The organism is Aquimarina sp. EL_43 (assembly GCF_943422735.1).
Classification (GTDB): domain Bacteria; phylum Bacteroidota; class Bacteroidia; order Flavobacteriales; family Flavobacteriaceae; genus Aquimarina; species Aquimarina megaterium.
The window spans coordinates 1499459-1557129 of record NZ_CALSBR010000001.1; the positions used below are offsets into that span (position 1 = coordinate 1499459).

Consider the following 57671-nt stretch of genomic DNA (forward strand, 5'->3'; position numbering starts at 1 on the left):
TCCGTTGCTATTAATTCAATAGTTCCTTTATCAGTTTCTATTAAAAATTTCCAATCTATCATTTTTCCATTCGGCGTCAGCCCAACTTTCTCTCTTTTGATCTCAATAATATCTATACCTATTGCTTTTTTAAAAGAAATATTGATTTCTGAGTCAAGTACATTTTTAAAAATCATTTCACAGGGGGACACCCAAAATTTAAAAAAATCATTCTCCTGTTTTTCCCACTTAAATATGTAATCTAAGTAAAGAGTAAAATTACATTCTTCATCAGGAAATTTAATTTGGTACAGACGTGAATCATGCCAACCCATTTCTCTAAAATCTTCATTAGTCCAAATTTCTTTAACTTCCATTCTGCTTTCTTTTTTCTAAAACTTTTTTAACTGTTCTTATATCTTGCTGGTTCATTGGTCGTACATTTTTTCTATCTTTATTTATAAATGTTTCTCCTTTTGCATTTGTATTTTTATATGATTTTTGAACATGAGGTGTTTCTACGCCCTGCTCCCGCTAGCGTCTCGCTAGTGGCATCAATGTTTTGTTAATCCAAATAGATATCCATCGCTATCAATCTCTAGCACTGTATGGTCATCCTGATAATTTCTAGCACTACTATATTTCCAATCTACCGAATTGGTTACAAAACCTGATTCGACAGGGTTATTGTGAATATAATCTATTTTTTGTTGAATCACTTTATCACTCCATAATTCTATAGGTTTATTGTGCTGCTGCCAAAATTGCATTCTGCTTACAGTAGCATTCTTTTTACCAGCCTTCTCAAACATCCATAACAACCATTCTTTCCTACTTTCCTGAGGGTTGTTCTCTATTTCTTTTAACAACTTTTTTGAAGTATATCCCTTAAAATCCCTAATCAATCCTGAAGGGTCATCATTTGAAGAACGAAACACCAAATGTACATGACTAGGCATAAAACAATACGCATAAACCTCCATACCTTTTTCTGATCTGCAATATGTAATACTTTCTGACAAAACAGATAAATATTGTTCTCGTATAAATACATCGATCCAATACACTGTAGCAAAACTTATAAAGTACAAACCTGATCTATTATAAAATTTATAATTCCTGCTCATTTTGCCAAAATACAATAGTACAGTTTCAAAAAATGAAACTAGAATATCTTAATCCAAATAAAAAACCAGCTACATCACTGCAACTGGTTCTTATCATTTATATATTCTTATCCTCTAAGCTTTGACGCCACTAGCGAGACCCTAGCGGGAGCGGGGGGCCTTACTCAAAAATTAATACCATAAAAAAATCCACAACATTAATGCCGTGGATTTTTTATATTAATCTAAGCATTCCACTAAGTCAGAAGACTTTGTGGAGTTGGGTTTTTCTGATTTATTATATATTTCCAGTTTCTTTCTATAGGGTTCCAATAATTACGATTCATACTAAAATCTTCATAAGAGATTTCAGATTTATCTAAATCACAAAACAAAAAAGTGTATTCATCAAAATCAGGATTATTTTCTTTTAATTTAATTTCAAAATAAAAAGGATCCGTCCATTGTTCAGTGATATTTTCTATTCCCCAAATCATGATACCCGATATAGACAACTTATTGCCTTCTAATTTGATCTTTGTTAATAAGCTATCATCTATCCATCTTTTTGAATCCCAATCATTATCAGATTTTAACAACACGTCCAAAAGACCACCTAATAAAAATGAGCTATCACCTAGTATTTCATTGTAATACTCTAAATCTGATTTTAAGTTTTTAACATTACTTATATTACTCTGTAATTCAGTAATTAACATCAGTTCTGTTTCTTCTAATCGTTTCATTTATCTATTCTCTAGATGTTTTTCTATTGATTTTATCAAGTCTTGTTCAGCTCCCTGTCTCTGACCATGAGCGCGATCTCGTCCTAATCGAGAAGTAACTTTAATTCTTCTTTGGACGCTTAACTTAAGTTCTCTAAGTAATATTTTCAACTCATCCTTAGAAAATTTAGAGAGATCTTTTATTTTGGGTAGTGTTCCATGAACTTTTCCTGTAGCATCTAAAGAAGGAAGGGGAGTTTTTACTTTTAATTTCTTTAGATTGATTATATTTTTCGCATTCTTTAAACTTTTGACTTTTCCTGGACCAAAAGGAAGACTAATTGGGGCACCTATAGTAGCAAAACCTATTGTATTTCCACTTAGATCAAGGTTATATACCCCATCGTCAGAAATTCTAGGGCCAAATAACCAAGGAAGGTTTGCTTGTGCTTCTAAGGCAAATTTATCAAAACCTCTTAATTCTGAAATTGAAGGAGCTACTTTTTCTCCAAGAAGATTTGAGACTTCTGTACTAGAACTGGATTCAGTTGATGAACCATCAATAACAGCTTCATCTAAAATTTCAATATGATTCGTTTCACTATCTTTTACATCGTCATAAAGGTCTCCTGCATCATCAGGGCAAGCTATTTGATTACCGTTTGCATCAAGACAATATCCACCATCTGGATCGAAAGAGGTAATAGGATTATTCCCCATTGCAACATAAGGAGACATAAATTGTTCATACGGATCAGTTGTTACAAACCTACCTGTTGTTGCATCATAATGTCTAAGTTCAAACTCATACATGTTATAACCTAGGCTTTGATTTAATTCTTGACCTTGGAATTTATAATCATGCTTTCTACCATTCACAATAGAGTTGGGATGATCTACCCCATATTCCATTTCTAATCCAAAAGGGTAGTAATCTTTCGTTTCTATGATCTCAGAAGCACTGATACTGCCGTTTTTATCCGCATCTTTATAGGATAGTCTGATATTCCCTAAATGGTCTTTAAACTGATATACATATTTATACCCATCAGCTTCATGCTCTACAATACCTTCTGCGTGGTTAAAGAACTCTAGCGTACCATTTTTATACACATAATTCCCAACATATTCTGTAATTAAAGAACTTCCCTCTGTGGTAATCTTTTTTAATTTTACCCCAGTGGCATCGTAAATATAAGTAATATTTCCATTATGAGAAGCATTATTTACCGTAACTGTTTTAGGAAGATTTAAATGATTGTAGGTGATTCCTGTAATCCCTTTGTTTTGATCCTGGATCATATTACCATTGGCATCATACACAAAATCATCATTGGTATTGGTACCATCTTTAAAACCAAAAGTTGTATTCCCGGTATCAGTCACTCTTAAGAGTTTATTGCCACTATCATAGGTGTATGCCAGCATATCCATATCCCCAAAAGAAGTAGCTGCTTCATTAAGGTTTCCTTTTCGGTTTAAGGAAAGGATATTTCCTGTTTTATCATAAGTAATGCCACTTAGGTTATAGTTACCATCGTTACTGATTCCTTCTGTGATTCGGTTTAAAGCATCATAACCGTATTTGTAATGTCGCTCTATATTATCATTGGCAGTTTTCCATTGGGTCTCTGCAATATTTCCATTATATAAAGCAGTAGCCCCATGTTGTGGGGTATTATAATTGATCGTAAAATCAAACAGGTCATTATCATCATAACTATCCTGGTTGATGTTTTTTAACCATCCTCGTACATTATATTTATAATGTACATCTTGTAATCCACCCCCAACTTCTTTAGAAATTAACTGCCCTAACTTATCATAAGTATTAGATACAATCAATTCTCCCGGGAATTCCTCGTTCTGGATCTTAGCAAAGAAAGAAGTACTAGCCGTAGCTGCAAAATGAAAACCATTAGATAAGGTAATGGTATTACCTGCTACAGTAGTTGTAGTTTGGGTGATCGGTTGTGATAAGGTTACTGCTGGTGTAACCCCTGTATTACCCGTACAGTTTACCCCAGAAGCATCTTCTATACATTGTCGCTGGGTGAGCATTCTCCCCATATGATCATAGGTAAAACTATCTATGGTTATAATCGGTGTATTGTTGTCTTTGGTATGGGTACTTTTGGTTTGTTCTACCTTACCTACAAAATCCAATTGGGTAGCTACCATATCGGTAGTATTGAGATATTCGTTTTTACTAGCTACATAGATGGGTCTTGATTTTTTATCATAGTAAGTAACCGTAGTAATCCAATCAAAGGTATCTAGTACTCGTACCTTGCTTCCGGTAGGCAGTGTCTTGGTTTGATCGGTAATAGCTTCGTTATATACTGTTCCCGGGTTGGTTAATCCTGCAAGATCAAAACCATAATCATCATAGTAATTGATGGTATATAGCTCCAGATTTGTTTTTGGGAATGCTGTATTGCTATAATAGATCGTAGTACCATCGATCTGGGCAGCAACATCCCGTGTTTCCCATAGTGTAGATTCTGTATTCACAGCTTGTTGTATGACTTTTCTTTCTCGATTATCGGTGAATTTACCAGTATAGGTAACCCGACCAAAGGCATCATATTTGGTAAAGAGCCAGGCATTACTTGCTTTTAGATTCGCATCCTGAGTTAAGATCGGTTGATCTAGCTTGTTATAGATAATATACTCTTTGTCTTTACCAGGGATTTTCTTTTCAATTAGTCTATTACGATTGTCATATTTGTATTGATAACAGAGTTCGGCAAGCTCAGTAGCAGAGATACTTGTAGCACCAGTATTTACCTTTGGTGGGATTACGTATGTTAAATTCCCAAATCGGTCATATACATAATGCGTATCATGCGCTTCTGGGGTTGCTGAGCTTGTCGAAGCATAGGTTCTTTTTAACACCACTCTACCTTGTTTGTCTTTATATTCTCTAGTAGTATGATTGTTACCATCTGCCGGGATCCAGTTTTCATCTTTGGTAATGGTGATGTATAACTGATTCGCAGCATAAAAACCATCTTTTGTTAAGGTAGGAGCTTCAGTATCATTTGGATCAGCAAAGGTTACTTTAAAATAGACTACTTCATTCGCTATATTGGTATCCCAATCAAATTTAATAGTATGATCTGTATCACTACCTCGATCTGCTTTCCAGGCCGTACCCGGGGCTCCCTGTTCTAGTACTCGATTAAGAGGAGAAGCTTCAAACACACTTTCTGAATAAGCATTCACCTCTCCCAGATTAGCATTTGTAATCCCAGGGAAATCATTAGCATAGGTATCCTTATAATACTGGTTGATATCGGTATTGACATTGATCTCTTTATAACTCCCCACAGTGTTGGTGGCTTCAAAAGGCAGGTATTGCTTGTCCTGTCTGCCATAATCATCATAGGCCATATAGGTTACAATATCGTTACCACCTGGTGAGGCTTTGATTGCTCGTTGTTGTATGGGTCTACCCAGTCCATCAAAATAAGTAACACTCTCTATAGCCCTATCGATATCATTGATATTAGAGCAGTTTACATTCTCTAGCTCTGCAATAGTCATTGCGGTTTGAGGAACTATCGTATGCACATAGTTTTTATCGGATAATACTACCTGGGCCTGAAGATTCAATCCCATTAGTATTAATAGTATATATATAATTTGTTTTTTCATCTTATTATATTGTTTATGGGATTAATGTTGTTCTCCTGTATTACCACCGCCACCTCCGCCGCCAGTAGTAACTGTAGCAACAACGATCATCGTCTTTGTGATTTGTTGACCTGTAAGATTATCTGTTATAGTCGCCTTAATGGTATATTCATGAGTGCCATTTGAAAAGTTAGAAAAACCAAAACTTGTACCACTGCCTGATCCTAAGGACTGAGAGAGGTTAATACTGTTATAGGCTTTCCAGGTGATCTGAGAATTGCCTGAACCACCAGTAAGACTCGTTACATTAAAAGTAACACTTGGGTTAGTCCCAGAAATAGAAGTATGAGATTGACTCGTGCTCGCCACCATACCAGGATAGGATTTTAAAACAGGAGCATTAGCACCCCACTTATAATTAGCATTTTGCAAGGTTAAGTCAACCACCTTAAATTTGATAGTATAGGTTCCTGCATTAGGAAAATGGTACGAGTACGTGGTTCCTGTTGCACTTTGTTTTACATCATTAACATACCACTCGTAGCTACGAGATCCCGAACCGCCTCCTATACCCGAAGCGGTGAAGGTTGTAGTTGTTCCTTGTACAATATGGGCTTTTGATGCACTTACTGTAGGTGTGTTTAAAGGATTATACGCGTACAGTTTTCGGGTAGCACTGTTTGCTGATTTACCACTTACATTATCAATAACTTTAAAATATACATCATAGGTTCCTGCGGTACCCGGGTTGTATGCCAATGTAGTTGTTGTACTGGCTTGTTTTATAGTATTTACATACCATTCGTATCTTAAGTCTCCTGTACCGCCTCCTACACTTGAGGCAGTAAAGGTTACATTGGTTCCTTTTACAATATTAGTGTAGTTTGCACTTACTGTAGGGATCGTAATAGGAGGATAGGCCACCACTACATTCATCGTTTTACTTACCCGGTGTTTGGTTTGCGTATTATACGCTATTACAGATACAGTATATGTATCTTCTGCACTAAAAGATTTAGTAAAGCTTGTACTACTATCACATTGTTCTTGTGTACCATTTACAGACCAGGTATAGAGATCGGCACCGCCACTTCCTGAGGTATTAGCGGTAAAAGTAGCTACCTGATTCGGCTGTATTGCGCTTAAGCTTGGACTAATCGTCACATCACCCAAAGTAGCTGTTTGTTCTCCCTGGTAATTATAACGCACTTGTTGTGCGATATGTTGATCATCATCTAATGCATATTGCATACGGTTCATTTCGTCATAACGGTAGTATGCTGTTTCTCCTTTTGCGCTAGTTATACTACTCACACCAATTAATGGATCATAGGTATACCCCATCACCTGAGCATCTGCAAAATAGGTGTGTTCTCTAAGATCTTTAAACAAATTACGCATCGTTACCTCTTCTGCAGCTGTATCTTCGGTATTGGATACCGTTTGTAATTGGGTAATTATTGCTGTAGCCGTAGCAGGAATTCCAGTATAACTGGCATTAGCAATTTTTACAATAGGTTGAGTATTGTTATATCCCCAGATATACATAATACGACTTCCATCAGCCTGTGAAACTTCTAATGGATTTCCTTCGGTATCATATTTATGATAGGTAAGGCGTGGCTCAGGAGTATCAGTTCCTTTGGCAATTTTAGTAATCCCAGGTAGTAGAATCCCGTTACCCCAATCTGTAAATTCTGTGATTTGGATAGATAATACATCACCTGCTTCTATATTTTGAATTTCTATAGGAGTCGTAATCCTGTTTTGAGTCACCAGAGCATTGTTTACTGTACTACTCTTATCATAAGGATAACTATAGTTTGTGGCAACGGTAGCCTGATTACTAATTGTAGTCGTCTGTGTTTTTAACTGCCCATATGGATCATCATAGGTATAGGTAACCTCCTTGGTAATGGTTTTACTATGATGAATTTCTTCTTGTTTTGATGATGTAATAGGATACAATTCAGAATGGTTTACATATTGGGTCCACTCAGAATTATTAACCCCAGATGTAGACGTTTGTAGATTTCCATCGGCATCGAAGATATATCTAACTTTACCTGCTTTTAAGTTAAACGAATTTAAATGGCTTAACGCTCCTAAATGCCTTTCTAACTTATTGTATATATTGGTAGTTTTTCCATTCACTTCATATGCATTTCCGTTTTTGGCATAGGATTCTTGTTTTTTCACAAGTCCTTTTCTCCAGTTACTTTGTTCTATAGGAGCATAAGGATAGTCTTCTTCCAAATTTTTGGTTCCCGAAAAATAAGAACGGGTTTTAAGCATTTCATTTGCATCTCCTATCGATTGCTCTTCTACAGTAGTATATAATACCGGGCTACCAATATAAGTACTTAACGGAATCGTACTTGATGATGATCTTTTGGTAAGATTACAATCCATTTTTGCTTTACCCGGAGGAGTAAGATCCGGCAGGTAATGATAGGATTCTTTGTTTACAAATACAGGTTTTGAAAGATTGATCCCCGAAGAAGTAATCCCATCTTCTTTCATATACGAATATCGTTTGGTGGTATGCCCTCCCTGACTGTCATAAGAGTTTACTTCTTTGATTCGTAGTCCTCCAAAAGGGATATTAATCACTTCTGGTTCTGGAGGAGGGGTTCCCGAATAGTATTTTAGCTGTACATTAGCTACGGCTCTTGGTGTTCTATCTGGATTTGATGGTGCAGCTATTCTTTCTAACTGAATAACCAGTTCATAATCTCCGGCTTCTAGGCTATATAATGTTGGATCCTGTTGTTTGGTAACTGGTTCTTGTTCTGCCGAGGAAATTTCAGATTTATAGTTGCATATACCCTGACCCGGGCAATTTGACACTACACCTCCTCCAACTTTTTTAAGTTCTACCGAAGCCAGAGAATACCCCATAGAAGTGTGTAAATAATAGCCTAAGCTAACTTTAATACCACCGCCACCTGGAAGTGCTTGTGGAGTAAAAGGAATGGTAATGGTTTTATTGATGTTTTCATTTAAAGGATACCTATCTGAAGTGATTATGGTATCTATCTTTACATCCAAACGAGCTTCACTACCAATTTCTCCTGTGTCCAGTTTTCCAAACACCTGGTTTTGCTCATAGATAAATTCTGAGTATCCTTTGGTAGGATAATGTATCTTTCTTAAAGCACCTTGACGAGTACTATTAAAATCAGGAGATCGATTTGAGTTTTCTGAAATCAGACTGCCTGTATCATTGGTGCTGCCACTGTAATACCCCCAATAATCTTGTTTATAATAGGCAATAGTTGCTGCAGGACTACCATAATATTCGAATCGATAATAACTTTGTTGTTGTGAGGCACTTGTTCTTCCTCTATCTATTGCAGTTAGAAGTTTTCGGGTAGCAGCTTTATCAGTATACGTTAACGTATATGTCATTACATCTTGTCCTATAGCATTCTTTATCGTTATCGCATCAAGTGATGTCGGGTTTTTATCAATATTAATTGCAGTATAGGTAGTATAATCAAAGGTTACGGTTTCTGATGGAGTAATGATTTTATTCAATAATAACCCTTCGGTAGTATTATCAGAATAAGAGTGAGAAACACTGTTTAAGCCTTTTTCTTGTATACACCGTGTATATTCTGGAGAATCAAGATCTACTAAGGTCCAGGCATCAGAATATGTTCTTTGTCGTACCGTATAGTTTTGATATTCGAAAGTGATCGTTTTTGTATTAGGAAGTTCTACTTTGGTAATTACCCAGGCAGAAGGGTAGGTCGTTATGGTAGGTTCTGTAGCACTTAGGGTTTCAATCTCGGTAGTTTCCTGAAGTTCGAAAAAGTAGTTAATTCCTGCATCGTCTATCAACTTAAAACCTTTAAAACTACCTTGAGCCCCAAACAAACGAGTTATCTTATAATTCTTATATGGTGCAAAAACAGCTTCACCATTATGGTTAAAATAAAAAGTAGCAGATAGAGAACCTACACTAATCATATATTTATCAGATTCTGTATCCCATTTTCCTGCAGCAGATTCTCGTATCAATAATCCAATCTCTTCTGATGTCATATTTTGAGAATCGGTATGATACTTATGTACTTTTTTTCCTATTTCATTTGGCCCGATATATCCAAGCTGTGACTCATCAGCAAGACCACGAACTTGTCGGGTAACCATTCCTTTACCAGAAAAATCCCAACCCAATCCGGTAGCTCCGGGAATCACATCGACCATCAATCCAGAATAATTATAGGATAGCGAAATCGGCAAACTAAACCCTGCTTCATTAATGGTATGCAACGGGATAGTATGGTTCATTCTTCCGGTAGAAAGATTAACGGGAATCTCTCCATACTTTCCTAGACTAGCTGCTTCGGGAGAAGTAGGAAAAATCTTTGGTGGTTCTGTGGGTGGTTGTCCTCCTTGAGCAAGAATTGTAAATCCTAAAAGCAAGAACGTTAACGTAGTGATAAGATGTTTCATAAAAAAGTAATTAATGACTGATTTTATTTTTCCTGGTGCCAAACCTACAATTACAACCATAACTAAATGTGATAACAAATCAATATTTTTGTATTGATCTGCAACTTTTTAGTAAACGTTTATAAACATGGGTAAAGCACTATAAATGAACTTGTTTTTTTGTCATGTTAGTTATTCGGAATGTACCATTACATTCGTGTTATAGGCTTTTTTACTTTTCAGATTCTAATTTTTCGAGTCTAGATTGTAATTCGATAAGCTTCTTATTTAACAACTTTAGTTCCTTGATTTCTTTCTGCTGTTGAATCGTATACAGCGTCAATTCCTCAATTTTTTTAAGAAGATTCATATCCATTTCGGCAAGCATAAGTCCATTTTGTTTAAACTCTTTTGCTGATGGAATTTCAGGTAGATGGCTATTTATTTTTATAAATTTTTCTACTTCTTCTATACTTATAAGATTATAGTCACTTTTGAAAACGTAGTCAGGAACAGTTATATTTAGGTCTATTTTTACTTCTTCAGTGTGAATATTTCCTTTTACAGTTAATTTCATATCGGGATTTGTGGTCCCTATTCCTACATTTCCTCTAAAAAAGGCTGTATGGTCAGAACCACGGATTTCTAAACTAGAATCTCCTTGGTTTACTCCAACGGCAAAACCTTGTGTAGTTCCCGGAGCATATGTAAGATACTGAACATGAGCTGTTAGCATACTTCTACTAAATCCAGGATTCTCATTCATACCTATTCTCCAGTTTGAATCAGAAGCATGCCAAGTAAATATTTGTTTAAGTCCTGCATGGTTACGGAGTAGGATGTCTCCATCAATTTCTAGTTTTTTACTAGGAGTGGTTACTCCTATCCCAACATTGCCATTTGGTAATTCCGTAATTTGAGCTTCAATTCCAAGAATAACACCAAATAATGTAATTGATAATACTATTTTTTTCATTTTTTCTGTTTTTATTATTTATACTCTACTTATTAACTTTTTGCTGAGGAGTTAAAAACACAGATAAGACACTCTAAACGAACTTATTTTTTTGTTATGTTAGTTATTCCCGATGCAATATTAAATCATCCCAGTTTCGTTTTTCGGGACTGAGAAAAAAAAGTGAAAGTTTTTTTAGAAATAAATTTGAAGGGGGTTTTTGGTTACAGATTTTGAGGTTCAGGTATTTGGCATCAGGTTTTGGATTTTGGGTTAACTGTTCTCTTATTTACCTAACAGAAGGGTTAATGATATTCGTTTTTTGACCTTTTTTATAGAACCCAAAAGTAAATCCTACCGGTTCGGAGTACACAAAACTCTGCGTGAGTGTATCAAATTCTACAGGTGCGTCTAATTCTTTCATGATACAAAGCATACGATATAATTTGGTTTTAGAGATCCCTAACTTTGCTGCCAGTTCTACAGGAGATCCGGTAGCTTGCAAACGAATAAGCTGATCAATTCGTTCTATCAATTGTATTTGCTTTAACATAGAATTCATAGCTATAGATTAAAAACACATACTGTACTGCGAAAAATGATAATGATTATTCGATTATCTTCTTTACTTTATTGGTACAGTAATAGAAAACAAAATTATGGTTTTACCACACTTAATATGTACGGAAAACCATAAACTAAATTTTTAATTCAGAAGTCATCGTTTTCTATTATCAGAACTATGTTAAAAAGCAATCCTAACGAAAAAAAGGAAGTGTTTTTGTAATGAGTTTGGTTTTAGAGTTATCTAAATTAATCTTCAGGTCATCACTCTATTCTGTCTATAACATATTTAATTGGATTATTTGTTAAAACATAGAAAGCCTGAGGTTTTAGCTATTTCTAACTACGACCCCAGGCGACTACTCCCCCGAACCTAACTGCGTTTAATGCTTTTATATAGATTAGATCTATAGTGATTTATGCGCTATTGCAATTCTACTATTGCACGCTCTATCACCTCATCTTTTGTTGTATCTTCAAGATTAAGTACTACAGGAATATCTGGATCTACCCCATCATCCAGATGTCTTCCCTGGGCATCAATAAATTCACTTGTAGAGAGGCTCCAATACCATCCATTAGCTAAATATCCATCGGCTACAGAACCGCTTCCTCCTCCTGTTCTTTGTCCTACTGTTTTTATACTTTCTACCGGATCTACAGAATACAAGAAAGTAGTAGAAGCACTGTATACATTTCTATCGGTAAGTACCATTACGGGTTTTAGGTATTTGTTTGCACTACCTGCTGGTTGAAGCGTGATATGACTATCAGAAAAATCATTTGGACCCGGACCGGTTTTAAAACGTTCAAAGCCGTTATAAATAGGTTTATTTGTGAAATAAGATGCAAATTTGGTTGCCAAAGCCGGATCGCCTCCTGTATTAGTTCGCATATCAAAAACGAGACCTTTGGTGTCTTTTAAATCCAAGAATATTCGCTCAATTTCATCATCAGAAATCTCAACATTCCACGAAGGAATCCATAGGTATCCGATTTTTCTATCTTGTGGTAAAGTACCCCATACAGCTCTAAATCCCTGCCCACCTGATAATGTCTTTATTTCAGAATTGACCGTATTACCAATATAATTATTCACTAAGATCGCTGCGTCTATTCCTGCCGGATACCCTTCTTCAAGATCAAAGCTTATAGACATGCCATTTGGATTGTTTTGATCTTCGATAAGGCTAGAATGACCGTCTCTTAAACTTTTGGTAACCTCTCCTAGAATTTCAAAAAATTCTTTTTGAGTTGTAGTGGCATTAATCTTTCCTCTAAGGCTACTTCTCAACGTATTTATATTCACATTCTTAAATTCCAACATAGCATATTTCTCCTGTACCAGAGTGGTGTACTCATCAAATACAGCAAGTGCATCTGTTTTTGGATTTGGTTCCATCAACGCTTTTTCGCAAGAACTGAACACTACCAAAAATAGAAGAAGACCCATTTTTATTTTTAGATATTTCATTACAATGTTTTATTAAAAAATTAATTAAAATGCATCACTCTTACTTAGTGCGTTTAAAAATGTTATATCGAATAGAGAGTGAATGTATACCATACGTTACCGGATACTTCTTAACCTCAGAAAACTTCCTCAGATGCCATTTATAACCTACAGAAAACCGGTTTGATAATTGATATCGTATGCTTGTTCTTACCTGAAAATGTCTGGGTATAGTTCTCAATTCATAGTACTTAAAGGCAAAAGGGCTATCTATTTTATCATTTTGATAATCAAAATCTCCATTCTCCAGTACATTCTGCGATGCCGAAAAAGCAAACCCCGTACTTTCTTTGAAATAAGAAACCAATCCTAAATCTAAGCCAAAACGAAACTTTTTATAATCATATATTGCCGAAGCCCACAATGTGCTTCCTGTTACATTATATGCACTGTTATTGCCCAAACCATCAAAGTTTTTTGCATATAAATCCAGCACGTCCCATGTTGCACCAATAAATAGATTTTCTTTAATACGATGAAGATATTTGGCCTGCAACATAGGATTATAAGTGCTAACTGTATTGTCGTGAGTAGCAGCTTTTTCTGTAGTTACTATTCCTTGTAAATTAATTCCCCAAATTGCTTTTTCATTTTCTTTTAGATACCCTAATCCAAATACACCACCAAATCCATTATACTTTACATTAGAGTATTTTACGTCCTGAAAGGAGGAAAAACCACCTCCAATATCAACATAAAAAGAGGACGTTTTTTGTGCATGAAGCTGTACTAAGCTAACTGCAAAAAAGAGCACAATTAAATAGGTTTTTTTCATGTTTTCGTTTTTATGAATTAATTCACTATTGTATTGCGCGTTTAAAAATGAAACGTGTAATAAATATCCCATTGCTATCTCCTTCGCCTGCATCACTTTCTACGGCACTGGTTACAAAAATCAGATCCCAACCTTCTGCCAACATTGTAGTTATCTTTGATGAAATTACCGCATCGTTTGCTGCAATATTCTGAAAACGAATCCCTACCAGATTGTAAAAGTTTAAAAGTTTAGTTTCCTCAAAATCCTTAACACGAATTGCTTTTCTTTTTGATTTATTACGTGTATTATCATCTTCTGTTTGTGTAGAAGTGAATTCCTTATAATCTCTTTCTGCATTTGCTGAAATAAGTCTTGAACGCCCTAAACCACTTGGAACTATAGATTCTACACTGGTAATAACCTTTACTTCATATTTTGGAGTCGAAGTTTGTGCACTACTTGTTGCGATTGATGCGATAATAAATGCGCTTAATAGAATTACTTTTTTCATTTTTCTTACTTTTTATTATTTATTATTAATTTCAGTGTTCTTCCTTCTTACACAACAGTAAACTTCTAGAACACCCTATTTTTTACTGTCTAAATATTACTTCATTTCTTTTATCAATTGTTTTGTTTTCTCTATAACAGCATCTTTTCCTTCGATAAACTCTTCAATTGTTTGGTATACTTTATACTGTGGTACAGTACCACTACCTTCTGGAAATAATTTCTTATCGACATCTTGCTCATTAATCACAATGAAGATGGAAAAGATTAATTTAGAATTGGGTAGATTATAAAACAATGGAATAGATCCTGTATGTCTGTAATATCCTCCTCCAGTTTCTTCTCCAATAAAAATGGCATTACTTTTATCCCTCACTAGTGCGCTAAACAAACCTCCACCAGAAAAAACTCTACCACTTGTTAAGACAAATACATTTCCTTTAAACTTGTTTTTTGCCGGATCACGATGAATAACCTTATCTTCTCTCCAATAATACGCCCCATCATCTCCTTTTATCATTTCTTCTTTCACCATTTTCTTCATAGTTTTTTGGATAGCCTCAGGTTTACTATCGGCATCTAATTCCATCATATCATACCATTGTGGTAGTAAATACTGCGGATATGGTGGTACATTATCAATGGTGTTTAATTTTCTATACTTGTTTTCTTTAAAATGTGTATCAATTAGGTACGAAGCTAATTCCATATCATTTCCATCATCTCCACCAGTGTTTTCTCTGATATCTAAAATCAGATTCTTAATTCCTTTTTTATTTATTTCACTGAAAGCGTTTTTAAGGAATCCGAAGAATTTTTTTTGATTCTTTCGGGTTTCAGTCGAAAATGTATTTACTGTTAATAAAGCCGTATTATCATCCACATATTCTAAGTAATATGGTTTTTCATAATGACTTTCTGTAACTGTATTTTCTAATTCGGATTTCGGAATTCCCGGTAATTCTACAGTACAGCTTTCCTTATCTGAATCATGCAAATATGCTATGGTAAATTTCTCTTGTGGTCCAAAAGCCAAAAAGTAGTTGGTCGAAAAATCATCTTCTAATTGCCTGTATTTAAAAGTAGTATTATACCCATCTGAACTCAGTAACTTAAAAGTTTCTGTAGTTATCTTTTTAATTGTGTTTCCGTTAATACTTAAAATTTGAGTTCCCTTCTTTAATTTCTCATAATCCTGAGCAACGACTAACGTATCTTTTAAAAATTTCACTTTAAAAGGGAAAAAGGCTTTGGTAGCATTGTTCTTTACTTCTGAAAAAATGTCTCCAGAAGTATAAAAACTAGAATGTCCACAATTAATTTTGGTATGAATACCCGTAATTAGATTATAAAATTCCCGAGCGTTTTTGAGTGTTGGTAGTTTTTCATTTGCTTTTTTGAATATTGAGTCAAAGACCTCTTTAGAAGTATACAAATACATTCCACTATGTGCCGTTTCTATAATATTACGGTAGATTTTTAAATCTTCTTTTAATACTAAAGGATCAAATGGTTGTCTTGGCGATGCTGGTATAAATGCTATCTCCTGTCCATCTTGATTAACAAAAACAAACTCAGTTTCGGTTAGTTTTTTAATCGTTCTGGTATTGATTTCATTAGTTTTACTATTTACATAACTTATCGTTTTGCTATTACCATTATACGTCCATTTCTCTTCGGTAACATCTCCATTTACCTCTGTATTTAATGTATAGTCTGAATTGAATTTGAATCTGGCATTGGATACCAATTCTTTAATTGATAATAGTATTTCCTTTTTATTAGATTTTAGTTCTTTGCCTTCTTTTTTATTACCCTTTTTTTCTACTTCGGTCAATATTTTCACATATAAATCCTCGACTACAGATTCTATTCCCGATGGATCGTATTTCCACTCTCGATCTAATAAATATTCTAAATCTTGAATCTTCTGGCCATATACAGAAATACTTATAAAAAATAAGAGATTGATTATGTATGTTAGTTTTTTCATTTCTTTTTTAATATTGTAATAATTTGATCAATCACATAAATAGTTACTCCAATCAGGATGGGGAGTATAAGAACCATATCGACTCGTATTGCCGGACCAGTTATGGTTTTTTCCCATTTGGTTATCTGTAACTCCCAAACAATAAAACTGGACCAGATCACAATTAAAAAAACCAGTAATATTATAACTACACGTTTCATTTTTGAATAGTTTATTTTAACGTTGCACAAAGATTTGTTAAAAGGAAAAAGACGGCCAAGAAAACCAATAGAGTAGCGGTTCGGATTTCAGAAATCCGAACGGAAATGGTAGTAAAATCAAAGGTTTCATTCCTGTTTCAGGAATCCGGACATAAAAAAAGAAGGTTATTCGTCGTTTTTAAAACGAGAAGGAGTAGTGCCTGTATATTTTCTAAAAGCATCATAAAACGTACTTTTACTTTGGAAACCAACTTCGTTACCAATGCCTTCGACGCTTAAACTATTTGCAATATCACTTCTTAGAAGTTCTTTTGCTTTTTCAACTCTAAAACTATTGATATATGAGTTGAAATTTTGATTAAGCTGGGAATTTATTACACCAGAAATACGTTTGGGATGTGCTCCTATCTTTTCTGCAATATCAATGATAGTTAAATCAGGTATAGTATATACCTTTTCATCCTGAATATATTTCTTTATTTCTTGTAGTAATTGTATTGTACTTTCATTATTTATTAAAGAACCATTGTTTTTGTCATTTTTGTCAACAGTTTTTTCACTATCCTCAATAGGGATTAAAGTCTTTACATTTTGCTGAAGAATACCTCGTACCGATATCCAATACAATAACATAACATTAATAGTAGAAAGAGTTAGATGAAAGTAAAAACCAGTGTCAAAAAACTCTGAAGCTATTGCAATAAAAGTAAGGAGAAGCCCAAAACCAACAAACCCTCTTGCCCAACGTAACTCTCTGTATTCTGTAGACGTATATTGATCTTTTAACTCTTTGGTATGTTTTTTTATAAAGTTTAAAGTTTTAAAACCTATATAGAAAGAAAAAAGAACTCCTCCTAAAAGTACAAGATTATACCAAAGAGACTCTTCTATTATTATTTTCGAGTCATTATCCTGAAAAAACACAACTATTCCGATAATAAATTCTAATACTCCCGGGATTAGCACCCCATAATTGAGTTTGTTTTTAGAGAGTATTGAAACCTGCTGAACGTAGATATAAAATAAAGGAAACATCAACCAGGTAAAATCAAAAGGCAATAAATTGTATCGAGGATAATACGTTGTAATATTTAAATCTTCTAATATTGCCGGGAGCAGGTTTAAAGCATATACAATTATAAACAAACCCAAAAACAAAGTAGACTTATCCCTTTTTCTATTTATAATAATAAGTAACAGACCAAGAATAACCCCTTGTATTAACCCAAGAGTGTCGATCAGCGATACAACATTATAATTTATCTCCATTATCTAAATGTATAGAAATTTATAGATTAAACATTATCACAATAATGACTCCAAAAAAACATTAATTATAAAATTATTTAGATTGATTAAAAGTCACTCGGGTTTTTGCCTGTATATTTTTTAAATAATTTATTAAAATGACTAGAGTCTGTAAAACCTGTTTTTTGAGCTATTTCAGAAATATTCAAATTTGTTTGTTTCAATAATCGTTCTGCCATTTTGATTTTTGTCTGAATTACATATTGCTGTATCGAAATACCCGCATGTTTTTTAATAAATACACTTACATAACTAGGAGACATATTAAATGTTGCAGCAATTTTTTTTATTCTAATAGCATCCTTATCCAAAACGTTCTGCCGAATATATGTAAGTACATCACTCACCTTTTCTTCTTCAGAAATGGCAGGTATAGCAACATTCTTATTAAGGTTTCTTGATATTATAATTAATAATGCACCTAATAGCTCTAATAAAATTGAGCGGCTATATAAAGAGGGGGTTTGGTACTCTTTTTTAATAATTCGAAACAATTCGAATACATGCGATCTATCTGTAGCATTAGAAATAATATTTTCGGGAATACTATTAGCATGTAATACAATAGCATCTATATTCTTTCGCCATTTTAAATCAGAAACAAGTTCTGTTTTTTCTATAAAAAGTTGCTCTGTGAATTTAATAAAGCCAAAATCTGTATGATCACTAATGATAAATTCGTGTTCGTCCTTTGGCGTTAATAAGAAGATATCCCCTTCTGTATATTCAAAAGCACTCTCATTTAAAATGTGTTGTCCATTCCCCTTGAGAATAAAAATCAATTCGAAAAAATTATGAGAATGCTTTGGATACTCCCACTTATCAAGTGACAGTTCGAATACATTTAAAGATTTTGCACTAAAAAAACGTTTTGACACAAGTATACTAGCATAGGTTTTTACAAATATACAATGAATATGTACCAAAAACAGATTTCTTCCTTCATCTAAATTTGCATTATAAATCAAATGGTAAAATCCAATGAAACCAATAAAAATATCTTTTTTAATACTCTCTATAAGTGCATGTGTAGTTCTATTTTCTAGTCATACTTCAGAAAAAAAACTTATAAAGACCACCACAATAGAAACCGATAGCATAACAGATCATTTCTGGCCAAATAATGCACGACTGGTCATCTCATTCTCAATGCAATTTGAAACTGGCGGACAACCAGAAGGTGCAGAAAGTCCTTTTGCTGCTAAACCATTACCAAAGGGACATCCTGATCTTCCCGCACAAAGTTGGTTTCGTTACGGTGCCAAAGAAGGTATTTACCGAATGCTTGATTTGTGGGATAAACACAATATCAAAGTTAGTTCTCATATCGTTGGTGCTGCTGCTATCAAATACCCCGAAGTTGCCAAAGCTATAGCAAATCGCGGTCATGAAATTGCAGCACATGGTATCGCATGGAGTGACCAATGGGATATGACATATGAACAGGAATTAGCATTTATAAAAACTGGTATTGACACAGTTGAAACGATTACCGGACAACGGGGCAGAGGTTATAATGCGAATTGGTTACGACGTAGTCCCAACACACTAAAAGTGCTACAAGAACTTGATTTCTTATATCATATAGATGATTTAAGCCATGACGAACCATTTATCACAGAGGTTAGAGGAAAGGATTTTGTAGTCATGCCGTATACACTTCGTAATAATGATATCGTAAATATTGAAGGTAAAAATTGGACTCCTGGCCAGTTTTTAAATCAATTAAAAATGGAGTTTGATCAATTATATGATGAAGCAGGAAGTAAAAGAAGAATGATGTCTGTGAGTTTACACGACAGAATCGGTGGGGCACCATCAATTGTTCGTGCGGTAGACCTATTCATACAGTATGCTAAGAAACATAAAGGTGTTGTATTTATGCGTAAAGATGATATTGCAAAAATGATAAAAGACGACCCAAAGACACCTAGAGATAATTCTGAATTAATGTATAACCAATGAAAAATACAACTTCAAAAAATCATGCCTATTTACTACTACGATTAGCAATGGGCGCCAACCTTTTAGCACATGGATTGGTACGAATTCCAAAAATAGAAACCTTTAGCAACTGGATGACAAACCTTTATAAAGAAGTAGTATTACCCGAAATATTCATTTCTTCTTTTGCCAAAATATTGCCCTTTGCAGAACTCACGATTGGTATCTTCCTAATTTTTGGGTTATTTACCTATCGTACCTGCCTCGCTGGAGGAATACTAATGATTATTCTAATTTTTGGTTCTTGTTTGGTCGAACAATGGGAATGGGTCGGATTTCAAATGGTCTACGTACTGTTCTTTTACCTTTTGATTGATACAACACAAAACAACCCTTTTTCAATTGATAACCTCTTACAAAAATAAGTTATGAAAACCACGCTATATACAAAATACAAAATGAATGGGATTTTATTAAAAAATCGTTTTTTAATGGCCCCTATGACACGCTCCAGAGCAGAAGAACCTGGAAATATACCTAATGCTTTAATGGCAAAATATTACGAACAAAGAGCATCTGCCGGGATTATTATTACCGAGGCTACTCAAATTTCTGTACAAGGAATGGGTTATGCAAAAACTCCAGGAATCTATTCTCAGAAACAAATCGAAGGTTGGAAACTCGTTACAGAGACAGTACACAAAAAAGGTGGTAAAATCTTTTTACAACTATGGCATGTGGGACGTGTTAGCTCTTCAAAAGTAAACGGGTTACAACCTATTGCTCCCTCTGCTCAAATAGCAAAAGATACACAAGTATATATTTTTGATGGTGCTCCTAATGGTGATGCTACATTTGTTCCTGTCGAAAAACCTCGGGAGATGACCAAAGATGATATTACTCAGGTTATCGAAGAATTTAGGATAGGAGCTAAAAATGCTATCGAAGCCGGCTTTGATGGAGTCGAAATTCATGGAGCTAATGGATATCTTATTGATCAGTTTTTACGAAGTAATAGCAACCATAGAACAGATGAATACGGTGGCACCAAAGAAAACAGAATTCGTATTCTTAAAGAAATTACACAAGCCGTGGCAGATGAAATAGGTATTGATAAAACAGGAGTACGATTATCCCCTTTTATAAGTTTTAAAGATATGAATGATCCCGAAATTTTAGAAACCATTATGATTGCTGCCAAAACATTAAACGAAATAGGAGTAACCTATATTCATTTATGCGAAGCCGATTGGGATGATGCTCCCATAATTCCAGAAGATTTCAGAATTAAATTGAGAGCTAATTTTACGCATACAATTATAGCTACAGGAAATAAAACTCCCAAAGAAGCTAATGGTCTATTGGGCAAAAACTTAGTTGACCTGGTAGGATTCGGAAGAAAATTTCTAACTAATCCTGATTATCCGAAACGAGTACAATTAAATGCTACAATGAATGATATTTCTGATTCCCATACTCTTTTTGGCGGTGGGGATGCAAGAGGGTATACCGATTATCCATTTTTAGATGTATAAAATTATGGTCACAAAAGAACTTAATCCTGCCGGTAGTTTTAAAAATTGGGATAGCACTAAAATGCAAGAACTACAAAACAGCAATAAAAGTAATCGCATTGGAAACACTCTATTATTTGAAGATGATAGTATTAAGGTTTGGTCTATACTATTAAAACCCGGAGATCAATTACCGTTTCATAAACATACAAAAAACTATACCTGGATTTGTTTAACCCAAGGGGTTGCCATATCTCATTATGAAAATGGTAGGATTGTCGAAATAAAGTATCAAAAAGGAGATGTATCATATTATGATCATGATACCAAAGGTGATTTTGTTCATGATTTAAAAAATACTGGTGATCAACTATTAAAGTTTAATACGGTAGAATATAAATAATCTCCTATTACTTTGTTAATATACACTCCTCGTCATTCAATTCTGTTTCAATAGTACAGTGGCTAAAATGATAGATCATTAAGGCCTTTTTAACTTCTGATTTTATATGAATAATCTGATTGGTTTCTGTAATGTCTTTTAGCTTAACATGTGCTGTAAAAACATGATGTTCTCCCTCTAGTGACCATACATGTAGGTGGTGTATAGAATCGACACGTGGTACTTGTAGTATTTTTGATTTTACTTCTTCTATATTAATATCTTTCGGAATTCCCTGTAAGAATACGAATAATGTTTCTTTTAATCGCTTAATAACATTATATAGAATATACAGGGTTATTAAAAGAGAAAGGGCAGGGTCGAGGTACTGTACATCTGTAAAATATATAGCAATCGCTGCAAAAAGTACAGCAACCCAACCCAATACATCTTCTAACAAGTGCCAGGAAACCACTTTCTCATTCAACGATTTCCCGCTACTTACTTTCCATGCTGCATAACCATTAACTGCTATTCCTATAAGTGCAAAAACAATCATTCCTCCAGCATCAGAATGTTCGGGTTCTAATAATCTGCCTATGGCTTCATAAATCACATAAATGGATCCTAAAATCAAAACAATGCTATTAATCAGGGCACCTAAGAGAGAGAAACGCCTATAACCAAATGAGAATTTGGCATCGGCTTCTTTTTTAGATTTCCCTTCGAGGTACCAGGCAGTACCTAAAGAAAGTGAATCTCCTAAATCATGAATAGCATCAGAAATAATAGCAATGCTATTTACATAAAGACCTCCTATAATTTCTAAAATTGTAAAGCCCAAATTTAGAAAAAATGCAATTTTTAAATTCTTTCCTGCGTGGTCATGTGAGTGGTCGTGTCCCATAATTACTTTTGGTATGATTCTAATTTTATTTTCAAATCATGAGGTATAGGCATTGTTTTTAAAGGAGGTACATTAGCACCTCCTGTATTACCAATAGGGACCTTATTAATAAAAGATTTCCAACCACCCACAATCAAGCGAATAACTTGTCCAAAAATCTCTTTAATATCTCTGGTAAGCACGCCATATTTAAGCATTAAATAATGCGTATAAGAATGCTCCCACGGGTATGATTGCCCCAAAATATGGCTGCGTTCTAAATGATCCCAGGCTTTTGGCAAATTGTTATTGGATAATGCCGTTTTATAAAGCGACAATTCTTTATCATATTCGATTTTAAGTTTTGGTGGTATTGTTATATTAAACTTCATATAATTACATGTTTTATACAAAAATATGTACAGTAGTCATGCAACGGAAGTGCATTTATTAACCGCTACAATGCTCACATATACCTTTTATGACCAAATTCATGTCTTCTGCTATATATCCATCTGGTAAATTGATTTGAGGAATTTTATGCTCTGTAAGACATGTCGTTTCTCTACAGTTATTACAACGAAAATGTAAATGTAAATCTCTGTCAATATCACAATTACAACCAGCTTCGCAAAGCGCATATTTTATCGTGCCCGTTCCATCATCTACCTGGTGTACTATACCTTTTTCCTCAAATGTCTTTACGGTTCTATACAGCGTTGTTCTATCTGCTTTTGCAAAAGCATTTTCAATATCTCCAAGTGTTTTAGCTACATTACTCTGAGTCATATATTTATAGACCAATAATCGCATCGCTGTTGGTCGTACTTTCTTTGATTCTAAAAAACTTTCAATAGTGTTCATTATTAATGCCCGTGACCGTGACCTCCTTCTTCACTATTTTTTGCCTTCCCTAAAATGGTAAAAGCATCTTTTATTACTAATCGAATGATACTAATATCTTTATTTTTATCCTCTAATGTAATCGCTACGAATCCTTCTTCTTCGGTCCCTTTGGTGATCGGTATCATTTCAAAATCTGTAACCATTGTTTCTCCCTCGTTTCTTTTTTCTCCTGCTGCAAAAACATAATGGTTTCCATCAAAACGAACTATGGCTTCTTCTGGAACCGCATATGCTTCGCGAGCACCGACTTCAATTTTTGCGTTTACAAACATTCCCGGAAGCAACTCCTGGTTTTTCTCTTTTAAATGCCCATGAATAGTTATTGATCTATCATCACTTACATTATTACCTATCAAGAAAACCTCTGCTTCCATCCATTTATCAGGTTCATTTGCTAATCGAAAACGAATACGTTGCTCATTTTTTATTAATGGGATATCATCTTCATACACTTTGAGCTCGACATGCAAATCTTCGGCATTAGTGATATCCATTAACACGTCTTCTGATCCAAAGTATTTTCCGGTATTTACATATACTTCTCTCACTACTCCATTAATAGGAGAATATACATTTACCATAGAAGATACTCTTCCATTGTTTACATTAGAAGGATTGATACCTACCATTTTTAATTTACTTTCTAACGCCTGAATATTTGCTTTATTAATTAGGTAATCACTTTTTGCCTTTTGAAATACTTTTGTCGAAGAGACATTTTCTTTATTTAGTGTTTCCTGACGTTTATAATCTGCTTTCAGGTATTCATTTTTTGCAACTGCTTCGAGGTAATCTCTTTGAAACTCTATAAAATCAGGATTCTCTACCCTTGCTACAAGTTGTCCTTTTCTTAATCGTGTGCCTGGTAACATATCGGTAAATTTCAAAAACCCTCCATAAGGAACCGTAATAGACAGATTACTTTGTGGCGGAACATCGATCATCCCATTTACACTTAACTCATTTCCTATTTTACGTTTCTGAGCTTTACCTATTTCTATTTGAGTTTGCTTCATTTGTTCATCGGTCAACTCAATAAGGTTTTCGTTACCTTCTTCATGTTTTTCCTCAGAAGTTGTAGTTGGTTTATTATTACACCCTAAGATAAGCAGAAGTATGAATATAGCTATTAATTTATATATGTTTGTTTTCATTTTTATTGAATTGCGTTTATACTTTCAATTTCGATAAGAGTTTGATTGTAAGCGTTTATGAATTCTAAGTATTTGGTTTGAATTTCTAGTGCCCGATTGAGTCCTTGTACATATTCTATATATCCTATAGCTCCTTCTGTAAAACCTCGCTGAGATTGTTTTAATAACAGTTCGGATTGTGAAAGCGCATTTTTCTCATAATACAACAAGTTCTTTTGGTTTTTTTCTAGTCGTTCCAAAAGCATATTTAACCGAGTAGTGACTTCATTTTCAACCACATCTAACTGTGCCTGACTTTCTTTTTGACGAATTTTGGCAGCTTTTATTTTTGCTGCATGTGGTTTGCCCCATATCGGAATAGCCAAACCTAACTTTACCCCGGTAAATCTGTCTCCAGAATCAAAAATCACATCGGATCCATTTGCGGTTTGTCCCGGGCCATTAAAAGATTGATTAAAATACCCTAATGTGATATCGGGAAGCATTTTTGATACGGCTACCGATTTCTTAATATCGGCAATCGCTATTTGTTCCTTGTAAAAAGATAGTGTAGGATTTTTTTCTACAGCTGTAGTATTTTGATCTACTGGCAGTAAATTTGATTTTACTTTTAAATCTCCTACAGCAATATCAACCTTGTTTTCAGAATTTACCAATTTTTGCATAAGCAATTGATATCCTCGTATGGTTGCATTATTCTCCTGTATTTTAATTTGTAAATCTGCAACTTCTGCATTGGCTGTTGCTTGTTCTAATGCATTACTTTCTCCTGTTTTAAATCGCAGGTTTGCAGCATATACAAATCGCTGATAAATACTATCTTGTTTTTGAAGTAATTGTTGTTTACTCTTTAGGAACCACAATTGATAATACGTTGCTTTTAATTGTGTTACTATTTTATTTTGAACCACTTCCTGATTCAATTCACTGGATTTTATTGTTGCTTTAGCCAACTTATTCTGGTTGGTGTAAAGCGTAGGAAAGGCAAACGTCTGGCTGACACTAAACCGAGTATCATTATCAAAATCGCTATTGGTTTGTCCATATGTCAGATCAAAATCAGTTTTGGGCAGGTTAAAACTAGTTCCTTTTAAGGCATGTTCTTTCTTGGTTTGAAGCGCAGCAACTTTTAGGTTTGGATTATTTCTTAAAGCTGCGTCCATAACTTCTTCTATACTTTGATATATGGTTTTTGCTTCACTAGTCTGAGCATTTATGCTAGTCATATTTCCTGCTACTACAAGAAATACTACTAGTAAAAGCATTGCTTTTTTTGGTTTCATTTGTACTCTTTTTTCAAAATAATAATAGAGAATAGGTAATACTACCAGAGTTAAAAAAGTAGCGGTAATCAATCCTCCTATAACTACTGTTGCCAGAGGTCGCTGTACCTCTGCTCCCGAAGTTTGAGAAATTGCCATTGGTAAAAATCCTAATGAAGCAACAGTTGCAGTCATAATTACGGGTCGTAATCGAGTTTTGGTTCCTTTATAGATTCGTTCAAAAATATCGGTAATACCTTCTTTTTTTAATCGATTAAATTCTGCAATAAGTACAATTCCGTTTAAAACTGCCACACCAAATAAGGCTATAAAACCGACACCAGCAGAAATGCTAAATGGTAGATCTCTAAGCCAAAGAGCAAAGACACCTCCAATAGCAGAAAGAGGGATTGCTGTAAATATTAAAACTCCTTGTTTTAAAGAACCAAAAGTAAAATACAATAGAATGAAAATAAGCAGTAATGCTAAAGGAACTGCTATCGCCAAACGTTGCTTAGCTTTGATCAGATTTTCAAATTGACCACCATAAGCAACGGTGTATCCTGATTCAAAATTTACCTGATTATCAATTTTAGCGCTAATTTCTTTTACAACACTCTCGACATCGCGATCCCGAACATTGAAAGCGATGATAATACGTCTTCTTGTATTATCTCGTTGTATTTGATAAGGGCCATCTTTGATAGACACAGTTGCCAGTTGTTGCAATGGAATTTGCTCTCCATTACGCCCATTAATATAAAGATTCTGCACATCTGCAAGACTGGTTCTGTTACTATTATCTAATCGTACTACCAAGTCAAAACGTTTCTCTCCTTCATACACCAATCCTGTAGATGCCCCTGCAAAAGCTGCCTGAATTGTATTATTAACTGCTTTAATATCCAAGCCATACTTTGCCAATTGGGCTCTATTATAATCGATTACTATTTGTGGTACTCCTGTCACCTCTTCTACATAAACATCGACTGCTCCTTTAACTTTTCCTGCAATTTTACCAATCTGATTGGCATAAGAGGAAAGTCGGGTTAAATCCTCTCCATATATTTTTATGGCTACATCCTGGCGTACCCCTGTCATTAGTTCATTAAATCGCATCTGAATAGGTTGTTGAAAACCAAAAGCCACTCCTGGTAGCACTTCTAAAGCTTCTGCCATTTTATTAGCCAATTCTGAACGATTGGAAGCAGATACCCACTTTGATTTATCTTTAAGAATAATCATCATATCTGCGGCTTCTACAGGCATAGGATCAGTAGGTATTTCTCCCGAACCAATTTTTGAAACCACTTGTAATACTTCTGGAAAATTATCGAGTACTATTTTCTCTGCTTTGGTTGTAGCTTTTATTGTATTAGAAAGAGAGCTTCCGGTAAGTACTCTGGTTTCTACAGCAAAATCACCTTCTTCAAGTGTTGGAATAAATTCTCCTCCAAGGTTATTAAACACCAAATATGCTATTATAAAAAGTCCTGATGTAATTGCCAGAATAAATATTCTACTACGCATCGACCATTTAATTATAGGTTCATATAGTCTATAGAAAAAATTCATGATTTTATCAGAAATATTCTCTTTATGGGTTCCTTTTTTACTCAACACCAATGCAGACATCATAGGAACATAAGTTAGTGATAGTATGAAAGCTCCCAGGATAGCAAAACCAACTGTCTTCGCCATTGGACCAAACATTTTTCCTTCTGTTCCTACCAGGGCTAAAATGGGTAAATACACAATAAGAATAATGATTTCACCGAAAGCAGCAGAATTTCTGATTTTACTAGCTGATTTATACACTTCTTCATCCATCTCTTTCTGTGTCAACTTCCTATTAAGTTTTAAAGCTCCAAGATGAAACAAAGTAGCTTCTACAATAATTACTGCACCATCTACTATCAAACCAAAATCAATTGCCCCAAGACTCATTAAATTTGCAGAAACCTCAAAAAGGTGCATCATACTAAAGGCAAACAAAAGTGACAATGGTATTACCGATGCTGTAATAAGCCCTGCACGCCAATTCCCTAGTAATAATAATAGGATAAAAATAACAATCAATGCTCCTTCTATAAGATTAGTAGTCACTGTACCAATTGCATTATTGACTAATTTGGTCCTATCTAAAAAAGGTTCGATTATTACTCCTTCTGGAAGCGTTTTGGTAATAGATGCTATTTTGTCTTTTACATTTTTAATTACTTCTGCAGAATTTGCTCCTTTAAGCATCATTACAATAGCACTTACTACTTCTCCCTCTCCATTACGAGTGGTAGCGCCATAACGAATAGCTTTTCCGGTTTGTACTTTGGCTACATCACTAATTAAAACTGGTATCCCATCAGATGTTTGTTTGATAAGAATGTTTTTTATATCCTCTATGGTACCTATCAATCCTTCACTTCGTATAAATAAGGCTTTATCATTCTTCTCTATATAGGCACCACCTGTATTTTGATTATTACTTTCTAATGCATTAAATATTTCAGAAATAGATATATTCATAGCATTTAATCGTTCGGGACGTATTGCAATTTCATATTGTTTTAGATATCCTCCAAAACTACTTACATCTGCTACTCCTGGTGTACCTAATAGTTGACGTTTTATAATCCAATCCTGAATAGTTCTTAATTCTGTTGCATCATATTGGTCTTCGTAACCTGGTTTTGTAGTAATAACATATTGGTAAATTTCTCCCAGACCAGTAGTTAAAGGTGCTATCCCTGGTTTTCCTATATTTTCAGGGATTTGGGATTGTGCTTCGACAAGACGTTCACTAACTTGTTGTCTTGCCCAATACACATCTACGTTTTCTTCAAAAACAATGGTTACTACTGATAGTCCAAAACGCGAAAACGAACGTATTTCTTCAATTTCGGGAATGGTAGCCATTGTAATTTCTACAGGAAAAGTGATTAGCCGCTCTATTTCTGGTGATGCCAATGTTGGAGAAGAGGTAATCACCTGTACTTGATTATTTGTAATATCGGGAACAGCATCCACCGGCAGCTGTTTTGATGAATATATTCCCAAAATAATCAATGCTAGTGTTAGTAATCCAATAATCAATTTATGAGTTATGGAATACCTAATTATTTTATTAAGCATATAATAGTTTTAATTCAGTTAGACATCTCGATTCAATCTGATTTAACAGAATTTCTCGATGTTAAATAGCTGTTACTTTCTTTTAAAAAGATAGCAACAAGACATAGTTATCCTATAAAACTAAATTAAACTTGCGGTGGTTGGAATAGTGTATTAGAGATTTCTTTACCAACACTATCAAAATGGGCAAATAACTCTGTAGAAATTTCTGGAGATATTAATTGATACGTATTAATACTAAAATCAATAACATGAACGTGGCAACAATGACATTGACAGAAAGGAGAGCATAAATCATTCTCTATACTATGATCGTGATTTTCGCAAGAATCTGCAAAAGCTTCAATTTGAGAATCCTCTGTGATAGGTATACTATCATTACAAGGCATAAAATCGAGTGCCAGAAAATATATTGATAATATGAATGCTAAAATCTTCACATTACAAAGATAATAATATTGTAATGCAATGGTATTGCAAAATTACCTAGATTCTAAATGTTATTAATTATTTTCTTTAAAAGCACACATACTACTCTTAAAAATAAAAAACAATAAGAATTGGAGTCTGTTTTTTAAGGTTTTATATTCAAAACAAGACCAAAAAAGCGACCCCCGGGTTAACTACTCCCAGGGGTCTAAATTGAAACTTAATTGTATTTAACACAAACTCAACTTATACTAATTATGATAGTTTCAATTATATTGTTTTGTTAGTCTAGGCTTATGATACGAAGATAAGCGCTATCCTTTAAATATTTTAACGTTTTTTTGATGATAATTAACACTTAATAGTATCTTAATGCATTGATAAAACCAATAATACTAACTAATTAAAAGTTAATTTTTAAACTATTTTATGTACCAATTATGGTATATTGATTGTTGTATTCCCAGTGTTTTTTAATTTTTTTCCCTAACACTGAAGACCCTTATTATAGCAAAATTCGTGCCAATTTTTAAGTTAATCTATTTTATTCTAAAAATAAATATGATTTAAAACCCTCGGGTAACTACTCCCGAGGGCTAGAATTGAAACTAATTATGAAATTTTACACAAATTCAACTTACATAATTAATCGAGTTTCAATTATTGTACTGTAATATCAAAACTTTGGGTAATATCAGTATCACCTCCAGCATTAGCAATATTTCCAGCAGCTACTCCATCTGCAGCTTTATTAGGTTGGTGTCTCAATGTTACTGTAAGAGTTCCGGTTCCTGCATCTGTTGTAGTTACTGTAAATGTTAGCCCAACAGGATTCGTTGTCGTAAAAGAGGTTCCATCTTCTTTTTTATAATCTGATTCTTTATCAGTATAAGCTGTCGTGATATTTAATGCAGAACTTGCTTCATAGAAAAACTGATGCTCATCTGCTTCTGCTTCTATTTCTTCGTTAATTAATTCGGCAGGACTCTCGGATTCATTAAGCAATTCTACAGATCCAGTATATGTTGTATTGGCGGTTAAATTACCCGAAACCGTTATTACTGGTGCTACTGGTCCATCTGCTCCATCTTCATCGGCAACAACTAAAGTTACGGTTCCTCCACCGCCAACTAGAGATACTGTCATTTTAGTTATTAATTCCTCTTCATTAACCGGTACAGGATTATCATCATCGCTAGAGCAAGATGCGAATAAAATACCTCCGACGATAAGCGTTGATAAAAGTTTGCGTGTGTTCATCATTTCTAAAATTTAATTTAATAGTTAATTGATAATCTTAATAAAAAATTCCTACCCAAATCATCTGCAAAATATCGCTGACGATTTAAGTAATTTCTATAGCTTGTATTTAATATGTTGTTTATTGTTAATCCAACTTTTAGTTTATTTCGTTCTCCTAAAGAGAACTCCATACTAGTATCTGCATTTAATAAATGATATGCATCTGGAGGAGTATTTACCTCTAATAATACATCTTCATTTTGCTGCGGAGAGAACACAGATATATTGGACGGATACTCATTTTGTCTAAAAAAGTATTGACTTTCTAAAGAAACATTAAGCCCAAACCAATTTTTGTTACTATAAGTAATACCGTTATTAAAAGTTGGTGCAGGGATATTGATTAATGCAGCATCTTTTTCATTTTCTTTTCCTTTTACCATAGAAAAACTATGATCTGTTCTCCAGCTCTGATGCCAATTAGCATAAAGTTTTGCATCAACACCTAATAACCTAACATTGGTTTGTCGATATTCCCAAACAGGAAATGCTCCTCGTATAGATAGTTCAACATCTACAGGTTCTAGCAAAATATAATCATTTATAAAATTGGCATATGGCGCAATTTCCCACCCCCATTTTTCTGTATTCTTTTGTGCGGTTACAGATATTTTATGTGATGTTTCCTGGTCCATTCTTAAATCTCCCAACTCAATTCTGGCAGCCGAGTGGTGTAAACCGTCACTAAATAACTCTGAAGGATTAGGAGCACGTTGTGCCAGCGCATAATTGAATCTAAATTCGTAATCTTCTTTAAAAATATATTGTATTCCAGCGGTACCAGAAATACTATGGTAATCAAAAACTGGATTAGTTAACCATTGTGTATTAAAATCCTCAATAATGAGGTCAGAAAAACCTACATCATATCCTCTTTCTTCCCACCTTGATTTTAAATAAAACTTCTTAGCATCCATACGATTATAATCATATCGAATACCTGCATCTATAATGATATCATTTGTTAAGCTATATTCACCTGTAACAAATACTCCAGCATCATACTTATCATAGTCGGGAATTAATCTTTTTACTCCTGTACTGGGGTCTGCAAAATTATTCTGATATCTAAATAGCACTCCTACATTCCACAGAAAATCAGGATTCGAATCAAAACTAAAATCTGAAGTTAGCGTATGTGTTTTTAGCTCAAGATCTATACTAGGTAATTTGGTAAGTTCTTCTGTTCTGCGAATATCAAACTCAAATCGTTTATTATATTGAAAATCATATTGTGTATTCCATTTCCCAAGTTCTTCAAAACGTTTAAAATACCGAAGACGTCCCAGATGGTGGGTAACTTCTTGCTTAGGATTATCAATCTCATAGGTAAAATCTCTAACAATTGCAGGTCGCTGTTCATTAATAGCATCTATAAGATCGTCTACATTACCAATATGAGATGTTGCCAATACTCCAATTTCATTATCAAAAAAAGAATAATATGCATCCCAGCCGTGGGTAAATTTATTTACTCCAAAAGATAGGGAGGCTCCTTTTTCGAATACTCCTGTATTAGAAAGAACATAGTCTGGTGCTTCTACATCTCCAAAGCGTTTTAATGTTCCTTGTACTTTAAAAAACCATCCGTTTTTATATCCTTTTATCAATTCTGAAGAAACCGATCCTCCTCTACCATTTACAGCTCCCGATAACCGGGTTTTCCCAAACAAAGTATCTTTTGCAGGTACTTTACGAGGTTCCATAATGATAACGCCACCAATTGCGTCTCCTCCATATTGTAATGCAGAAGCTCCTTTAACAACAGTAACATTTCCTGCGGTGTTAATATCTACATTAGGAGCATGTTCGTCACCCCATTCCATATCTTGCATCCGAACGCCATTATTCATGATCAATACACGACTTCCACTAAGACCTTGAATAATCGGTTTTACAATCGTAGATCCGGTATTTAAAGACGAAACACCTGTAATTTCTCTAAGGGCATCTCCCAAAGAGGCACTGCCGTATTTTTCTATGATATCAGAGCCTATAGTTTCTTCTTGAGCAGAAGTTGTTTTAGTATCATTGACTCCCGAAACTTTTACTTCTTCTAATTCATTAAGGTGATGTTCTAAGGAGAAATCTTTTGAGGACGTTTTGCCTACATCAAGAGTTACTACCTGCGAATTACACTTTTCATGAGAAATAGTAAAAGCATATGCTGTTGCACATAAACCTGTAATAGAATATCTACCAGAAGCGTCTGTCACGATTGTACGATTATTAAATGTTATTGTGGCGCCTTCAAGGGGTGCTCCGTCATGAAAATCTATGACTCTGCCAGAAAGTGTTTTATCACATTCTTGTGCTGAAAGGAGATTAATCCCGAGAAGAAACACAAGTAACCAAGTGTGTCTTTTCATTTGTAAAATAAATAATGGATAAACTGATTGGTATGGATATACCACAGTTAAGTTTCAGTAATAAAGTTTAGGTAAAACTAAGCTGCAGGGGGAGCTTTGTTTAGAAAATTGTAAGCAGCAGATGAATCAAAATATCGATTCACATAAGTTGCTCGAACAATATCGGCAGGAACATGTACTGCTTCAGGAACAGTAACCGTGTCTGCAGATGTAAAATTATCATTATGATGATCAGAAGTAAACTTACAAAGAGAGCAGTCTATATCATCAGCATCATGACCTACAATATGCAAGTCTGCTAATTGAATGATACCGAAGAGTACCAAAAATATGGAAGCTAGTATTTGTCTATTAAACTTCATAACAGCAAATAAACGAAAAAAAATGATTGCTTATTATATTTTTTGGCTAAGAAAGTGTTAAAGACGTATGAAATCTATACTTTTTTGTGCTATTGCCTCCAAATGTTTTGATAAATTACTGCTTTGCCAAGGATGTTTTACTCCAAATATATGATCAGCTCCTTCTACCAAGAAAATATCACTGTTAATACTCCATTCATGTATATTTTTACTTTCCTGTACATCAACTGTTGGATCTTCTGTACCGTGAATAACTAAATGTGGAATTTCAATTTTTTTGGCCGCATTAGCGATGGTTAATCTATCTTCATTTTCTATAAAAGATGTATAAAACTGAAAATAATGTGGCATTTGCTGTTTGGTTCTTCCGTTTTCGATATACGTTACTCCTTTCTTCTGCCAATATGCAAAGGCTTCTCCTTTTGGAAACCGGTTTTTATAATCAGAAACACTTGCCCATGTTATTAATGTAGTGATTCTCTTATCTTCTGCAGCTTTAATAGTTACAATTCCACCACCACGAGAATGGCCTATCAAAGAAATGTTTGAAGTATTAATTTCATTTTTGAATTTAAAGTCTGAAGAGGTTACCCAATTTATAATGGTTTCTAAATCATCTAATTCTTTGATATAATTATTATTACCAAAAGCTTCGAGGTCAGGAAAATCTATGGGTTGTTTTATAGTACCTCCATTATGCGAAAAATTAAATTTCACAAAGAAAAACCCAGCTCTGGCAAAAGCTTCTGCCACCAAATCCCAGGCGCCCCAGTCCTTAAAACCTTTATACCCATGACAAAAAATAACAATAGGTTTTTGCAACTCATTATTCGTATAAAAAACATCTGTCAAAATTGGTTTTTGATGTTTTCCTGTTACTATTATATTTTTGTTTTTGATCATCATAATTCTAAGTATAGAGTTTAGTATCTACGCTATTGCAGCTACACTTCTTTTTCAATAAATGGGATTTCAATATTAAAAATTTCCAGGATTAGTTTTTTTAACTGTAGCAGATAATCGTCAAACACTGCATTTGTAATTTCGTAATTTGCTTTCCCTCTTATGCTTTCTTTTGTTCCAAACTTAAGAAACCCTTCCTGAAGATTCTTAAATGAAATTATACCTGCTTGAAAAGCTTCTGAAATTGGATTTTCATTATGCTGCATGTATGCATATGCCAAAACCTGGATTACTTTGCTATATTTATAGTCGTCGGTAATTATATCCCAATCCATAATAACAACATCATTTCGACCTACTCTTCCTGTCTTATAATCTATTATCCTTACTTGCCCATCTAGCTCATCAATACGATCTACTTTTCCTTTAATATAAATAGGAAAATCCAACTCAGGAATTTTTAATTTTGTTTTTAGATTACTTTCTATGGCCAAAATCTTTAATCGGGCTCCACTCTTTATTAGTTTCTCTTCGGCTTTCAGGAAATTATATACATACTGCTTCGCCACTTCAAAAATCAAAAGATTTTTACCCTGCGTGATATTGAGTTTTGTATATTCTTGTTTAAACTGATCTCGAAGTTCGATATCAATTTGACCTCTCATCCTATTGATATCTTCTATAGTAAGAAACTCACCTTCTAATGGCTTATAAAAAGTTTCGAGTGTATTATGAATAACTGTCCCCAAAGTATTTGCAGCAATAGTTTCTTCTACCTGTTCGGTTTCTGTAACACCCAAAACATATTTATAATAGAAATCCATCGGGTTTCTTATATAAGCAGTAAGTGCAGAAGGGGATAACCCATGTGCACCTAGTTCTTTTAATTTTAGCAAAACCACTTCATTTTTCTTTATCTGCAATGGTTGGTTGGTTAACATTGGCACTTCTGCCGACACTACATATTTTGCAAGTTTATGCTTGGGTCTTTTATCAATATCTAACTGAAGCAAAAACCTACTCTTTTCTCCACCACCTACTCCTTCATCTTCTGTATTATACAGCAGGTATACTTTTTTAGCTCTTTGTATTAATCTATAAAAGTGATATGTATATATAGCGTCTTTTTCTTTATATGTAGGAAGGCTGTATGCTCTTTTGAGATCATAAGGAATGAAAGAATTCATACTTTTACCAGCAGGTAAAACTCCTTCATTAACTGAAGTAATAATAACAGTTTCAAAATCAAGACATCGGGATTCTAACATTCCCATAAGTTGTAATCCACTAAATGGTTCACCAGAAAAATCTAATGTCTCAGACATCATAATATCTTTATACAATGTATATAAAGATCCTATCGTTTCTAAATATTGATAGCTACTATGTAACGTAAAAACTTTATTAAAAACTAAATGAAAATGATATACATATTCTAGTTCTAACTCATCGTTTTTCTTATCAAGATTATCCTTGAGTAATAGTATTATTTTTCTACAATTTTCTAAGGCTGTAGTAACATCTTTCCAAGGTTCAAATATTAATTTAAGCACTTGTTTTTCCTTATCCGAAGCTTTTTCCTGTAGTTTATCTAATGTTATGTAAACGATATTTTCTTTAGAAATGGTATTGATCAATCGTGTTGCTTCAAATCCTAATATTCTATATGCAGGTAAGCTATTTAAAATTTCTAATACTAATTTATAATAGAATCCTTTGGGGTTAGAATTTTTATGAAGACTAAATACCAGCTCAAAAAATGCAGCAATAGGAACTTCTTTAAGAGGTAGTCCCATTGTAATATTTAGGGCTTCGATTGTATTAGGTAATGAATTAAGTAGGGGTTGCAATAGCGTTTCGTCTGCAAGCACTAAAGCTGTTTTTTCGACCTCGGACTTGGGTATCGATGTAAGTAACTGACCAATAGATTTTGCTTGCCCTATATTTTTAGGTACTCCTACCAGAGTAATGTCTTTTTCTTCAGAAAAATTGTTTTGCACCCATTGAAATGGATTCTTTTTATAATATCCCCATTGATTTTTATATGTTCGTAAGAATAACGATGCTTCGTGGTAGGTATTCTCCATAAAAAACTGATCTGCATCCCAATACACCCGAGCAATATTAGCTTCTAAAAGTGATTGAAAAATGATCTGCTCTGCATTATTCAAGGCATTAAACCCTACCAGGATATGTGTTCTATTTTCGGTATTAATATACGTCTGGATATCTTCTGATGCTTTTCTGTACAGCAACCCCTGATATCCTATTTTTTTAGAAAGTAGTTTATTTTTAAAATTATCATAGTAATCCATCAGATTTTCCCAAAACCTAATATAATTTTTAACCAATTCGGTTTTTTCTTTTTGTAAATACCAATGGTTTAAGTCTTGTATTCCTGATAAATAAGCAAAAAAGCTCTTATGATCTATACAGTACCTGTCGATTTCATTAAAATCATAGATTAAGGTCTGAGCCCAATTACCAAATGTTTCAAAATCTTCCTTTTCTAGGTGAGTATGAGTGTTTAAATATGTTTCATAAAACTCAAATAACGTCTGTACGTTATCAATCTGTTGCAGTCCTGATAATCGAACAATAAATTCTTCAATACTAAGGATTATTGGCGCAAAAAGAGTTTGATCGGGATAGACCTCTAAAAGTTCTTTTTTAAGAAAAAGCCCTGCTCTTTTACTAGGTACCAGAAAAATCAGATCACTTACTTTTTCTGTAGTGCCTTGCACTTCTAGTATAACTTCTTTTAGAAAACTTTTCAAGTATTTATGATTTTAAGCACAAGATATTAAATCTCTAAACAAACCTTAACCCACTAAGCAGAATCAATCGTGCTAAATTAAGATATTTTATATCTATTTAATTTTCTAAAAATAAAAAACGTCCCGAAAATTTCGGGACGTTTTATTCGTATGATTAAGAGGGTTTATTCTTATTTTACTAAGTTGATCTCTACACGTCTGTTTTCTTTTCTACCCTTTCTAGTTTTATTAGAAGAGATAGGTCTGTCTTCACCATAACCAACAGCTGATAATCTGAACTGATCGATACCATTTTCTGTTAAGTAGTTCTTAACAGCATTTGCTCTAGAATCAGATAATCTTTGATTAAGTTTAGCACTTCCTACACTATCAGTGTGTCCTTCTACAGTAAACTTAGCAGTAGGATACTCTTTTAATATACCAATGATATCTCCAAGTACTGAGTGAGATTGTTCTTTGATTGTAGATTTACCAGAATCAAACAAGATAGTTTTTGCATACTCATTAAGAGTCTTCTGTACTTCTTCAGTTACTTCTGGACAACCATTGTTAGCAACAGTACCAGCAACGTCAGGACAGTTATCATCTTTATCTAATACACCGTCACCGTCTTTATCTTGGTAAGGACATCCGTTATTAGCAGCTGGTCCAGCTTCATTAGGACAACCATCTTTACCATCAGCGATACCATCACCGTCAGCATCAGGACATCCATTAAGAGCAGGTAATCCAGCTTCAGTAGGACACTCATCTTTAGGATCTGGAACTCCGTCACCGTCAGTATCAGGACATCCATTAAATTCAGCAGTACCTGCAGTATCAGGACATTCATCTTTAGCATCAGTGATTCCATCACCATCAGTATCAGGGCATCCGTTGAATTCCTCTAAACCAGGAACATCTGGACACTCATCATCTTTGTCATATATTCCGTCACCGTCAGTATCTTTACCTCCAAATGCGAAAGTAAGTCCTGCAGAATGTTGGAAATGAGTTGGTGGGTAACTACCAGTCTCATAATCTTCAAATACGTGCTTGTAAGTTGTTTGAAGGTTAAATGCCAAGTTTTCAGTTAACCAAAAGTTGAATCCAAGAGAACCGTTTAATGTTCCAGCTCCTTTTTCATCAAGCCAAGTATAACCTCCACCTACACCTAAGTAAGGATCGATCCAACTTGAACCAAATGCTTTCTTAAAGCTGTAGCTAATTCTACCATCTAAGGCATAATAAGATAGGTCATCAACTTTTAAATCTTCTCCTGTGGTAGGATTTTCTCCCCAGTTTTCTATTTTGTTAACCGATCCTGCCGCTGTAAAACTAAAACCATCTCCTATATATCTACCAACAGATAATTTGGAAACAGATGGAAGGATGTTCCAGTGGTCACTAGCATTAAAATATTCATCGAAAATTTCTCCCTGACTAGTAAGGTCTCCCCCAGTAGGAAAGATGTCAACGGCATTAATGCCTATAGAAACCGCCCAAGGATTGTTTTCATCTTGTGCATTCGCCGTACTAAATCCAAGTACAAGTAACGAAGCCACTAAAAATCTGCTAAGATGTTTCATATTCAATAATTTAATTTTTAAGTGTTAATTAGAGCAAATGTAATATGTTAAAAATAACTGTCAAAGATAAATCTAATAAATTTTTCTTAACAGGCCAGCATATATCGCAGCTTTGGAGAGTGTAGTCGTTTTTTCTTACAGTTTTCAAGCCCCAAAAAAAGCAATAATTTTAACCTTATTAGAGAAAAATTAAAGTATCTATCTCAGCAATTACGTTACAATTATAAGATAAAAATACCTTTTATCCTTAAATTTCTTTTAGTAATTATAAAAATGATAGTTTATTTATACGTGTTTTAAAGTGATATTATCATTAAAATAAATTAGAATTTTACCTTTTATAGTGTGCCCTATTTTTTCAAGAAGTGATGCATAGCCCTGTATTTGCATAGCGTGAGAAGCATTATGAACTCCCGTTTTATAATCTATTATAGTGGTTCGATTATTTTTATCGACTACTATTCTATCTGGTCGAAATAATCTTCCATTAGAAATTATATCTCTTTCATTATATACTACATTATCTAAAGAAAAGTATTGAGAAAGCTCTGGATGGTCTACAATACCTTTTATTTCATCATAAAGTATTTCTTTTTCAGAAATAGTAATTTCCCCTGTTTTGTGGGCTTCTTCAACAACTCTTTTCACATCCTTATATGTATCGATAGAAGCCATAAGATCATGTATCAAATTTCCTTTTTCAATTGCATTCTGTTGAGATGTATCCCATAGTTTACCAGAATTGGTTACAATATTTACCTTATATTTTCCCGAGGAGTCCTCGAATCGAGAAAGTTTAATCCCTTTTGGTTTGTCTTCTATATCTGTATTTAAAACCTCTGGTTTTAAAGGGTAGCCAAAAGTATACTCGGTTTTTTCAGGATTCCATTGATCTAAATGTTTTAGATATGCAATCAATTTTCCAGAAAAAGTATTTGGGTTACTTTCTCCTTTAGAATTTAATTTCAAATTAGAAACAATATACAGTTGTTCTTTTGCACGAGTAAGTACAACATATAATAGATTAAACGCATCTAACTCTAATTGAGCCTGCCTGTTTAATACAATTTCTTCTGCATCTTTACCATACTCAGATACCCCTTTATTATAGTTAATAAACACTTCTTCAAAATTGCCATATTTTTTACTATCTACTGCCAGCCAGGTTTTGGGCTCTATTTCTTCATAGATATCTATATTAGCATATGGGTAAATAACACAAGGAAACTCTAGCCCTTTTGCTTTATGTATAGTCATGATCTTAATTGCCTGCTCTGTTTCTGGAGCAACAATACTTAATTTATCTTTTTTGATATGCCAATATGATAAAAAACCCACAATACCTTCTGTGTGTTTTTGGGTAAATGCAAACACAACATCTAGAAAAAATTGTATATACGCTGTAGTACTATCGGCAAGAGAAAAACTGGCTATAATATATTCTACTGCGTCATAAAGAGGTTTTATAGCTACTTTGGCAAGATCAAAATCAAGCCCTAGAGTTTTAAGTTCGGAAGAAAATGTATTTTTAGTACTGTTGATCATTTTTTCCAGAAACAAATGTTTTTCTTGTATTGAGAACTTCTCGGTCAAGAAATGTAATACGTTGATTTTTGATTGAAGATGATCAGGTTGTATGCACCAGGTAAGCAGGTCAATAATAAATACAACTTGAGGAGCATTATTAATTAATAATGTTTCTGAAGAAATTATAGACAGCCCTTTTTGGGTAAGAAGGTCTGCTATGACAGCACCTTCTTTTTGTTTTCTTACGATAACACATATTTCATTAAGAGGATACCCTTTTTTGTTTAGTTCGAGTACTGTTTCATACACTTTCTCGGGATATAAATCATTCTCCTGAGCTACATTTTTTGCTTCAACAAATGATAAATTAACGTATCCATTTTTTTTGGAGTTAACTTCTTGTTTATTGCCTACTACATATAATTCTCGATGTTTTTCATTTTTAAAATCACCCGATAAAAAAGTAAATAGACTATTATTGAATTTAATAATTTCTTCGTGACTACGATAATTCCTAGGGAGATTAAGAACTTGTTTTTCCTGTATTGAAAAAGGGTTTTCATCAGATGATAAATTGATAAATTGTTCTGCTTTCCCTCCTCTCCATCGATAAATTGCTTGTTTTGCATCTCCTACTATAGTAACCTGCCCTCTTTTACCTGTTAATGTTTCTGTCGAAACTGCATTATCAATAAGAGGAATCAAATTATTCCACTGTAATTCTGAAGTATCCTGAAATTCATCAATAAAATAATCTCTATAACGCTCTCCTAAACGTTCGTATATAAATGGAGCCGGCTGATCCTTAATCGCTTTACTTATAATCGTATTAAACTCTGATATCAATAGAATCTTTCTCTCTTTTTTGATTCCGATTAATTCTTTATTAATTGCATTTAATACCGAAAGAGGTGTAAGGTTTTTGATAATATTCTGAAAAAAACCAATTTGTATTAACAATTGCTTTGTTGCTAGAAAAGCATCTTCTACAGAAGATCTAATACTATCGATTAGTTCTTTTTTATGAGGGTCTAACTTAGCATTATAGAAAGAGGCTTCTTGTATATTCTGTTTCCAGGCTGCTTTAAAATCTGTTTTTACCTCTCCTTCTACAAGTTTTAAAAAGTGATTAGGAATTGAGCTTCGAGTAAAATCTGCATATTCTAATCCTTGGGTTTTAATTAGTTGTAAAACTGTATTCGACTTAGAAATAATATCTTTCTTACATTCGGCGACTTTTTGATTCAACTGTTTTTTTAGAACCTCAAAATCGGTAATTGTTTTATGCGAAAGTTTATTAAGGTGTTCTCTGTCATTTTCACTAAATAACAATCTTGCTATCTTATTAAGTTCTATAGTGATATCCCAACTTTTATCATCCTCTAGCTTGCTAATCGCAAAATCAACAATCAACCTGGTCAGTTCTTCGTTTAGTCCTATTTTGGCAACTACAGCATCTACAGCTTCTTCAATTAAAGCATCTGTATCCATTTCGATCTCAAAATTCATAGGAATCTCTAAATCATGTGCAAATGTCCTGATTACTCTATGTGTAAATGTATCAATAGTAACAACATCGAATGCTGCATAATTATGAAGGATACTTCTAAGAATTCGTTTTGCTTTTTGTTTAAGTTCGAGTTCAGGAATTTTGGTCTCTGTACTTAATTCACTTAACAAACCTTGATATTTTGATGGAGTATCAAGAGCACTTATAGCAACTAAGTTCTCTAATATTCTGGATTTCATCTCAGCTACAGCTTTATTTGTAAAAGTAATTGCCAGAATATTTTTGTAACTATCTCTATACTCTCCTTTTAAAAGAGCTATCAAATATGCTTTTACCAAAGTATAGGTTTTACCAGCACCAGCAGCAGCATTGTAAACAATAAAAGCGGTAGTAGAATTCAATTCTTTTTTTTACTAAAATACTAAAACCCGAAATTCTTATACCTATCAATTTCTATAAAATTACTACAACAAAAAAGGTCGTTTTTATTATCCTTCGGGTTTTAATCAATTTATAACAATTATAAATTTTTATTCATCATTCTAATTGTTAAATTTGATGTCGCTTTTATTTTTTATTAATTAAAATAATAACATATGTCATTCGAATTACCAAAATTAAACTACGCTTTTGATGCGTTAGAACCTCATATAGATGCTCGTACCATGGAAATTCATCATGATAAACATCATGCTGGATATACTAGCAAATTAAATGCTGCAATTGAAGGAACTGATCTTGAGGGTAAAACCATTGAAAATATTCTTATTAATCTAGATATGTCTAATGGAGCTGTTAGAAATAACGGTGGTGGATATTATAATCATAATTTATTTTGGGAGATAATGTCACCCAATGGAGGAGATAAGCCTTCTGGCGAAATTGCAGATGCAATTAATGCAGCGTATGGATCTTTTGATGCTTTTAAAGAAGCATTCTCAAAAGCAGCTGGCACAAGATTTGGATCTGGATGGGCTTGGTTATGTGTACATCAGGGAGGAAAAGTAGAAATTTGTTCTACTCCTAATCAAGACAATCCCCTAATGCCTGGTATTGGATGCGGAGGAACTCCTATTCTTGCATTAGATGTTTGGGAACATGCATATTATTTAAACTACCAAAATCGTCGTCCAGATTATGTCGCAGCATTTTTTAATGTAATTGACTGGAACGAAGTAGCAAGCCGATATGCTCAAGGAAAATAAGTATCAATATATTTTTAAAAAAGAGTTACAATATTGTGACTCTTTTTTTATGTGAAAGTATTACGAAATGTCAGAAAATAAAAAAAGGTGGAAGAACCACCTTTTTTTGCCCCAAATCTACCATGAACTTAACCTACTTATGCTATGGCTTTGCTAATATAGAACGTTATTTCATAGTGAAAAAATGTTTTAGACGAAAGGTCAAAATACTTGTTGAAATACACAAATTAACCCTTTTTAACAACAAACATTTTTGTTTTTTTAATAAGCTCTTTCATTTTTACCTTCAAAGAAGTTTATAAAAGCCTTATTTACAACCCTATTTCCTCCTATTGTTGGATAATCTCCTGTGAAATACCAATCCCCAAGATTCTTAGGACAGGCTTTATGAAGGTTATCGACAGTCTGATAAATAATCTTTACATCAGCTTTTACCGATTTATCACTTAACAATTCTGATATTTTATCACTTATCTCCTGATCAGAAAATCCACTATAGATTTCTTTTACAAAATTTTGCACTTCGGAGTCTACTAAATTTTCCTGGGCTTTACATTTTTCATAAACCTGCTCTACCAAGTCATAATTTCCATTTTCTTTTAAAAGCTCTAATGCTGCCTGAAATGCCACTAGTCCTTCTAATCTTGCCATATCAATTCCGTAACAATCTGGATAACGAATTTGTGGTGCCGAAGAAACAACAACGATTTTCTTTGGTCCTAATCTATCCATCATCTTGATAATACTCTTTTTAAGTGTCGTTCCTCTAACGATACTATCATCGATTATGACTAAATTATCTTCTTGTTTTACTACACCATAAGTCACATCATAGACATGAGCTACCAAATCATCCCTACTACTATCTTCTGTAATAAAAGTACGAAGCTTAGCATCTTTGATTGCAATTTTCTCTGTTCTTAATCTGTATGAGAGAATTTCTGATAGACGTTCATCTGTTAACGTCTCTTTTTCTGAAAGTATAGTTTCGTTCTTCTGCTTATTTAATTCATCCTGGGCTGCTTCAACCATACCATAAAAAGAGGTTTCGGCAGTATTCGGAATAAAAGAAAAAACGGTATTTACTGTATCATGATCAATTTCTTCTAAAACCTGAGGCATAAGCAATCTTCCTAAACTCTTTCTTTCTTCATAAATTTCGGCATCACTTCCTCGTGAAAAATAAATACGCTCAAAAGAACATGCTTTTCTCTCTAATGGATCAATAATTCTATTTATCGATGTATCTCCATTCTTTTTGACGATAATTGCTTTTCCCGGATCAAGTTCTAATACATCATCAAAAGCAACATTAAACACAGTTTGAATAACGGGTCTTTCTGAAGCAACCACCACTACTTCATCATCTTTATAATAGTATGCTGGTCTAATTCCTGCCGGATCTCTTAAAACAAAAGCATCACCATGCCCAAGCATTCCTGCCATGGCATAACCTCCATCCCAATCTCTTGATGATTTTTTAAGGATTTTGGCAACATTTAATCGTTCTGCAATTTGAGGAGAGGCTTCATTTTTATTAAACCCTTCTTTCTTTAATTTTTTATATAACTTGGCTACTTCAGAATCCAAAAAGTGGCCTATTTTTTCCATTACAGTAATGGTATCTACCTTATCTTTTGGATGTTGTCCTAATCTCACAAGGTTATTAAACAATACATCATTATTAGTCATATTGAAGTTACCAGCTACAATAAGATTACGATGCATCCAATTATTCTGTCTTAAAAAAGGATGAACACTCTCTACGCTATTTTTACCAAATGTCCCATAACGTACATGCCCTAGAAGTACTTCTCCTATGTAGGGAATATTTTTTTTCTGTAGTTCTACATCGTCAGCATATTCTGGATGCTCTACCAATTCTTTATTAATTCTATCATTAATCTGAGAAAAAATATCTTGTATTGGCTGCGATTCACTAGATCTAACTCTACTTATATATCGTTCGCCAGGAGCCGTATCTAATTTAATACTTGCAAATCCAGCACCATCCTGACCGCGATTATGTTGTTTTTCCATCATTAGATACATTTTATTTACTCCATAAAATGCACTACCGTATTTCTCCTTATAATACTCTAATGGTTTTAATAATCTAATAAATGCTATACCGCATTCGTGTTTTAACGCATCACTCATTGTATTCCAATTCTAAATGTTGTTGTGTTAATCATAATCAAAAAAGCCCTAAACAATCACTTTAGGGCTATACTTTATATCAAGACAATTCTATCTCGAATTGTGTTAACTCTTTAAACTGCTGAAGTCGCCTCTGAACCTCGTCTCGATTCAAATTCTCCATTCGCTCTGTACCAAATTTCTCTACACAAAAAGATGCGAGGTTTGAAGCATGAATAATTGCTTTTTTCATATTCTCGAATGAAATATCATCTGTCTTAGTTAGATATCCCGAAAAACCTCCTGCAAATGTATCTCCCGCTCCGGTAGGATCAAAAACTTCTTCTAATGGTAGTGCAGGAGCAAAGAAGATCTGTTCTTCATGAAATAATAAAGCTCCGTGTTCTCCTTTTTTAATCACAACATATTTTGGTCCCATCTTTTCGATTGCTCTGGCTGCTTTTACCAAAGAATATTCTCCACTTAATTGCCTAGCCTCTTCATCATTGATAGTAATTACATCTACTTTTGAAATTACCTTTAGAAGATCTCCCAAAAAGGCATCTTCCATCCAGAAATTCATAGTATCTAATATCGTAAGTTTTGGCTTAGTAGTAAGTTGTTCTATTACACCTAGCTGTACTAACGGATTTAGATTTCCTAGCATCACAATATCTGCATCTTTATAATTATCAGGAACCACAGGGTTAAAATCAGCAAGTACATTAAGTTGTGTATCTAATGTATCTCTAGAATTTAAATCATTATGATATCGACCACTCCAGAAAAAAGTCTTTCCTCCTTTTACGATCTCAACAGCAGAAGTGTCAATATTTTTTTCCTGAAGCATAGAAAGATAATCCAAAGGAAAATCTTCTCCAACTACAGAAACAATTGATGAAGAAATGTTGAAATTCGAGGCAGAAAGCGCAATGTAAGGGGCTGCTCCTCCTAATATTTTATCGGTTTTACCAAAAGGCGTTTCAATGGCATCAAAGGCAATAGAACCTACAATAAGTAATTTACTCATACAACTAGCGTAATAATTTTTTGCAAATATACGTTTTACTTTTAAGTAGTAAGAAGATTAATACAAAGGTTATTTTCTGTTAGAATTTACAAGTATTTTCTTTGTGATGTTGTTCGATATTTGATAAATCTAAGTTAAAACACCTAAAATTTTATTACTTATTTAGAAATAGTAAACAGATAATCGTCTTTTTGCAGATTGGTATATGATTTTAGGTTTTGCCACTTTAACAATAACACACTCTAAATCAAAATTTTAACTCTTTATTTTATGTATTGAAAATAATGTAAAATTATACCTAATAATATTACGAAAATGGCAATTTTTTAGTTCAAAAATTTCAAAAAAATTATAATTTCCGAAAAAAAAATTTAAAAAATGCCAAAATAATCTTAAAAAAATACCGTTCTTTACACCAATACAAACTCAAACTTTCAATTAATTATGAAAAAATTAAATTTAGCTAAACTTGTTTTAGCTACATCGCTTTCGGTTTTATTCTTCAATTGCGAAAAAGATTCTGAAGACATTATTGAAACTAATCAGTATGCAGATGCAAAAGCTGCTCATGTATGTATCGAAAAATGGGATACTAGCGAGAATAATTCAAAAGCTGCTAGTGTTAAATCAAAAGAATGGCAAGCTGGTCAAACTATCCGTGTAAAGTTTTTAAATGGAAATAATTTTGTACAGTCTAAAGTAAGACAATATGCTGTAGAATGGGAAAAGTATGCAAACATTAAATTTGAATGGGTATCTTCAAACAGCAGTGCAAACATCAAAATTGGTTTTAAAGAAGGTCAATTTGCAAACGAAGGTGGATCTTGGTCTTATTTAGGAACCGACTCTAATAATCATGCACATAGTATGCATTTTGGATGGTTTAATAATAACACTTCTGATACAGAATTTAGAAGAACCACAATTCACGAATTCGGACATGCTCTTGGTTTAATTCACGAACATCAAAATCCTGTAGCAGGAATTAACTGGGATAAAGAGGCAGTCTATGCATACTATGCTGGACCACCAAACAACTGGAGTAGAGCACAAGTAGATCATAATCTATTCAGACGTTATGAAGCAAATATTTCTAACTATAGTGCATACGATCCATTATCAATAATGCATTACCCTATCCCTGCAGAACATACTACAGATGGTGTTGCAGTAGGAAGAAATACTCAATTATCTGCTACAGATAAATCTTTTATTGCAAGAATATACCCTGGTTCTAATACTGGTGGTGGTAACTGTGATGGTGTAGCAGAATATAATAGTAATACTTCTTATTCTGTTGGAGATAAAGTAACTTACCAAGGAACTTTATATCAAAGAACTTCTAGCGGATGGAACAATCTTGGTGCATGTGATAGTACTCCTAGTACTGATATTTGCGCAGGCGTATCAGCATACAATAGTAACGCTTCTTATTCTGTTGGAGATAAAGTAACGTATAGAGGAACTTTATACCAAAGAACAGCTAGCGGATGGAATAATCTTGGTGCATGTGGTAACTAAGAGAAAAGAAATCGTACAATCTAATTTATTTGCTACATTAGATTAATGAAATCATTATATAAAAATGCTCCGGAAAAACACCGGAGCATTTTGTATTATACATTATTATTATCTAGAATACCTCTTAAAACTACTTTCTACCAAAATCCGCAGGTATTTCTCCCCATGCTTTGGTTTCCCATTTAACAATTGTAGTTGTATATGTATTTTCCTTGAGCCACTGCATAGCTCGATCTACCAAATCAAAAACTTCTTTGTTTTTAGCAGTTCGTTGCAGTTTTGTTTTACATGTCTTTTGTTTTACCCATCCTATCGCTATTTTAGAATCAGAATAAATAATACGGTCGCTATTTTTCTTTTTAAGGTACGCAAGACCATGTACAAGTGCCAAAAATTCTCCTATATTATTTGTACCTTGTCTAAAAGGGCCCTGGTGAAAAAGTTGTTTTTCGGTTTGGGTGTCTACTCCTCTATATTCCATCTTACCAGGATTACCACTAGAAGCAGCATCTACTGCTATTGAATACAAATTAGGTTCTCCAATTTTTGACAACTGCGCAGCAGTAAGTGTTTTTTTGGGTTTACTTTTTCCTTTATAATCTTCATAATCACCATTATATGCTTTTTTTGCAATATCAAAAGAGTCAAACGATTTATACTTTGCATTAGCATATCCCTTAACCGCCGCCTTACAATCATCCCACTTGGTATAAATCCCCGGCCTGTGTCCTTCCCAAACCACATAAAATTTTTCTTTCTTAGCCATTTTTATTCGTTGATTGTTCCTCGTTATTTATTATTAAGGTCTGTTTTGGTATCATTAACGATATTTCGGAAGCCACATTGAGCTTGTCGAAGTACTTTTGTCCTACAAATTTGCTTCGATAGACTTAGTATGGCAATTACTTTTCTTACTAAACAACTTTAGTCGTAACATTTTCAAACTACTTTTTTTCAGCAAACAGAAGTTCTTCTATAACGATTGGAAAATGTTTATATTCTAATTGATGGATGGCCTGCGCTACATCTTCGGCAGAATCTTCTCTAGAAATTGATGTTTTAGCCTGAAAAATAATCGCTCCTTCGTCATAATGCTCGTTTACATAATGGATCGTAATCCCACTTTCTTTTTCTTTATTTCTAACTACAGCCTCATGTACATGATGACCATACATTCCTTTTCCGCCATATTTTGGTAATAATGCAGGATGAACATTTATCACTTTATCAGGAAAAGCTTCAATGATTTTTTTAGGAAAAATCCATAAGAACCCAGCTAGTACAATGATGTCAGGTTTGGCATCTTTTAAGATATTAAGCACTTCATTTGTGTCATAAAATGACTCTTTGTCAAAGTGTAACGCCTTTACCTTCAAGGCATGAGCTCTTTTTAATACTTTGGCACGCAGGTTGTTAGAGAACACATGTGTAACCTCGGCAATTTTTCGCTCGTGGAAGTACTTAATTATATTTTCGGCATTGGTACCTGAGCCGGAAGCAAAAATTATAATACGCTTCATAGTATGGTAAAGTTGTTAATTAGAGAGCACAAAAAAAATAATTATTATTCAATTTTAGGTAGCAAAAAGGCAATACTTCGCTATATTTGATAAAATACAAATACATTTTTATGGGATTGTGGGGTTTTAAAATAAAGTTTTTTATTTTTGCCACCTAATTAAAAAATTAAAATTAAACATTATGTCAGACATTGCATCAAGAGTAAAAGCGATAATCGTTGACAAATTAGGAGTAGACGAAAACGAAGTTGTAAATGAAGCTAGTTTCACAAACGATTTAGGCGCTGATTCATTAGACACTGTAGAATTGATTATGGAATTCGAAAAAGAATTCGATATTCAGATTCCAGACGATCAAGCTGAAAACATTGCAACAGTAGGTCAAGCAATATCTTATATTGAAGACGCAAAGTAATAACCTCACAACAAAATATGAATCTTAAGCGAGTTGTAGTCACAGGACTAGGTGCATTAACACCTATAGGTAACAATATTGATGAATATTGGGATGGATTAGTAAATGGAAAAAGCGGTTGCGCTCCCATTACCTATTTCGATACCGAAAATTTCAAGACTAAATTTGCTTGCGAAGTCAAAAATTATTCTCCCACAGACTATTTTGATAGAAAAGAAGCACGAAAACTTGATAAATTCGCCCAGTATGCTATTGTATCTTCTGAAGAAGCTATAAAAGATGCTGCTATTGACCTGGAAAAAGTTGATAAATTTAGAGTTGGTGTGATCTGGGGTGCAGGAATTGGCGGAATAGAGACTTTTCAGGAAGAAGTAATTGGCTATGCCAACGGAAATGGAACACCACGTTTTAATCCTTTCTTTATCCCAAAAATGATCGCCGATATTGCTCCTGGTCATATTTCTATACGAAATGGCTTTATGGGACCTAACTATACCACAGTTTCTGCTTGCGCTTCTTCTGCAAATGCAATGATCGATGCACTAAACTATATTCGTTTGGGTCATTGTGACATTATCATTACAGGAGGAAGTGAAGCTGCAGTTACTATAGCTGGTATGGGAGGATTTAATGCGATGCACGCTTTGTCTACAAGAAATGAAAGTCCAGAGACTGCCTCCAGACCATTTGACGCAACTAGAGATGGTTTCGTTCTGGGAGAAGGTAGTGGAGCTCTTATTCTTGAAGAATATGAACACGCAAAAGCACGAGGTGCCAAAATCTATGCCGAAGTAGTTGGTGGCGGAATGTCTAGTGATGCATATCACATGACAGCTCCGCATCCTGATGGAATAGGAGTAGAACGCGTGATGCTTAATTGTTTAAGAGATGCAGGTGTAACACCAGAACAAGTAGATGCTATAAACACTCATGGCACATCCACTCCATTAGGAGATGTTGCAGAATTGAAAGCTATTACTAAGGTTTTTGGAGATCATGCATCTAACATCAATATCAATTCAACAAAATCTATGACAGGACACTTACTTGGTGCAGCCGGAGCTATAGAAGCTATTGCTTCTATTTTGGCTATGCAAAAAAGTACAGTACCTCCTACTATCAATCACACTACAGTGGATGAGAACATAGATTCTTCATTGAATTTGACATTAAACAAAGCTCAAAAGCGTGAAATCACATATGCAATGAGTAATACTTTTGGTTTCGGAGGTCATAATGCTTGTGTGTTATTTAAAAAACTGAACGAATAAATGAATGTTATTCGAAACATACTAAATTCCCGCTCTGAAAAGAACGGGAATTTTTTTTCTAAAATTCAGAAAATAGTAAATTTTAAGCCCAAAAACATTAAACCTTATGAAAAAGCATTTACCCATAGGTCACTAAATTTAAAAGACAAAAAAGGAAATGCTGTTAATTTTGAAAGGTTAGAATTTCTTGGTGATGCCATGTTAAGCAGTGTTATCGCAGCTCACTTATTTAAAGAAGTACCCGAAGGTAATGAAGGGTATTTAACCAAAATGAGAGCCAAAGTAGTAAGTAGAAAGCATCTTAATGAATTGGGTAAAGATCTTAAACTAATTGAACTGGTGCGAACCAATATTCCTAAGTCTCAATTTGGAATAAATATACACGGAAACCTTTTTGAAGCACTAATAGGTGCTATTTACCTAGATCGCGGTTTTGTATACTGCGAACGATTTATCAAAGAGGCTGTAATCGATCCATATGTTGATATCGAAAGCCTCGAGGGACAAATCATTAGTTATAAAAGCTTATTGATAGAATGGTGTCAAAAAGAGAAAAAAGTATTTAGTTACGAAGTATATGAAGATACAGGTAAGGATGAAATGAAACATTTTGCCGTAAAGCTCTGGATAGATGATAAAGTAGTTGCAAAAGCAAGAGCTACTTCAAAAAAGAAAGCAGAAGAAAAAGCATCAAAAAGAGCTTATTTTGCATTTCAATCTAAAATAAATATCTAAATATCATTAGATTCTTTCTTATTAAATTAATCAAAATATACGCATACTAGAAAAACTATATTTTTTTATAGTTAAAAGATACTAACTCAATCGTTTTCGTAAAATAACTTTATCTTTAATTAAACTTGTTAGGTGAATTTATTTGTATATTTCGCGTTAAATCGGAAACAAAAAAAATCAAAGTGGCTGTTCAGCGGTTAGTATTAGATGCCTTTGCCGATGATGATTATGAACTTATTGCCATTCATTGTTCATTAGCTTCATATCGGTTGGCTTTTTTATTGAATAAAAACCTGAACTTAAAACTCTATAGAAAAAAAGAAGATATCAATTTTGAGTATAATGATCTCACTGCCAATTTTCCATTATATCAGTATGATGATCATTTTCAATATAGTACATATAGTCTTATCGGAAATAAATTTCAATCCAAAATAACATCAGAAAATCAGGTTTCTGAAGGCCTATTTACTACTATAGAGAATACATATACTACAAAATATTTAATTCCTGAATTAAAAAATGTAGATTATTTTCTAAAAATTGAGACCGAAGCATCAAATTTTTCAAGTAAGTCTTTGCTTATAGACATGCTTACCATTTCACAAATTATAACAGCATATCCTTTGGAATATGCTACACTTAAATCAAAGAACAACTTAATATTCGAATAATGCCAAAACGTAAAAGAACTAAAATAGTCGCTACTCTTGGACCCGCAACAAGTAGTGAAGAGATATTAAAAAAAATGCTGGAAGCAGGAGTAAATGTTTTCAGAATAAATTTCTCTCATGCTGATTATAATGATGTAAAAGAGCGCATTAAAATTATACGAAAACTAAGCAAAGAACATGGTTATAATGCATCTATACTTGGAGATTTACAGGGTCCTAAACTACGTGTAGGTGTTATGAAAAGAGATATCATTGTCAATGATGGTGATATGATCAATTTTGTGACCGGCAAACCTTTTGAAGGCACCTCTAAAGAGGTCTATATGAATTATGAAAGTTTTCCAAAAGATGTAAAAGCAGGTGAAAGAATACTGTTAGACGATGGAAAATTAATTTTTGAAGTTATCTCTTCTAACAAAAAAGATACAGTTAAGACCAAAGTAATACAAGGAGGTCCTCTAAAATCTAAAAAAGGAGTAAACCTTCCTAACACTAGTATTTCTTTACCAGCACTGACAGAAAAAGATATAAAGGATGCAATTTTTGCATGTGAACAAGGAGTGGATTGGATTGCGTTATCTTTTGTGCGTCATGCTCAGGATTTGATAGAATTACAAGATCTTATAAAAGAACATAGTGAGCACAAAATTCCAATTATTGCCAAAATAGAGAAGCCCGAAGGAGTAGAAAATATCGATAAGATTGTGGCTTACTGTGATGGATTGATGGTGGCAAGAGGAGATCTTGGAGTAGAAATTCCTGCCCAGGAAGTACCTCTAATTCAGAAAAACTTGGTGCTCAAAGCTAAAACTGCCCGAATACCTGTGATTATTGCTACACAAATGATGGAAACAATGATCGATAGTCTTACACCAACACGTGCCGAGGTAAATGATGTCGCTAATTCTGTAATGGATGGAGCCGATGCCGTTATGCTATCTGGAGAAACTTCTGTAGGAAAATACCCTGTACAGGTGATCGAAACTATGTCTAAAATTATTAAAAGTGTAGAAAATTCTGATTTAATAACGGTTCCTCAAAACCCTCCTCATATTCGAACCAATAGGTTTATTACAAAATCTATTTGTTATCATGCTGCACACATGGCAAATGATATTGATGCCAAAGCAATCTGTACTCTTACCAATAGTGGTTATACAGCATTTCAAATTTCTGCATGGAGACCTGATGCACATATTCTGGTCTTTACCAGTAATCATAGAATCTTATCTCAGCTTAGTCTCTTATGGGGAGTAAAAGCTTTTTATTATGATAAGTTCGTAAGTACTGACGAAACTGTCGAAGATATTAATAAAATTGCATTAGAGCGTAAATTTGTAGAACAAGGAGATATGTTGATCAATTTGGCAGCAATGCCAATTACTGCAAAAGGAATGGTAAACACACTTAGGGTTTCGCAAATCTAAGGAATTCCTGCAATAGAATATTGTAGTAAAAAGCTTCTCTAAATGGGAAGCTTTTTTTCTATAAAGTTTGCTTTAAAAAGATAGCCTCTAAGTCCTCTATGGTAACTGGTTTTATAAGATAATCTTTTACCGTATTAATACTTTTTGCCCTTTCTATATCTACCGGATTAATTGAGGAACTTACAATGTATAGTGTAATAGTTTTTCCGAGTTTATTTTTGATTTTAGTGAAGTTATCCAAAAATTCCCATCCATCCATTACCGGCATGTTTAAATCAAGAAATATGATTTCGGGAATTGTCTTTTTATTTAAATTAGTTAAAATAGCCTCAAAATAATTAAGAGCGTCCTTACCATTTTGAAATACCATTAAGTTATTACAAAGGTTTTTTGCTTCTACAATCCTTTTTACAAGATTTACATACATATTGTCGTCGTCAATAATACAAGCTAATCCTATTTTGTGACTCATAATTTAAAGGGGGTATTTGTTATTAAAATTCAATTATAAAAGTTGTTCCTTTATCTACTTCACTCTCTACAGTAATTTTTCCATCAAGTGATTCTACCTGGTTTTTTGTTAAAAATAGTCCGATTCCTACTGCATCCTTGTTGTAATGAAATGTTTTATACATGCCAAATATTTTATCTTTAAACAGTTTCATATCAATCCCCCTACCATTATCAGTAACCTTTAAAAACTCTTTACTACCTCTAGAATAGCTTTTGATTTTTATTACTGGATCTCTATCCTGATGTTTATATTTTATAGCATTCGTTATTAAATTTAACAGAATACTTTCTAAATATGCAGGAATATAATTAATTGTATTTAATTCGCTAAAATCTGTCTTGATTTTGGTCTTGCTCATAGAAATCATTTGCCCGATTCCACTTGCAACCAAATTAAAAGCATCCTGAAATTTGACTGGTTTTTTTTCCTGGTCCTTATTTGTGTGTATTGCTACAATCTCATTAAGGTGTTCGATGGTTGTATTTAAACTATACGATATTTGTTTAATTTCTTTAACCAATCCAATCTTTTCCTTAGGATCATCTATATCTTCAATCAACTGTACTAATAAAGATAGGTTACTGGTATGAGATCTAAGGTTGTGAGATACGATATGAGCAAAATTGAATAATCTAGAGTTCTGAGATGCAATAATATCAATTGATTTTTGCAGACTTAATTCCTTTTTTTTTATTTCATCTATATCCTGAAAAACACCTCTAATCCCAATTATTTCTTTATTTTCATTATATACTGGTTTTCCTATCGCTCGTACCCAAAATTCTCTTTTGTTGGCCGTTACCATTTTAATTTCGGTATTAAAAGGTGTCCCTACCATAGCACAATTAAAAAATAAATCTGCTGCCTGTTGCCTTGAATCTTCTGCGTAGTAGTTGGCAGAATCTTTAAGAGAAGGAATATAGTCGTCGGCATATTCTAAAATTCTTCTAGTCTCAAAATCCCAGAAACTTTTCCTTTCCTGAAAATCTACATACCAGCTCCCCGTAGCTGTCATTTGGGCAGTTTCTTTATAGTAGAAATTATCTTTTGTAATATCCTGCTCTGGCTCTAGTTTGATTTCAATAAAAAAGACAAGGCTAATCTTAGATTTTATATTTACTGGTAATTCATCATTAGTTGCACATCTATATAGCTTATAACTTCCTTTTTTATCAAGAATTTTTATATGCTGTTTAAAACTTACAGCATTACGTCGATAGCTAAAAAAATTATCTCTGAATAACTCAACATCTTCTTGATGTATCAGGTGTTCTAAAAAATAATCTATTTTTGACTCTAGTTCATTTTTTGTATATCCTAAACTAGCATAAAACTTTTCTGACCAAATCTCTCTTTCCGGATCATCATACAGCTCCCAATATCCAGCATTGAAATCTTGAATTACATTATTAAAAAGTTCATTTTGAAGCATTCAGTAGCATTTATCATAACAAGATAAGGATTTCTTAGGTATTCTCTTCGATTCTATTAAGCCTAATAGCTAGTGCTTTGGTAGAGATCTGAACTTCTATAAATGATAAAAAAAGTGAAATCATAAGTAAGAAAAGACTGATGCCAAATACTATATTAGCCCAGGATATCTTTTCTACATACAATAAAAACATGGTAATCACACTCGTGAGAAAACTAACAATAGCTATAGCCTGCATATTTCTAATCAACCATAATCGTTTTCTTAAATTTTTGATTTGCAATACGGTATTTTTTGATCGTGAAGTCAAATATTCCTCATGCAATTGCCGTATCAATGCTGCAATAGCTAAATACCTTGCATTATAGGCCAGCATAGTTAATGATATTGCAGGAAATAACAAAGCTGGAATACTCATAGTTAGCGTCATAAAAAAGAATTTTGGGCTACTAATTTAGACTAAAAAAATAGAGCAACAAATGATAAATCATACCTCATCACCATTTATGTCATTCAAATTTCAGAATTTATTCGTACAAAAAAGTGAGCAATACAAGGGTATTGCTCACTATACATAATTCAAATTAATGATTGGTTATAAAGATTATTCTGGGATATTAAATAAAGTTATAATTTCTTCATACGACATCTTGGTATAGTCTATCGCTGATTTTGTAGCTGAACTTGTGGATGCCGCAACTCCACCAGGAATAATTACATACCTAAAGTCATCAAAGAAAGTAAATAAGTTAGTTCCTCCATCCAACGTAGTTACTTCAATTCGTAACGAACTTCCTCCGACAAAGCTTGCAACTTCAAAACCGTAGTATTCATTTTGCGAAGCAAGTATATATGGAAGTTGTTTGATTTCAGAAACTAGTATGTTTACTTCATGTCGCCCATAGACCAATATTACATCTTCATTGAGATTGAATTCACTAAGATTAAAGGTAGTGAGAAGTTGCTCGTTAGTTTCAGCCGCTACATTAGTTTCAAAATCTTCTGCAATCCAATCAGAATAAATTACATTGGCAGTTCCCGGCTGCCCATCTTCTCCATCTTGTCCATCGGCACCATCATTACCGTCTGTTCCATTAGCACCATCAACTCCGTTAACTCCATCCTGGCCTGCAGGCCCTATTGCTCCATCTTCCCCATCAGAACACGAAAAGATCAATAGCGATACCATCACTATCATCATCCCCTTTACTAAATTTGTTATTGCTTTCATTTTTATAATTTTTAAAAGTTAATGGCACAAACCTAGTATGGGTAAGAATATGTACTGTCCGAAAAGTTTGAATTTCAAAGAATTCGGACACTTTTTAAGGGGTTTAACTCTATTTTATGTATCAAATACTGATATATTATCTTTGTATATATTTAAAACTGGGAAATCATTACTCTTTTGATGTCTACCTTAATTCTAATTTTGATCCATTCTTTTTGTACTTCATTGAGTTCTTCTAGTACCTGATCATGATCTTCATTAAAATCTGCAATGGCATCGTGTAAAAATTCGGTTTCTATCGCTGTTAATCGTGATTCATTATTTTTATCTAATGCTCCTATTTTGGATACTACACTATCTAACCTGTTTTTGGTAATATAACTGCGTATTTCATCTATTAAAAAGGCAAGCTCTTCTGTATTTGAAGATACCTTTGGTGTGAACATCCATTTTTGAGCTTTGTGAAATTTCTTTTCTTCATCAAACTCCTTATTTTTAAGTTTAATAATAGGTCTGATTTGATTTTCAATTATCCCTTTTTGATTATAGGGTTTTACCACAATCCCTTCTATCAAATTATTTTCTAATTTGGGAAGATGAAACACCTCAGGAATTGTAGATTGGATTCGAGTATCAAAATTTAAGGCTTCATTAAACTTACCAACAAACAAAGGTCTTGCATAAAATATATCATGTTTTTCAAAATATGTCATTGCAATCTCATATGACACATAATACTTTTCATTATTTTCTATGGCAATGTCAAAAGCACAAAATTCGATTTCTGGAGTATAATACACTCCTGTTTGTATAGCTTGCACATGCTTATTTGAAGTGACTTTTGGATGAGGATATTCGCCGCCGAATAATTCTCCATACAAAATATATTTAGCTCCTTTAATATCAAAACTCAATCTCTCGAAAAGCTGAAGAACATTATT

At 33.6% G+C, this 57671-nt stretch carries 47 protein-coding genes (2 of these 47 running past the window's edge); 11 read left to right on the forward strand and 36 right to left on the reverse strand.

The genetic code is table 11. The features are described from left to right. From NNL09_RS06950 to NNL09_RS07015, 14 genes are all read right to left on the reverse strand, one after another. Window positions 1–356, reverse strand: partial view of a hypothetical protein gene (locus NNL09_RS06950; protein WP_196911685.1) — the 5' portion only. It extends 61 nt beyond the left edge of the window; only the first 356 of its 417 coding nucleotides appear in the window; its start codon is at window positions 354–356; its stop codon lies beyond the left edge, outside the window. A gap of 177 nt (window positions 357–533) precedes the next feature. After that, entirely contained in the window at window positions 534–1106 is a 573-nt protein-coding gene (locus NNL09_RS06955) for a transposase (RefSeq protein ID WP_254514215.1), read from the reverse strand. A 236-nt stretch (window positions 1107–1342) separates the two neighbouring features. Beyond that, a complete protein-coding gene (locus NNL09_RS06960) occupies window positions 1343–1831 on the reverse strand; it encodes a hypothetical protein (RefSeq protein ID WP_196911683.1) in 489 nt (162 codons plus the stop codon). Next, the gene (locus tag NNL09_RS06965) at window positions 1832–5470 is read right to left on the reverse strand and encodes a DUF6443 domain-containing protein (protein ID WP_196911682.1); all 3639 of its coding nucleotides are present in this window, start codon (window positions 5468–5470) and stop codon (window positions 1832–1834) included. A 21-nt stretch (window positions 5471–5491) separates the two neighbouring features. Further along, complete coding sequence (locus NNL09_RS06970; protein ID WP_196911681.1) at window positions 5492–9991, reverse strand: PKD domain-containing protein; 4500 nt, start codon at window positions 9989–9991, stop codon at window positions 5492–5494. Window positions 9992–10124: 133 nt separating this feature from the next. Then, complete coding sequence (locus NNL09_RS06975; RefSeq protein WP_196911680.1) at window positions 10125–10868, reverse strand: tail fiber protein; 744 nt, start codon at window positions 10866–10868, stop codon at window positions 10125–10127. Between the two features lie 268 nt (window positions 10869–11136). Then, window positions 11137–11409 carry a hypothetical protein gene (locus tag NNL09_RS06980; protein WP_196911679.1) on the reverse strand — a complete coding sequence of 91 codons (273 nt, stop codon included), beginning with the start codon at window positions 11407–11409 and terminating at the stop codon, window positions 11137–11139. Window positions 11410–11835: 426 nt separating this feature from the next. Continuing rightward, on the reverse strand, window positions 11836–12885 hold the full coding sequence (locus NNL09_RS06985) for a S41 family peptidase (RefSeq protein WP_196911678.1): 1050 nt from the start codon (window positions 12883–12885) through the stop codon (window positions 11836–11838). Window positions 12886–12925: 40 nt separating this feature from the next. Further along, window positions 12926–13699 (reverse strand): hypothetical protein, encoded by a 774-nt coding sequence (locus tag NNL09_RS06990; RefSeq protein WP_025666245.1) that lies wholly within the window; start codon window positions 13697–13699, stop codon window positions 12926–12928. A 25-nt stretch (window positions 13700–13724) separates the two neighbouring features. Continuing rightward, window positions 13725–14192: a hypothetical protein gene (locus tag NNL09_RS06995; RefSeq protein ID WP_196911677.1), complete on the reverse strand. Its 468-nt coding sequence runs from the start codon at window positions 14190–14192 to the stop codon at window positions 13725–13727. A gap of 96 nt (window positions 14193–14288) precedes the next feature. Then, the gene (locus NNL09_RS07000; RefSeq protein WP_196911676.1) at window positions 14289–16184 is read right to left on the reverse strand and encodes a S41 family peptidase; all 1896 of its coding nucleotides are present in this window, start codon (window positions 16182–16184) and stop codon (window positions 14289–14291) included. Next, a complete protein-coding gene (locus tag NNL09_RS07005) occupies window positions 16181–16384 on the reverse strand; it encodes a hypothetical protein (RefSeq protein ID WP_025666242.1) in 204 nt (67 codons plus the stop codon). Before NNL09_RS07005 ends, NNL09_RS07000 begins: the two co-directional genes overlap by 4 nt. 165 nt (window positions 16385–16549) lie before the next feature. Continuing rightward, complete coding sequence (locus NNL09_RS07010; protein ID WP_196911675.1) at window positions 16550–17653, reverse strand: AraC family transcriptional regulator; 1104 nt, start codon at window positions 17651–17653, stop codon at window positions 16550–16552. Window positions 17654–17739: 86 nt separating this feature from the next. Next, the gene (locus NNL09_RS07015) at window positions 17740–18570 is read right to left on the reverse strand and encodes a helix-turn-helix domain-containing protein (protein WP_196911674.1); all 831 of its coding nucleotides are present in this window, start codon (window positions 18568–18570) and stop codon (window positions 17740–17742) included. Between the two features lie 103 nt (window positions 18571–18673). On the opposite strand from NNL09_RS07015, the gene NNL09_RS07020 reads away from it, so the two are divergent. Genes NNL09_RS07020 through NNL09_RS07035 form a run of 4 tightly spaced genes read left to right on the forward strand, consistent with a single transcriptional unit; the run spans window position 18674 to window position 21553 of the window. Continuing rightward, window positions 18674–19657 (forward strand): polysaccharide deacetylase family protein, encoded by a 984-nt coding sequence (locus tag NNL09_RS07020; protein WP_196911673.1) that lies wholly within the window; start codon window positions 18674–18676, stop codon window positions 19655–19657. Then, window positions 19654–20061: a DoxX family protein gene (locus NNL09_RS07025; RefSeq protein ID WP_196911672.1), complete on the forward strand. Its 408-nt coding sequence runs from the start codon at window positions 19654–19656 to the stop codon at window positions 20059–20061. The genes NNL09_RS07020 and NNL09_RS07025 overlap by 4 nt, the downstream gene beginning before the upstream one ends. A 3-nt stretch (window positions 20062–20064) precedes the next feature. Then, a complete protein-coding gene (locus tag NNL09_RS07030) occupies window positions 20065–21171 on the forward strand; it encodes an alkene reductase (protein ID WP_196911671.1) in 1107 nt (368 codons plus the stop codon). A gap of 4 nt (window positions 21172–21175) precedes the next feature. Further along, window positions 21176–21553: a hypothetical protein gene (locus tag NNL09_RS07035; protein WP_196911670.1), complete on the forward strand. Its 378-nt coding sequence runs from the start codon at window positions 21176–21178 to the stop codon at window positions 21551–21553. Between the two features lie 7 nt (window positions 21554–21560). On the opposite strand, the gene NNL09_RS07040 is transcribed toward NNL09_RS07035, so the two are convergent. The 13 genes from NNL09_RS07040 to NNL09_RS07100 form a co-directional block, all read right to left on the reverse strand. After that, window positions 21561–22439 carry a cation diffusion facilitator family transporter gene (locus NNL09_RS07040; RefSeq protein ID WP_196911669.1) on the reverse strand — a complete coding sequence of 293 codons (879 nt, stop codon included), beginning with the start codon at window positions 22437–22439 and terminating at the stop codon, window positions 21561–21563. Between the two features lie 2 nt (window positions 22440–22441). Further along, window positions 22442–22810, reverse strand: coding sequence for a DUF3703 domain-containing protein (locus tag NNL09_RS07045; RefSeq protein ID WP_025666234.1), 369 nt, complete (start codon window positions 22808–22810; stop codon window positions 22442–22444). Window positions 22811–22868: 58 nt separating this feature from the next. Beyond that, window positions 22869–23282: a Fur family transcriptional regulator gene (locus NNL09_RS07050; RefSeq protein ID WP_025666233.1), complete on the reverse strand. Its 414-nt coding sequence runs from the start codon at window positions 23280–23282 to the stop codon at window positions 22869–22871. Window positions 23283–23284: 2 nt separating this feature from the next. Then, entirely contained in the window at window positions 23285–24478 is a 1194-nt protein-coding gene (locus NNL09_RS07055; protein ID WP_196911668.1) for an efflux RND transporter periplasmic adaptor subunit, read from the reverse strand. A 2-nt stretch (window positions 24479–24480) separates the two neighbouring features. After that, window positions 24481–28869, reverse strand: coding sequence for a CusA/CzcA family heavy metal efflux RND transporter (locus NNL09_RS07060; RefSeq protein WP_196911667.1), 4389 nt, complete (start codon window positions 28867–28869; stop codon window positions 24481–24483). Window positions 28870–28994: 125 nt separating this feature from the next. Continuing rightward, window positions 28995–29309: a DUF6660 family protein gene (locus NNL09_RS07065; RefSeq protein ID WP_196911666.1), complete on the reverse strand. Its 315-nt coding sequence runs from the start codon at window positions 29307–29309 to the stop codon at window positions 28995–28997. A gap of 649 nt (window positions 29310–29958) precedes the next feature. Further along, window positions 29959–30558, reverse strand: a complete 600-nt coding sequence (locus NNL09_RS07070) for a hypothetical protein (protein WP_025666229.1) — start codon at window positions 30556–30558, stop codon at window positions 29959–29961. A 17-nt stretch (window positions 30559–30575) separates the two neighbouring features. Then, window positions 30576–32969 carry a TonB-dependent receptor gene (locus tag NNL09_RS07075; protein WP_196911665.1) on the reverse strand — a complete coding sequence of 798 codons (2394 nt, stop codon included), beginning with the start codon at window positions 32967–32969 and terminating at the stop codon, window positions 30576–30578. A 77-nt stretch (window positions 32970–33046) separates the two neighbouring features. Beyond that, entirely contained in the window at window positions 33047–33331 is a 285-nt protein-coding gene (locus NNL09_RS07080; RefSeq protein ID WP_025666227.1) for a hypothetical protein, read from the reverse strand. A 57-nt stretch (window positions 33332–33388) separates the two neighbouring features. Continuing rightward, a complete protein-coding gene (locus tag NNL09_RS07085; protein ID WP_317193940.1) occupies window positions 33389–34237 on the reverse strand; it encodes an alpha/beta fold hydrolase in 849 nt (282 codons plus the stop codon). 38 nt (window positions 34238–34275) lie between these two features. Further along, window positions 34276–37011, reverse strand: coding sequence for a PD-(D/E)XK nuclease family protein (locus NNL09_RS07090; RefSeq protein WP_196911664.1), 2736 nt, complete (start codon window positions 37009–37011; stop codon window positions 34276–34278). Between the two features lie 170 nt (window positions 37012–37181). After that, entirely contained in the window at window positions 37182–38579 is a 1398-nt protein-coding gene (locus NNL09_RS07095) for an OmpA family protein (protein WP_025666224.1), read from the reverse strand. Between the two features lie 285 nt (window positions 38580–38864). Beyond that, window positions 38865–42017, reverse strand: coding sequence for an exodeoxyribonuclease V subunit beta (locus NNL09_RS07100; protein ID WP_196911663.1), 3153 nt, complete (start codon window positions 42015–42017; stop codon window positions 38865–38867). A 195-nt stretch (window positions 42018–42212) separates the two neighbouring features. Between NNL09_RS07100 and NNL09_RS07105 the strand changes: the two genes are divergently transcribed. Further along, window positions 42213–42821 (forward strand): superoxide dismutase, encoded by a 609-nt coding sequence (locus NNL09_RS07105; RefSeq protein WP_025666222.1) that lies wholly within the window; start codon window positions 42213–42215, stop codon window positions 42819–42821. Window positions 42822–43082: 261 nt separating this feature from the next. Here NNL09_RS07105 and NNL09_RS07110 read toward each other — a convergent pair whose 3' ends face one another. Then, the gene (locus NNL09_RS07110) at window positions 43083–44981 is read right to left on the reverse strand and encodes an amidophosphoribosyltransferase (protein ID WP_025666221.1); all 1899 of its coding nucleotides are present in this window, start codon (window positions 44979–44981) and stop codon (window positions 43083–43085) included. Between the two features lie 79 nt (window positions 44982–45060). Then, on the reverse strand, window positions 45061–45990 hold the full coding sequence (locus NNL09_RS07115; protein WP_025666220.1) for a PfkB family carbohydrate kinase: 930 nt from the start codon (window positions 45988–45990) through the stop codon (window positions 45061–45063). A gap of 444 nt (window positions 45991–46434) precedes the next feature. On the opposite strand from NNL09_RS07115, the gene NNL09_RS07120 reads away from it, so the two are divergent. Next, window positions 46435–47511: a carbohydrate-binding protein gene (locus tag NNL09_RS07120; RefSeq protein ID WP_025666218.1), complete on the forward strand. Its 1077-nt coding sequence runs from the start codon at window positions 46435–46437 to the stop codon at window positions 47509–47511. Window positions 47512–47641: 130 nt separating this feature from the next. Here the strand turns inward: NNL09_RS07120 and NNL09_RS07125 are convergent, their stop codons facing one another. Further along, entirely contained in the window at window positions 47642–48277 is a 636-nt protein-coding gene (locus NNL09_RS07125; protein ID WP_196911662.1) for a viroplasmin family protein, read from the reverse strand. 178 nt (window positions 48278–48455) lie between these two features. Further along, window positions 48456–49031: a phosphoribosylglycinamide formyltransferase gene (locus NNL09_RS07130; protein WP_025666216.1), complete on the reverse strand. Its 576-nt coding sequence runs from the start codon at window positions 49029–49031 to the stop codon at window positions 48456–48458. Window positions 49032–49212: 181 nt separating this feature from the next. Here NNL09_RS07130 and NNL09_RS07135 point away from each other — a divergent pair, with 181 nt between their 5' ends. The 5 genes from NNL09_RS07135 to pyk all read left to right on the forward strand — a co-directional run bounded on the left by NNL09_RS07135 (window position 49213) and on the right by pyk (window position 53553). After that, a complete protein-coding gene (locus NNL09_RS07135; RefSeq protein ID WP_024768509.1) occupies window positions 49213–49446 on the forward strand; it encodes an acyl carrier protein in 234 nt (77 codons plus the stop codon). Between the two features lie 17 nt (window positions 49447–49463). Further along, complete coding sequence (gene fabF, locus NNL09_RS07140; RefSeq protein ID WP_025666215.1) at window positions 49464–50717, forward strand: beta-ketoacyl-ACP synthase II; 1254 nt, start codon at window positions 49464–49466, stop codon at window positions 50715–50717. After that, window positions 50718–51452 carry a ribonuclease III gene (gene rnc, locus NNL09_RS07145; RefSeq protein WP_025666214.1) on the forward strand — a complete coding sequence of 245 codons (735 nt, stop codon included), beginning with the start codon at window positions 50718–50720 and terminating at the stop codon, window positions 51450–51452. 182 nt (window positions 51453–51634) lie between these two features. Further along, window positions 51635–52126 carry an IPExxxVDY family protein gene (locus tag NNL09_RS07150; RefSeq protein WP_025666213.1) on the forward strand — a complete coding sequence of 164 codons (492 nt, stop codon included), beginning with the start codon at window positions 51635–51637 and terminating at the stop codon, window positions 52124–52126. Then, window positions 52126–53553: a pyruvate kinase gene (pyk, locus tag NNL09_RS07155; RefSeq protein WP_025666212.1), complete on the forward strand. Its 1428-nt coding sequence runs from the start codon at window positions 52126–52128 to the stop codon at window positions 53551–53553. The genes NNL09_RS07150 and pyk overlap by 1 nt, the downstream gene beginning before the upstream one ends. Before the next feature lie 58 nt (window positions 53554–53611). On the opposite strand, the gene NNL09_RS07160 is transcribed toward pyk, so the two are convergent. From NNL09_RS07160 to NNL09_RS07180, 5 genes are all read right to left on the reverse strand, one after another. Then, window positions 53612–54025: a response regulator gene (locus tag NNL09_RS07160; RefSeq protein WP_025666211.1), complete on the reverse strand. Its 414-nt coding sequence runs from the start codon at window positions 54023–54025 to the stop codon at window positions 53612–53614. Window positions 54026–54047: 22 nt separating this feature from the next. After that, complete coding sequence (locus tag NNL09_RS07165; protein WP_196911661.1) at window positions 54048–55499, reverse strand: ATP-binding protein; 1452 nt, start codon at window positions 55497–55499, stop codon at window positions 54048–54050. A 34-nt stretch (window positions 55500–55533) separates the two neighbouring features. Next, window positions 55534–55929 carry a DUF2721 domain-containing protein gene (locus NNL09_RS07170; RefSeq protein WP_025666209.1) on the reverse strand — a complete coding sequence of 132 codons (396 nt, stop codon included), beginning with the start codon at window positions 55927–55929 and terminating at the stop codon, window positions 55534–55536. A 174-nt stretch (window positions 55930–56103) separates the two neighbouring features. Beyond that, the gene (locus NNL09_RS07175; RefSeq protein ID WP_231389269.1) at window positions 56104–56730 is read right to left on the reverse strand and encodes a collagen-like protein; all 627 of its coding nucleotides are present in this window, start codon (window positions 56728–56730) and stop codon (window positions 56104–56106) included. A gap of 152 nt (window positions 56731–56882) precedes the next feature. Further along, window positions 56883–57671, reverse strand: partial view of an RNA ligase family protein gene (locus NNL09_RS07180; RefSeq protein ID WP_196911660.1) — the 3' portion only. Its footprint extends 234 nt past the window's final position; only the last 789 of its 1023 coding nucleotides appear in the window; its start codon lies beyond the right edge, outside the window — the gene reads right to left on this strand; the stop codon is at window positions 56883–56885.

What these genes read in the sequence shown, in the direction of transcription:
- NNL09_RS06955 (WP_254514215.1), bottom strand. Translation starts at nt 1,106, where the DNA reads ATGAGCAGGAATTATAAATTTTATAATAGATCAGGTTTGTACTTTATA.
- NNL09_RS06960 (WP_196911683.1), bottom strand. Translation starts at nt 1,831, where the DNA reads ATGAAACGATTAGAAGAAACAGAACTGATGTTAATTACTGAATTACAG.
- NNL09_RS06965 (WP_196911682.1), bottom strand. Translation starts at nt 5,470, where the DNA reads ATGAAAAAACAAATTATATATATACTATTAATACTAATGGGATTGAAT.
- NNL09_RS06975 (WP_196911680.1), bottom strand. Translation starts at nt 10,868, where the DNA reads ATGAAAAAAATAGTATTATCAATTACATTATTTGGTGTTATTCTTGGA.
- NNL09_RS06980 (WP_196911679.1), bottom strand. Translation starts at nt 11,409, where the DNA reads ATGAATTCTATGTTAAAGCAAATACAATTGATAGAACGAATTGATCAG.
- NNL09_RS06985 (WP_196911678.1), bottom strand. Translation starts at nt 12,885, where the DNA reads ATGAAATATCTAAAAATAAAAATGGGTCTTCTTCTATTTTTGGTAGTG.
- NNL09_RS06990 (WP_025666245.1), bottom strand. Translation starts at nt 13,699, where the DNA reads ATGAAAAAAACCTATTTAATTGTGCTCTTTTTTGCAGTTAGCTTAGTA.
- NNL09_RS06995 (WP_196911677.1), bottom strand. Translation starts at nt 14,192, where the DNA reads ATGAAAAAAGTAATTCTATTAAGCGCATTTATTATCGCATCAATCGCA.
- NNL09_RS07000 (WP_196911676.1), bottom strand. Translation starts at nt 16,184, where the DNA reads ATGAAAAAACTAACATACATAATCAATCTCTTATTTTTTATAAGTATT.
- NNL09_RS07005 (WP_025666242.1), bottom strand. Translation starts at nt 16,384, where the DNA reads ATGAAACGTGTAGTTATAATATTACTGGTTTTTTTAATTGTGATCTGG.
- NNL09_RS07010 (WP_196911675.1), bottom strand. Translation starts at nt 17,653, where the DNA reads ATGGAGATAAATTATAATGTTGTATCGCTGATCGACACTCTTGGGTTA.
- NNL09_RS07020 (WP_196911673.1), top strand. Translation starts at nt 18,674, where the DNA reads ATGAAACCAATAAAAATATCTTTTTTAATACTCTCTATAAGTGCATGT.
- NNL09_RS07025 (WP_196911672.1), top strand. Translation starts at nt 19,654, where the DNA reads ATGAAAAATACAACTTCAAAAAATCATGCCTATTTACTACTACGATTA.
- NNL09_RS07030 (WP_196911671.1), top strand. Translation starts at nt 20,065, where the DNA reads ATGAAAACCACGCTATATACAAAATACAAAATGAATGGGATTTTATTA.
- NNL09_RS07035 (WP_196911670.1), top strand. Translation starts at nt 21,176, where the DNA reads ATGGTCACAAAAGAACTTAATCCTGCCGGTAGTTTTAAAAATTGGGAT.
- NNL09_RS07040 (WP_196911669.1), bottom strand. Translation starts at nt 22,439, where the DNA reads ATGGGACACGACCACTCACATGACCACGCAGGAAAGAATTTAAAAATT.
- NNL09_RS07045 (WP_025666234.1), bottom strand. Translation starts at nt 22,810, where the DNA reads ATGAAGTTTAATATAACAATACCACCAAAACTTAAAATCGAATATGAT.
- NNL09_RS07050 (WP_025666233.1), bottom strand. Translation starts at nt 23,282, where the DNA reads ATGAACACTATTGAAAGTTTTTTAGAATCAAAGAAAGTACGACCAACA.
- NNL09_RS07055 (WP_196911668.1), bottom strand. Translation starts at nt 24,478, where the DNA reads ATGAAAACAAACATATATAAATTAATAGCTATATTCATACTTCTGCTT.
- NNL09_RS07060 (WP_196911667.1), bottom strand. Translation starts at nt 28,869, where the DNA reads ATGCTTAATAAAATAATTAGGTATTCCATAACTCATAAATTGATTATT.
- NNL09_RS07070 (WP_025666229.1), bottom strand. Translation starts at nt 30,558, where the DNA reads ATGAACACACGCAAACTTTTATCAACGCTTATCGTCGGAGGTATTTTA.
- NNL09_RS07075 (WP_196911665.1), bottom strand. Translation starts at nt 32,969, where the DNA reads ATGAAAAGACACACTTGGTTACTTGTGTTTCTTCTCGGGATTAATCTC.
- NNL09_RS07080 (WP_025666227.1), bottom strand. Translation starts at nt 33,331, where the DNA reads ATGAAGTTTAATAGACAAATACTAGCTTCCATATTTTTGGTACTCTTC.
- NNL09_RS07085 (WP_317193940.1), bottom strand. Translation starts at nt 34,237, where the DNA reads ATGATGATCAAAAACAAAAATATAATAGTAACAGGAAAACATCAAAAA.
- NNL09_RS07095 (WP_025666224.1), bottom strand. Translation starts at nt 38,579, where the DNA reads ATGAAACATCTTAGCAGATTTTTAGTGGCTTCGTTACTTGTACTTGGA.
- NNL09_RS07105 (WP_025666222.1), top strand. Translation starts at nt 42,213, where the DNA reads ATGTCATTCGAATTACCAAAATTAAACTACGCTTTTGATGCGTTAGAA.
- NNL09_RS07110 (WP_025666221.1), bottom strand. Translation starts at nt 44,981, where the DNA reads ATGAGTGATGCGTTAAAACACGAATGCGGTATAGCATTTATTAGATTA.
- NNL09_RS07115 (WP_025666220.1), bottom strand. Translation starts at nt 45,990, where the DNA reads ATGAGTAAATTACTTATTGTAGGTTCTATTGCCTTTGATGCCATTGAA.
- NNL09_RS07120 (WP_025666218.1), top strand. Translation starts at nt 46,435, where the DNA reads ATGAAAAAATTAAATTTAGCTAAACTTGTTTTAGCTACATCGCTTTCG.
- NNL09_RS07125 (WP_196911662.1), bottom strand. Translation starts at nt 48,277, where the DNA reads ATGGCTAAGAAAGAAAAATTTTATGTGGTTTGGGAAGGACACAGGCCG.
- NNL09_RS07130 (WP_025666216.1), bottom strand. Translation starts at nt 49,031, where the DNA reads ATGAAGCGTATTATAATTTTTGCTTCCGGCTCAGGTACCAATGCCGAA.
- NNL09_RS07135 (WP_024768509.1), top strand. Translation starts at nt 49,213, where the DNA reads ATGTCAGACATTGCATCAAGAGTAAAAGCGATAATCGTTGACAAATTA.
- fabF (WP_025666215.1), top strand. Translation starts at nt 49,464, where the DNA reads ATGAATCTTAAGCGAGTTGTAGTCACAGGACTAGGTGCATTAACACCT.
- rnc (WP_025666214.1), top strand. Translation starts at nt 50,718, where the DNA reads ATGAATGTTATTCGAAACATACTAAATTCCCGCTCTGAAAAGAACGGG.
- pyk (WP_025666212.1), top strand. Translation starts at nt 52,126, where the DNA reads ATGCCAAAACGTAAAAGAACTAAAATAGTCGCTACTCTTGGACCCGCA.
- NNL09_RS07160 (WP_025666211.1), bottom strand. Translation starts at nt 54,025, where the DNA reads ATGAGTCACAAAATAGGATTAGCTTGTATTATTGACGACGACAATATG.
- NNL09_RS07165 (WP_196911661.1), bottom strand. Translation starts at nt 55,499, where the DNA reads ATGCTTCAAAATGAACTTTTTAATAATGTAATTCAAGATTTCAATGCT.
- NNL09_RS07170 (WP_025666209.1), bottom strand. Translation starts at nt 55,929, where the DNA reads ATGACGCTAACTATGAGTATTCCAGCTTTGTTATTTCCTGCAATATCA.
- NNL09_RS07175 (WP_231389269.1), bottom strand. Translation starts at nt 56,730, where the DNA reads ATGAAAGCAATAACAAATTTAGTAAAGGGGATGATGATAGTGATGGTA.